Origin of the sequence: Paenibacillus lupini, from assembly GCF_011761355.1 — a bacterium.
Lineage (GTDB): Bacteria > Bacillota > Bacilli > Paenibacillales > Paenibacillaceae > Pristimantibacillus > Pristimantibacillus lupini.
This window is the reverse complement of sequence record NZ_JAASRW010000013.1, coordinates 1-57,671: the sequence shown is the minus strand read 5'-3', so window position 1 is coordinate 57,671 and position 57,671 is coordinate 1. Positions and strand designations below refer to the sequence as shown.

At 48.2% G+C, this 57,671-nt stretch carries 54 protein-coding genes (1 of these 54 running past the window's edge); 51 read left to right on the top strand and 3 right to left on the bottom strand.

Annotated features, from left to right (window positions below):
• The 11 genes from FHS17_RS28975 to spoVT all read left to right on the top strand — a co-directional run.
• Nucleotides 1–332, top strand: the 3' portion of a protein-coding gene (locus FHS17_RS28975) for a RidA family protein (protein WP_167282742.1). The gene continues 67 nt to the left of window position 1, outside the view; 332 of the gene's 399 nt are visible here — the last part of the coding sequence; its start codon lies beyond the left edge, outside the window; it ends in the stop codon at nucleotides 330–332.
• 129 nt (nucleotides 333–461) lie between these two features.
• On the top strand, nucleotides 462–749 hold the full coding sequence (spoVG, locus tag FHS17_RS28970) for a septation regulator SpoVG (RefSeq protein WP_167282740.1): 288 nt from the start codon (nucleotides 462–464) through the stop codon (nucleotides 747–749).
• A 355-nt stretch (nucleotides 750–1,104) separates the two neighbouring features.
• Nucleotides 1,105–2,505 (top strand): bifunctional UDP-N-acetylglucosamine diphosphorylase/glucosamine-1-phosphate N-acetyltransferase GlmU, encoded by a 1,401-nt coding sequence (glmU, locus tag FHS17_RS28965; RefSeq protein WP_279590398.1) that lies wholly within the window; start codon nucleotides 1,105–1,107, stop codon nucleotides 2,503–2,505.
• Between the two features lie 58 nt (nucleotides 2,506–2,563).
• Nucleotides 2,564–3,214 (top strand): 50S ribosomal protein L25, encoded by a 651-nt coding sequence (locus FHS17_RS28960; RefSeq protein WP_167282738.1) that lies wholly within the window; start codon nucleotides 2,564–2,566, stop codon nucleotides 3,212–3,214.
• Between the two features lie 140 nt (nucleotides 3,215–3,354).
• Complete coding sequence (gene pth / locus FHS17_RS28955; RefSeq protein ID WP_167282736.1) at nucleotides 3,355–3,915, top strand: aminoacyl-tRNA hydrolase; 561 nt, start codon at nucleotides 3,355–3,357, stop codon at nucleotides 3,913–3,915.
• 64 nt (nucleotides 3,916–3,979) lie between these two features.
• Nucleotides 3,980–4,210 (top strand): anti-sigma-F factor Fin, encoded by a 231-nt coding sequence (gene fin, locus FHS17_RS28950; RefSeq protein WP_167282734.1) that lies wholly within the window; start codon nucleotides 3,980–3,982, stop codon nucleotides 4,208–4,210.
• Nucleotides 4,211–4,328: 118 nt separating this feature from the next.
• Nucleotides 4,329–7,856, top strand: a complete 3,528-nt coding sequence (gene mfd / locus FHS17_RS28945) for a transcription-repair coupling factor (RefSeq protein ID WP_167282732.1) — start codon at nucleotides 4,329–4,331, stop codon at nucleotides 7,854–7,856.
• A gap of 71 nt (nucleotides 7,857–7,927) precedes the next feature.
• A complete protein-coding gene (locus FHS17_RS28940) occupies nucleotides 7,928–9,028 on the top strand; it encodes a peptidylprolyl isomerase (protein ID WP_167282730.1) in 1,101 nt (366 codons plus the stop codon).
• A 149-nt stretch (nucleotides 9,029–9,177) separates the two neighbouring features.
• Complete coding sequence (locus FHS17_RS28935; RefSeq protein ID WP_167282729.1) at nucleotides 9,178–10,050, top strand: SPFH domain-containing protein; 873 nt, start codon at nucleotides 9,178–9,180, stop codon at nucleotides 10,048–10,050.
• Between the two features lie 11 nt (nucleotides 10,051–10,061).
• Nucleotides 10,062–10,241, top strand: a complete 180-nt coding sequence (locus FHS17_RS28930; RefSeq protein ID WP_167282727.1) for a type II toxin-antitoxin system antitoxin — start codon at nucleotides 10,062–10,064, stop codon at nucleotides 10,239–10,241.
• Between the two features lie 465 nt (nucleotides 10,242–10,706).
• Nucleotides 10,707–11,246, top strand: a complete 540-nt coding sequence (gene spoVT / locus FHS17_RS28925) for a stage V sporulation protein T (RefSeq protein WP_167282725.1) — start codon at nucleotides 10,707–10,709, stop codon at nucleotides 11,244–11,246.
• Nucleotides 11,247–11,318: 72 nt separating this feature from the next.
• Here spoVT and FHS17_RS28920 read toward each other — a convergent pair whose 3' ends face one another.
• The gene (locus FHS17_RS28920) at nucleotides 11,319–12,164 is read right to left on the bottom strand and encodes an AraC family transcriptional regulator (RefSeq protein WP_167282723.1); all 846 of its coding nucleotides are present in this window, start codon (nucleotides 12,162–12,164) and stop codon (nucleotides 11,319–11,321) included.
• Between the two features lie 177 nt (nucleotides 12,165–12,341).
• Here FHS17_RS28920 and melA point away from each other — a divergent pair, with 177 nt between their 5' ends.
• A complete protein-coding gene (gene melA / locus FHS17_RS28915; RefSeq protein ID WP_167282721.1) occupies nucleotides 12,342–13,640 on the top strand; it encodes an alpha-glucosidase/alpha-galactosidase in 1,299 nt (432 codons plus the stop codon).
• 681 nt (nucleotides 13,641–14,321) lie between these two features.
• Here the strand turns inward: melA and FHS17_RS28910 are convergent.
• Together FHS17_RS28910 and FHS17_RS28905 are read right to left on the bottom strand one after the other, a co-directional pair.
• Nucleotides 14,322–14,945, bottom strand: a complete 624-nt coding sequence (locus FHS17_RS28910) for a GyrI-like domain-containing protein (protein WP_167282719.1) — start codon at nucleotides 14,943–14,945, stop codon at nucleotides 14,322–14,324.
• A gap of 32 nt (nucleotides 14,946–14,977) precedes the next feature.
• A complete protein-coding gene (locus tag FHS17_RS28905) occupies nucleotides 14,978–16,120 on the bottom strand; it encodes a glycerate kinase (RefSeq protein WP_167282789.1) in 1,143 nt (380 codons plus the stop codon).
• 153 nt (nucleotides 16,121–16,273) lie between these two features.
• Here FHS17_RS28905 and yabN point away from each other — a divergent pair, with 153 nt between their 5' ends.
• The 39 genes from yabN to FHS17_RS28710 all read left to right on the top strand — a co-directional run bounded on the left by yabN (nucleotide 16,274) and on the right by FHS17_RS28710 (nucleotide 57,469).
• A complete protein-coding gene (gene yabN / locus FHS17_RS28900) occupies nucleotides 16,274–17,752 on the top strand; it encodes a bifunctional methyltransferase/pyrophosphohydrolase YabN (RefSeq protein WP_167282717.1) in 1,479 nt (492 codons plus the stop codon).
• A 198-nt stretch (nucleotides 17,753–17,950) separates the two neighbouring features.
• Entirely contained in the window at nucleotides 17,951–18,223 is a 273-nt protein-coding gene (locus FHS17_RS28895; RefSeq protein ID WP_091190548.1) for an HU family DNA-binding protein, read from the top strand.
• Nucleotides 18,224–18,226: 3 nt separating this feature from the next.
• Nucleotides 18,227–18,505, top strand: a complete 279-nt coding sequence (locus FHS17_RS28890) for an RNA-binding S4 domain-containing protein (protein ID WP_091190550.1) — start codon at nucleotides 18,227–18,229, stop codon at nucleotides 18,503–18,505.
• Nucleotides 18,506–18,565: 60 nt separating this feature from the next.
• Nucleotides 18,566–19,294 carry a hypothetical protein gene (locus tag FHS17_RS28885; protein WP_167282716.1) on the top strand — a complete coding sequence of 243 codons (729 nt, stop codon included), beginning with the start codon at nucleotides 18,566–18,568 and terminating at the stop codon, nucleotides 19,292–19,294.
• Between the two features lie 149 nt (nucleotides 19,295–19,443).
• Nucleotides 19,444–20,259, top strand: a complete 816-nt coding sequence (locus tag FHS17_RS28880; protein WP_341805938.1) for a DUF817 domain-containing protein — start codon at nucleotides 19,444–19,446, stop codon at nucleotides 20,257–20,259.
• A gap of 98 nt (nucleotides 20,260–20,357) precedes the next feature.
• Nucleotides 20,358–20,642, top strand: coding sequence for a sporulation protein YabP (yabP, locus tag FHS17_RS28875; protein WP_091190555.1), 285 nt, complete (start codon nucleotides 20,358–20,360; stop codon nucleotides 20,640–20,642).
• The gene (gene yabQ / locus FHS17_RS28870) at nucleotides 20,639–21,244 is read left to right on the top strand and encodes a spore cortex biosynthesis protein YabQ (RefSeq protein WP_167282714.1); all 606 of its coding nucleotides are present in this window, start codon (nucleotides 20,639–20,641) and stop codon (nucleotides 21,242–21,244) included. The genes yabP and yabQ overlap by 4 nt, the downstream gene beginning before the upstream one ends.
• Nucleotides 21,245–21,333: 89 nt before the next feature.
• Entirely contained in the window at nucleotides 21,334–21,645 is a 312-nt protein-coding gene (locus tag FHS17_RS28865) for an FtsB family cell division protein (protein ID WP_167282712.1), read from the top strand.
• 97 nt (nucleotides 21,646–21,742) lie between these two features.
• Nucleotides 21,743–22,243, top strand: coding sequence for a S1 domain-containing RNA-binding protein (locus tag FHS17_RS28860; protein WP_167282710.1), 501 nt, complete (start codon nucleotides 21,743–21,745; stop codon nucleotides 22,241–22,243).
• Nucleotides 22,244–22,597: 354 nt separating this feature from the next.
• Nucleotides 22,598–25,090: a stage II sporulation protein E gene (gene spoIIE, locus FHS17_RS28855; protein ID WP_167282708.1), complete on the top strand. Its 2,493-nt coding sequence runs from the start codon at nucleotides 22,598–22,600 to the stop codon at nucleotides 25,088–25,090.
• A 226-nt stretch (nucleotides 25,091–25,316) separates the two neighbouring features.
• The gene (locus FHS17_RS28850; protein ID WP_167282706.1) at nucleotides 25,317–26,045 is read left to right on the top strand and encodes a vWA domain-containing protein; all 729 of its coding nucleotides are present in this window, start codon (nucleotides 25,317–25,319) and stop codon (nucleotides 26,043–26,045) included.
• A complete protein-coding gene (locus FHS17_RS28845; protein ID WP_167282704.1) occupies nucleotides 26,029–26,943 on the top strand; it encodes a protein kinase domain-containing protein in 915 nt (304 codons plus the stop codon). The genes FHS17_RS28850 and FHS17_RS28845 overlap by 17 nt, the downstream gene beginning before the upstream one ends.
• A gap of 51 nt (nucleotides 26,944–26,994) precedes the next feature.
• The gene (tilS, locus tag FHS17_RS28840) at nucleotides 26,995–28,425 is read left to right on the top strand and encodes a tRNA lysidine(34) synthetase TilS (RefSeq protein WP_167282702.1); all 1,431 of its coding nucleotides are present in this window, start codon (nucleotides 26,995–26,997) and stop codon (nucleotides 28,423–28,425) included.
• 54 nt (nucleotides 28,426–28,479) lie between these two features.
• A complete protein-coding gene (hpt, locus tag FHS17_RS28835) occupies nucleotides 28,480–29,019 on the top strand; it encodes a hypoxanthine phosphoribosyltransferase (protein WP_091190571.1) in 540 nt (179 codons plus the stop codon).
• Nucleotides 29,020–29,122: 103 nt separating this feature from the next.
• Nucleotides 29,123–31,135, top strand: a complete 2,013-nt coding sequence (gene ftsH / locus FHS17_RS28830) for an ATP-dependent zinc metalloprotease FtsH (RefSeq protein WP_167282700.1) — start codon at nucleotides 29,123–29,125, stop codon at nucleotides 31,133–31,135.
• A 337-nt stretch (nucleotides 31,136–31,472) separates the two neighbouring features.
• Nucleotides 31,473–32,546 (top strand): BMP family lipoprotein, encoded by a 1,074-nt coding sequence (locus FHS17_RS28825; protein ID WP_167282698.1) that lies wholly within the window; start codon nucleotides 31,473–31,475, stop codon nucleotides 32,544–32,546.
• 107 nt (nucleotides 32,547–32,653) lie between these two features.
• Nucleotides 32,654–34,198 (top strand): ABC transporter ATP-binding protein, encoded by a 1,545-nt coding sequence (locus tag FHS17_RS28820; RefSeq protein ID WP_167282696.1) that lies wholly within the window; start codon nucleotides 32,654–32,656, stop codon nucleotides 34,196–34,198.
• Nucleotides 34,199–34,204: 6 nt separating this feature from the next.
• Nucleotides 34,205–35,299 carry an ABC transporter permease gene (locus tag FHS17_RS28815; RefSeq protein WP_167282694.1) on the top strand — a complete coding sequence of 365 codons (1,095 nt, stop codon included), beginning with the start codon at nucleotides 34,205–34,207 and terminating at the stop codon, nucleotides 35,297–35,299.
• Nucleotides 35,296–36,258 (top strand): ABC transporter permease, encoded by a 963-nt coding sequence (locus FHS17_RS28810; RefSeq protein ID WP_167282692.1) that lies wholly within the window; start codon nucleotides 35,296–35,298, stop codon nucleotides 36,256–36,258. Before FHS17_RS28815 ends, FHS17_RS28810 begins: the two co-directional genes overlap by 4 nt.
• A 246-nt stretch (nucleotides 36,259–36,504) precedes the next feature.
• Complete coding sequence (nadA, locus tag FHS17_RS28805; RefSeq protein WP_167282690.1) at nucleotides 36,505–37,443, top strand: quinolinate synthase NadA; 939 nt, start codon at nucleotides 36,505–36,507, stop codon at nucleotides 37,441–37,443.
• 43 nt (nucleotides 37,444–37,486) lie between these two features.
• Nucleotides 37,487–39,103 carry an L-aspartate oxidase gene (gene nadB / locus FHS17_RS28800; protein ID WP_167282688.1) on the top strand — a complete coding sequence of 539 codons (1,617 nt, stop codon included), beginning with the start codon at nucleotides 37,487–37,489 and terminating at the stop codon, nucleotides 39,101–39,103.
• Nucleotides 39,096–39,980, top strand: coding sequence for a carboxylating nicotinate-nucleotide diphosphorylase (gene nadC, locus FHS17_RS28795; RefSeq protein ID WP_167282686.1), 885 nt, complete (start codon nucleotides 39,096–39,098; stop codon nucleotides 39,978–39,980). The genes nadB and nadC overlap by 8 nt, the downstream gene beginning before the upstream one ends.
• Nucleotides 39,977–40,747 (top strand): type III pantothenate kinase, encoded by a 771-nt coding sequence (locus FHS17_RS28790; protein WP_167282685.1) that lies wholly within the window; start codon nucleotides 39,977–39,979, stop codon nucleotides 40,745–40,747. The genes nadC and FHS17_RS28790 overlap by 4 nt, the downstream gene beginning before the upstream one ends.
• Nucleotides 40,748–40,751: 4 nt before the next feature.
• A complete protein-coding gene (gene hslO / locus FHS17_RS28785) occupies nucleotides 40,752–41,651 on the top strand; it encodes an Hsp33 family molecular chaperone HslO (protein ID WP_208420616.1) in 900 nt (299 codons plus the stop codon).
• 18 nt (nucleotides 41,652–41,669) lie between these two features.
• Entirely contained in the window at nucleotides 41,670–42,644 is a 975-nt protein-coding gene (locus FHS17_RS28780) for a peptidylprolyl isomerase (protein ID WP_167282681.1), read from the top strand.
• A gap of 157 nt (nucleotides 42,645–42,801) precedes the next feature.
• Nucleotides 42,802–43,740 carry a cysteine synthase A gene (gene cysK, locus FHS17_RS28775; RefSeq protein WP_167282679.1) on the top strand — a complete coding sequence of 313 codons (939 nt, stop codon included), beginning with the start codon at nucleotides 42,802–42,804 and terminating at the stop codon, nucleotides 43,738–43,740.
• A gap of 107 nt (nucleotides 43,741–43,847) precedes the next feature.
• On the top strand, nucleotides 43,848–45,413 hold the full coding sequence (locus tag FHS17_RS28770; protein WP_167282677.1) for an anthranilate synthase component I family protein: 1,566 nt from the start codon (nucleotides 43,848–43,850) through the stop codon (nucleotides 45,411–45,413).
• A gap of 33 nt (nucleotides 45,414–45,446) precedes the next feature.
• A complete protein-coding gene (pabA, locus tag FHS17_RS28765) occupies nucleotides 45,447–46,028 on the top strand; it encodes an aminodeoxychorismate/anthranilate synthase component II (RefSeq protein ID WP_167282675.1) in 582 nt (193 codons plus the stop codon).
• Nucleotides 46,025–46,906: an aminodeoxychorismate lyase gene (pabC, locus tag FHS17_RS28760; protein ID WP_167282673.1), complete on the top strand. Its 882-nt coding sequence runs from the start codon at nucleotides 46,025–46,027 to the stop codon at nucleotides 46,904–46,906. Before pabA ends, pabC begins: the two co-directional genes overlap by 4 nt.
• Nucleotides 46,903–47,769 (top strand): dihydropteroate synthase, encoded by an 867-nt coding sequence (gene folP / locus FHS17_RS28755; protein WP_167282671.1) that lies wholly within the window; start codon nucleotides 46,903–46,905, stop codon nucleotides 47,767–47,769. Before pabC ends, folP begins: the two co-directional genes overlap by 4 nt.
• Before the next feature lie 63 nt (nucleotides 47,770–47,832).
• Nucleotides 47,833–48,219, top strand: coding sequence for a dihydroneopterin aldolase (folB, locus tag FHS17_RS28750; RefSeq protein WP_167282669.1), 387 nt, complete (start codon nucleotides 47,833–47,835; stop codon nucleotides 48,217–48,219).
• A complete protein-coding gene (gene folK, locus FHS17_RS28745) occupies nucleotides 48,197–48,748 on the top strand; it encodes a 2-amino-4-hydroxy-6-hydroxymethyldihydropteridine diphosphokinase (protein ID WP_167282667.1) in 552 nt (183 codons plus the stop codon). Before folB ends, folK begins: the two co-directional genes overlap by 23 nt.
• Complete coding sequence (locus tag FHS17_RS28740) at nucleotides 48,700–48,909, top strand: helix-turn-helix domain-containing protein (RefSeq protein WP_167282665.1); 210 nt, start codon at nucleotides 48,700–48,702, stop codon at nucleotides 48,907–48,909. Before folK ends, FHS17_RS28740 begins: the two co-directional genes overlap by 49 nt.
• Before the next feature lie 132 nt (nucleotides 48,910–49,041).
• Nucleotides 49,042–49,929, top strand: a complete 888-nt coding sequence (gene dusB, locus FHS17_RS28735; protein ID WP_167282785.1) for a tRNA dihydrouridine synthase DusB — start codon at nucleotides 49,042–49,044, stop codon at nucleotides 49,927–49,929.
• A 263-nt stretch (nucleotides 49,930–50,192) separates the two neighbouring features.
• Nucleotides 50,193–50,669 carry a transcription elongation factor GreA gene (greA, locus tag FHS17_RS28730; protein ID WP_167282663.1) on the top strand — a complete coding sequence of 159 codons (477 nt, stop codon included), beginning with the start codon at nucleotides 50,193–50,195 and terminating at the stop codon, nucleotides 50,667–50,669.
• A gap of 181 nt (nucleotides 50,670–50,850) precedes the next feature.
• Nucleotides 50,851–52,380, top strand: a complete 1,530-nt coding sequence (gene lysS / locus FHS17_RS28725; protein ID WP_208420615.1) for a lysine--tRNA ligase — start codon at nucleotides 50,851–50,853, stop codon at nucleotides 52,378–52,380.
• Between the two features lie 213 nt (nucleotides 52,381–52,593).
• The gene (locus FHS17_RS28720; protein ID WP_243865599.1) at nucleotides 52,594–56,022 is read left to right on the top strand and encodes a phospholipid carrier-dependent glycosyltransferase; all 3,429 of its coding nucleotides are present in this window, start codon (nucleotides 52,594–52,596) and stop codon (nucleotides 56,020–56,022) included.
• 24 nt (nucleotides 56,023–56,046) lie between these two features.
• A complete protein-coding gene (locus tag FHS17_RS28715; RefSeq protein ID WP_167282661.1) occupies nucleotides 56,047–57,033 on the top strand; it encodes a glycosyltransferase family 2 protein in 987 nt (328 codons plus the stop codon).
• On the top strand, nucleotides 57,023–57,469 hold the full coding sequence (locus FHS17_RS28710; RefSeq protein WP_167282779.1) for a GtrA family protein: 447 nt from the start codon (nucleotides 57,023–57,025) through the stop codon (nucleotides 57,467–57,469). The genes FHS17_RS28715 and FHS17_RS28710 overlap by 11 nt, the downstream gene beginning before the upstream one ends.
• Nucleotides 57,470–57,671: the final 202 nt, after the last annotated feature.

Genomic DNA, 57,671 nt, shown 5'->3' with positions numbered 1-57,671 from the left:
CGCAGGCAATTAAGCTTGGAGATCTCTTATTTACATCGGGTCAAATTCCGCTGGATGCATCTGGTCAATTGGTAGAGGGCGGAATTGAGGAGCAAACGCACCAAGTATTCCGTAATTTACAGGCTGTATTAGAAGAAGCAGGTGTAACATTAAATAATGTTGTAAAAGCAACTGTATTTATGAAAGATATGAATCAATTTACAATTGTAAATGGCATCTATTCCTCGTACTTTGGCGACCATAAGCCAGCGCGCTCGGCCGTTGAAGTAGCAAGGCTTCCGAAGGATGTTCTTGTCGAAATAGAAGTCATTGCATCGACTGTTGTCGAATAGAAACGAAAAATAATTAAACTTAAAAAATATTTTTAAATATCGCATTTTTTTCCAAAAAAATAAAAGGATTTTGCACAAAAATGTGGAAGTATACACCAAGTCTCAGATAGGCAAAGGTGGTGAACACAAGTGCAAATTACTGATGTCAGACTCCGCCGCGTAAATTCGGAAGGGCGTATGAAAGCTATTGCTTCTATCACGATTGACAATGAATTCGTTGTTCACGATATTCGCGTCATCGATGGTAACAATGGCATGTTTGTGGCTATGCCAAGCAAACGTACGCCAGATGGAGAATTCCGGGATATCGCTCACCCAATCTCTTCGACAACCCGGGAGAAAATCCAAGCTGCTGTACTCGCTGAATATGAGCGTGCAGCAGTGGAAGAAGTAGTCGCAATCGAAGAAGGAGCTTAAGCCTATCCATTAAGCTACGGAATTGTCCCAATTCGTGGGTGGCAAATGCCACTTTCGGATAGGGACTAATCAGGAAAGAGGGCCGAGAGGCTCTCTTTTCTTTTTGCGTATAATGGGATATAGTCTTAAACAAGGTGAAACGGAACTGCCAACTATGGCGGCTGGCGCGTTTCATTCCGAAGAATTCTAAGTAACTTTTATAAGATAAGACTTATTAATTCTTAGAATTCAAGGTGAAACGGCACTCGCTTTTCTTTGGTACGGGGCGCGTTTCATTCCCAGGAATTTTAAGCTCTGTATAGAGCAAATATATTTTCTTATTAATTCAAAAGAAGTTGTGTAGGAGGAATTACGGTTGAAAGTGATGGCGATTGTACTGGCTGCCGGTCAAGGTAAGCGGATGAAATCGAAACTATATAAAGTTCTGCATAAAGTAAGCGGTAAGCCGATGGTAGAACATGTACTGAATACGGTTAATGAAGCAAAGAGCGAGCGTACGGTTGTAATTGTAGGTCATGGGGCTGAGATGGTAAAAGGTTATCTTGGCGATCGCACAGAGTATGTCCTGCAGGAGCAGCAGCTTGGAACGGGGCATGCCGTCCGCCAAGCGGAAGCACTTCTAGGCACCGAGGAAGGCACTACGATTGTTATTTGTGGTGACACACCTCTAGTACAAGCAGAGACTATTGAAGCGATGTTGGCTCTTCATACGTCAAGCGGTGCAGCAGCTACTGTACTGACGGCTTCCTTCGATAACCCTACAGGGTATGGCCGCGTGATCCGCGGTGCTGACGGTGCTGTAGAACGCATTGTCGAGCAGAAGGACTGCTCTCCTGCGGAAGCGGCCGTGAAAGAAATTAATACAGGTACTTATTGCTTTGATAATAAGAAGCTGTTCGCTGCACTGGCAGAAGTGAAAAGTGAAAATGCGCAAGGTGAATTCTACCTGACGGATGTCGTAGGTATTTTCCGTCAAGCGGGCGATTCGGTTCAAGCTTACTGCACGCCGGACCTGGCTGAAGCCATTGGTGTAAATGATCGTGTAGCGCTAGCGGAAGCTGAGCGTTTCATGCGTGAGCGTATTAACCGTAAGCACCTGATCGAAGGTGTTACGATTATTGACCCGGCTAATACGTATATTGAAGCGGGTGTGCGTATCGGCGCTGATACAATTGTGTATCCGGGTACGATTCTGCGCGGTACAACGGTTATTGGTGAGGATTGCGTCATTGGACCACAAGCAGATATTACGAACTCCGAGATTCATAGCGGAGCTTCGGTGAAATATTCGACGGTTGCTGATTCGGTTGTCGGTAAAGACAGCACGGTTGGTCCTTATGCGAATCTGCGTCCAGGCTCGAAGCTTGGTGAGGGTTGCAAGGTCGGTGACTTTGTTGAGCTGAAAAATGCAACGCTTGGTGATGGCAGCAAAGTATCACATCTGAGCTATGTTGGCGATGCAGTTGTCGGCAAAGACGTTAATATTGGCTGCGGCGCGATTACAGTCAATTATGATGGCTTTAATAAAGCAATTACGGAAATTGGCGACAACGCATTTGTCGGCAGCAACGTAAACCTGATTGCACCAGTGAAGCTTGGCGAAGGTGCTTATGTCGTAGCGGGTTCGACGATTACACATGACGTTCCATCAGGCGATCTTGCGATTGCCCGTCAGCGTCAGGAGAACAAATCAGGCTATGCGGATAAGATCCGTGCACGGGCGAAAGCGAAGAAAGAAAGAAGCAAGAAAGAATAGGTTTTCCAGAGGTTGGGCAAAGTGATATGGAAATTGACTTTCAGGAGGTTCCTATCACATGTCCATACCGATGACAGCAGAACAAAGAAATACGCATATGAAAAGCGAGCTCCGCAGCTTAAGGGCAAGCGGTAAAGTGCCAGGTGTTGTATACGGCAAGCAGCTTGCTTCTCCAACATCAATTGCATTGCCTGAGAAGGAGCTGCTCGCCTTGCTGCGCTCCCATCCTAATGCAGTCGTTGATCTGGATATCCCAGATGCCGGCAAGCAATCGGTTATGATTGCTGCGGTGCAGCGTGAGAAGCTGTCACATAAGCTGCTTCATGTGGATTTCCAACAAATCAATATGAACGAAGAAGTGACGGCGCATGTCCGCATTGACCTCGTAGGCGATTCGCAGGGTGAGCGTGAGGGCGGTATCGTTCAGGCTTTGCTGCATGAACTGGAAGTAAGCTGTCTGCCTGGAAGTATTCCGGATGCGATTCCTGTAGATGTAACGGGACTCCTGATGGGGGGCAGCTATCTGGTAGGCGATGTTCAGGTTCCAGCCGGTGTGACGATTGTAACGGATCCTTCAGCGGTACTTGTTACCATCCTGGTTCCTCAGAAGGATCTGACGGCGGAGGAAGCTGAGGCGCAGGAAGTAGAAGCGAAGGAAGCGGCATCTCGTTCAACAGAAGCACAGATGCATGAAGTTGATTTTGCATAGTGAGGCATAAACGAACGGTATCGTCCTGAGAGGGGCTGATACCGTTTCTTCCTTTATTGCTTTATTGCAGAGCAGGGAATCATACCCATCATGTAGAATAAAAAGAAATATAAGCAGATGAGATTGGAGAGCAGGATAGCATGAAGTGGATTGTAGGACTGGGGAATCCCGGGACAACCTATCAGGGGACGCGGCATAATGTAGGGTTTATGGTGATTGATGAGCTGGCGCGGCGCTGGAATATTCAAGTGACGCAGAGCAAGTGCAAGGCACTGATCGGTGAAGGTCACGTGCAGGGCGTAAAGGTTGCCCTCATTAAACCGATGACGTATATGAACCTGTCTGGTGAATCGGTACGGGGCTTCCTTGATTATTACAAGGCTGATCGAGAAGATGGACTTATTGTATATGATGATATGGACACCGAGATCGGCAAGATTCGTTTACGTTACCAGGGTAGTGCTGGCGGCCATAACGGGATCAAGTCACTTATTCAGCATTTGGGCACACAGCAGTTCAACCGGGTAAGGATGGGTATTTCAAGGCCTCTGCCGGGCCGGAATATTGCCGACTATGTACTGGATAATTTCCCGAAGAGCGAGCAGGAAGCTCTTAAAAGCATGATTGAACAGGCTTGTGATGCAGTCGAATATTCTTTAAAGGCAAATTTCGAGAATACAATGGCCAAGTTTAACAAGTAGACCGCCTAAGCTCGCATAAATCGGGCATACTGAAGGGTATAACCATTCTTCAGGAGGCATACATATGGCTGTAAACTATATTTGCCGGCACTGCCGGACACCAATGGGGACTATCGATGAGAAGGATATTTCGGAAGCCAAGCTGGGTTTCCATTTCTTGACCCCCGAAGAGCGCAGCGATATAATAGCGTATAACTTGAACGGCGACGTAACAGTCAAAGTCGTATGTGATTATTGCCGTGAGGCGCTTGAGGCGAATCCGGAGCTGCTCCTTGTCGTTAATCCGCTGCAATAATCGGAATAATCGCATAGTGCTTTAGAGCCTTAGCGTCTGGCTGAGGCTTCTTTTCGATGATTCTACTTGTAAAGCTTCTATTGTTTTGCTTGTGTATAGAAACGGGGTGCCTAAACGATTGAAAGCGTTAGTACAGGCTTTTGCTGTGGATCCGGACGTACAGTCGATTATTACCGGTGTCCGTAAAGGAATGCGCGAGCAAATGATATCGGGTCTTGCTGGTTCTTCCAGGCAAGTACTCGTAGCAGCGGTGAGGGAAGACTTAGATCGCCCGCTGCTTGTCGTCACGCATAATATGTATGCTGCACAAAAGATTGCCGAGGATTTGCAGGAATGCTTCTCGGCTGATGATGTATTATTATATCCCGCGAATGAGCTGGTAGCTGCCGAAGCAGCGATCTCGAGTCCTGAGACGCTGGCGCAGCGAATGGATGTGCTGATTAAGCTGTCCGAAGGCTTCCGCGGGATTATTGTCGTTCCATTTTCCGGTATTCGGCGCTATCAGCCGATTAAGGGAGTTATGTCCGACGCTAAGATAAACGTCAAGGTAGGCGATACGCTGGAGCTGGACACGTTCCTGCGCCAGATGACGGGTCTTGGTTATTTGCGTGCGGACCGCGTTGAGTCGAAGGGTGAGATGAGTGTTCGAGGCGGGATTGTCGACTTTTACCCGCTGACGGCTGAGCTTGCTTACCGGATCGAGTGGTTTGGCGACGAAGTGGATTCTATCCGTACCTTTGAACCTTCTGATCAACGCTCGCTTGATAACCTGCAGACGTTCACTGTAACGCCTTGCCAGGAGATCGTGGCGGATAAGAGCCGCTTTAACGCGGCTGCGGAGCATGCGGCGTCACTGCTTGCTCAGCAGCTGGAGAAGATGACGGACCGTTCGGCCAAGGAGCGTCTGCGTCAAGAAATCGGCGGCGAGATTGAGAAGCTGCGGGAGCATGTGTATTTCCCTGAAATCTATAAATATATATCTTTGTTATACCCAGAGAGACAAACGATTCTGGACTACATGCCGGAGGATACTCTCCTTATTCTCGACGAGCCGACTCGTCTTATTGAGACTGCACGTCAATTGGAGCGGGATGAAGTCGAATGGTCGACGCATCTGCTCTCAAACGGCAAATCGCTGCCAAGCTTCACGCTGGCACGGGATGCGGATGAAATTCTCCATCACCGTAAATTCCAGACGTTATTCCTGTCGCTCTTTCTGCGTCAAATCCCGCATTCACAGCCGCAAAATATTTTAAATATGACCAGCCGTGCGATGCAAAATTTCCATGGGCAAATGAACGTGCTCAAAGCGGAGATGGAACGCTGGAAGAAGACGGGCGCGAAAGTTATGATGCTGGGCGGCAACACGGAGCGGATCGACCGGATTCGCCGCGTGCTGCAGGATTATCATATTGAACCTCCGATTTTGATTGAGGGCAACCTGCAGTCTGGCTTTGAGCTGCCATCTTCCCATCTTGTTATTATTACGGAAGGTGAGATGTTCTCTCAGAAGCAGCGTAAGGCGCGTCGTGTGGATAAGAAAATCGACAATGCCGAGCGGATCAAGAGCTATACCGAACTGAAAGTTGGCGATTATGTCGTTCACCAGAACCATGGTATCGGCAAATATGTCGGCATCGGCACGCTTGAGATCGCGGGTATCCATAAGGATTACCTTCACATCTTGTATGCAGGCGGCGATAAGCTGTCTGTACCTGTCGAGCAGGTCGACATGATCCAGAAGTATGTTGGTTCCGAAGAGAAGGAGCCGAAGGTTAATAAACTAGGCGGCAGTGAATGGGTACGGGCGAAAAATAAAGTCCGTGCATCTGTACAGGATATTGCCGACGATCTGATTAAGCTGTATGCGCAGCGCCAGACGGCAGCTGGGTTTGCTTTTGGTCAAGATACAGCCTATCAGAATGAGTTTGAGGAGATGTTCCCTTACGATGAGACGAGGGACCAACTCCGGGCGATTGAAGAGATCAAGAAGGATATGCAGAAGGCACAGCCCATGGACCGGCTTCTGTGCGGCGATGTTGGCTACGGTAAAACGGAGGTTGCGGTCCGCGCTGCATTTAAGGCTGCGATTGAGGGCAAGCAGGTAGCGATCCTTGTGCCAACGACGATTCTTGCTCAGCAGCATTACGAAACGTTCCGTGAGCGCTTCTCAGGCTATCCATTTAATATTCAGGTTCTAAGCCGTTTCCGTTCCCGCAAGGAGCAGACAGATACGATGAAGGGGCTCAAGGCAGGTACCGTTGATGTTGTAATCGGGACGCATCGCCTCTTGTCGCAGGATATTATTTTCAAAGATTTAGGACTGCTTATCGTCGATGAAGAGCAGCGGTTTGGCGTGTCTCATAAAGAAAAGCTCAAAAAGCTGAAGACAAACGTTGACGTATTGACCCTTACTGCTACTCCTATTCCGCGGACACTTCATATGTCGATGCTGGGTGTACGCGATTTGTCGGTTATCGAGACGCCGCCGGAGAACCGCTTCCCTGTGCAGACGTACGTTGTGGAATACAGCACTTCTTTGGTGCGTGAAGCGATCGAACGGGAGCTGGCGCGTGGTGGGCAAGTCTATTACTTGTATAACCGCGTGCAGGGTATCTATCAAATGGCTGAGCAGATTAATGCACTTGTACCAGATGCGAAAGTAGCTGTTGGCCACGGTCAAATGTCTGAAACAGAGCTTGAGAAGACGATTCTTGATTTCCTTGATGGTGAATCTGATGTGCTCGTGAGCACGAGCATTATTGAGACCGGGGTCGATATTCCTAACGTAAATACACTTATCGTGCATGATGCGGATAAAATGGGCCTTTCCCAGCTGTACCAGCTGAGAGGGAGGGTTGGCCGCTCGAATAGGATCGCTTACGCCTACTTCACCTATCAAAGGGACAAGGTTCTCACTGAGGTGGCAGAGAAGCGTCTGCAATCGATTAAGGAATTTACGGAGCTTGGCTCTGGCTTCAAGATCGCTATGCGTGACCTTGCGATTCGCGGAGCGGGTAATTTGCTTGGAGCAGAGCAGCATGGTTTCATTGCTTCAGTCGGCTTTGATCTGTATTCACAGATGCTTGCTGATGAGATTGCGAAGCGTAAAGCGGAGATGGATGGCGTAGAGGTGAAGGAAGAGCGTCCTATTACCACGCACATTGATGTAAGTATTGATGCTTACCTGCCTTCGGATTACATCTATGACAGTATTCAGAAGATCGAGATCTACAAGAAGGTTGCGACTGTTCAATCCATTGAGGAGTCTGAGGATCTAGCTGAGGAATTGATCGATCGGTTCGGCAATCTTCCGCAGGCAGTTGATAATTTATTGTCCGTTGCAAGGCTTAAGGTCTATGGTGCGCAATACGGGATTGAGCAGATCAGCCAGAAGGGTGATGATCTGATCGTTCGCTTCGGAGAACGTGAGAAGAAGCGCATTGATCGTAAAATCGTTGACCAGCTCTGTGTATCGTACGAGAATCGGTTCCGCCAAGGCGCGCTGCAAGATGAGCAGCCTTCGCTTTTGCTTCGCGGCAAGGGGCTTGAAATGGATCAGAAGGTTCAACTTTTGGAGCAATTCTTGAAGCAGTTCAAAAATGCGAGAAAAGTCGAAGAAGCACTGCAGGACGCGAAGACTTGATATTATATGGCAATCGCTTGTCGGTTTCTGTTACAATACAATAAACTTCTCAATTTGAAAGGGGATTCAACATGTTGCACACAACACGCAAATCGACATGGCGCAGAAGCGCACTGCTCGTTATCGCGGCAGTGCTCGTCATGACGGTTTTGGCGGCTTGCGGTGGCAAGAAAGATAATGAAGGTTCTTCAGGCCTGACATTCGCAGGAGCAGGCGAGGGTACAGTCGTTGCGACTTACAAAGACGGTACCGTCACAGAACCGGAGTTCAACAAATATTTGGATATCTTCAACATCATGCAACCGGGTTATGAGCAAGTGATTGCAATCCCGCAATTCAAGGAGCAATTGCTTCAGCAGTACGTTTCTTACAAAATTCTCTCTGCACAAGCTTCCGAAGCAACGCTGAAAAAAGCTGGCGACGAAACGGACGAGCAGATGAAGAGCTTTGAAGACACACTGAAGACTAATGCTGATGTGAAAAAAACGCTTGATGATAAAAAAGTATCGAATGCAGACGTTAAAACTTACCTCAACCTGATGCTGGTTGTGGTTGAACATATGAATTCGCAAGTGACTGACGATGAGATAAAAGCAGAATACGAGAAAAACGTTGGTAACTACAACCCTGTAACAGTTCGTCATATTCTCGTAGCTACTACAGACCCTGCTGATTCCACGAAGACGCTTCGCACGAAAGAGGAAGCTCTTGCCCGTGCTAAAGAAGTAAAAGCGAAGCTGGATGCTGGCGGCGACTGGACAGCCCTGGCTAAAGAATACTCCGATGATACGGGTTCGAAAGACAGCGGCGGCCAGTATGCTGATGCGAAAGCAAGCGACTGGGTAGAAGGCTTTAAAAAAGCTGCTCTTACACAAGAGATTGGCAAAATCGGTGATCCGGTTGAGACGGAATACGGCTACCATGTTGTCCTGGTTGAGAAACGTGACCAAGCGGCATACGATAAGCTGACAGCTGATCAGAAGAGTGAAGTACAAAGTGTGGTTGCGTACAACCACATGAACACATTCATGACGGATGAAATGCCGAAACAAGATGTGAAAATTACGTTGCCGGAAGCAGCTGAGTCTCCAGGTGCTTCGACTGATGCATCTGCATCGCCAGCAACTTCGGAATCCCCAGCGACATCCGAATCCCCTGCAGCAAATAAATAAGATTTTGTTAGAGAAAGCTGATCTTATCATGTCTAATGATGAGATCAGCTTTTTTTGTTGCATCTTCTTGGAAACAAAGGTGTTAGGGTTTCTTATATTTGTAAAAAGTGATATCATATTAGTATTAAAACAATATAAGGGGTGTTTGTATGAAGGAGCATAAAGCTTGGCATATTAACGGATTTCTCGCTTTACTTGCAGCCATCGTGTCCTTTGCTGGAGGAATCGCACTTATCGTGTTTGGTTCCGATCAGCTGGAGCCGAATGTTTTTCTCATTGTGTTAGGAATACTTCTTGAAGTGATATTTGTTGTTGCAGTATCTTCGCTCACGATTGTGCAGCCGAATGAAGCGAAAGTGATTACCTTCTTCGGTACGTATGTGGGGACGGTACGTGACAGCGGTCTGTGGATCGTAGTGCCATTCACAAACAAGAAGAAGGTCACGCTTAAAGTAAGAAACTTTAACAGTCAGACATTGAAGGTTAATGACGCGGAAGGCAATCCGGTCGAGATTGGAGCCGTTGTCGTATTCAAAGTAACGGAGACGGCAAAAGCATCCTTTGACGTTGATAACTACGAGCGCTTTGTAGAAATTCAGAGCGAGACAGCTGTACGGCATATTGCAGCTCAATATCCGTACGATACATTCACGGACACTGCGGTTCAATCGCTGCGCGGTAATGCAGATGAAGTCGCAGCTGAGATGATGCACGAGCTTCAGAACCGATTGGCAGCCGCTGGTGTTGAAGTGATTGAGACACGTTTGACGCATTTGGCATATGCTCCGGAGATCGCAAGCGCGATGCTGCAGCGCCAGCAGGCAACGGCGATTGTATCGGCTCGCCAGAGAATTGTAGAAGGTGCGGTTGGCATGGTGGACTCGGCGCTTAAGCAGCTGGCAGAGAACGGCATCGTGCTGGATGAGGAGCGGCGTGCTGCGATGGTCAATAATTTGATGGTCGCAATCGTATCAGACCGGGGAGCAACACCGGTTATTAATACGGGCTCGCTGTACTCCTAAGGGACATTCCAATGGGGAAAGAAAAGAAAGCTTTCGCGCTCCGGCTCGATCCAGAACTTCACCGTGCCATCGAGCTATGGGCCAATGATGAATTCCGTAGTGTAAACGGTCATATTGAGTTTCTGCTCCGGGAAGCGCTGGGCAAAGCCGGCAGACTGCCCAAACCTCGAGCTAAAGACCAAGAAGAGTGAGTGTAACAGCCGCTGCTCCATTTTATAAGGGGCAAGCGGCTTTTCTAATACTTTGGTGATTTTTTCACGTGGAACAATTAGCGGGGTTAATTATTAATTCATTGGGAATAGGTTTTTGAGCTAGAAGGGAATGCTTTAAATGGTGCTTTACGGCTAGTCTAACCAAATTTACATCGGCTATCGCCTGGCTTCAGCAGGATGCCGCATAGTTGCCGCTCTCGCGGTGTATAAGAAAATGGGAGCCGATGAATACTATGGTCAGATTCACAAAAGAATTCGTTATCGAACGCGCTAAGCTCGACCCTAAGTAACACAGCAGCTCGAACAAGCGCTCCGCTAGCTGTATCATTCTTTTTTCGCGAGAACGCTTTATTCATGAACAATTGGATAGGGATAATCGCTTGTTATGAAGGCAAATAGGTATCCAGTGACTTAAAATCCTCTAGGAAAGTGGGGCAACAAGAAATGAAAGCAACTGGAATTGTACGTCGCATCGATGATCTCGGGCGTGTGGTGATTCCGAAGGAGATCCGCCGTACTTTACGTATTCGCGAAGGAGATCCGCTCGAAATATTTGTTGACCGCGACGGTGAAGTTATACTGAAGAAATACTCCCCAATCGGTGAGCTTGGCGACTTCGCCAAGGAGTATGCCGAATCGCTATTTGAAAGCACCAATCATGTGACGCTCATTACCGATCGAGATAACATTATTGCGGTTGCAGGTGCTTCGAAGAAGGAATTGCTCGAGAAACAAATCGGGTCCCTTCTAGAGAGCTGTATGGATAACCGTAAGACGATTGAAGGAACTTCAGGCACATACGAGATCGTAAAAGATTTACAGGACACATACTCCGCTTACGTTGCAGCACCAATTGTCGCTGGGGGAGACCCGATCGGCACGGTCGTTCTACTGAGCAAAGATGATGCGGTCAAAATGTCGCAGATGGAGACTAAAATGGTTGAAACGGCGGCTGGTTTCCTGGCGAAGCAAATGGAACAATAAGAAGATTGAAATAATGAAGGCTTGGCCTTCCACTAAGAGATCGAAATTAGATCTTTAGCGGAATCCAAGCTTTTATTTTGTTTGCTCGATATGATCACGGGAGGCTCGGGGCGAAGTTCCGATTACTTTTTTGAACATTTTCGAGAAGAGGAATGGATCTGTATAACCGACAGAACGAGCAATATCTCCGATGGTCAGCTCTTTATGATGCAGCAGCTCAACAGCGCGGTTCATTCGGAATTGAAGCAGGAAAGCTTGAAGTGACACCCCATACTGTGCCTTGAATAAGCCAGACAGATAGGTGCGGTCCAGTCCTACAAAGTTGGCGATGTCTTGGATTGAGATTGAAAGGCTGTAGCTGTTCTTGATAAAGGCTGTTGCTTTATGAATATAAGCTTCTTTGGAATTGGCGACATGCGGCGGTGACGCTGGTTGTTTGCTGCAGGCGACCAGTTCAGCCATGTATCGGTACAGAACACTTTGGCTGTACAAATCCCCGTTTCTCGCATCAAGCGCTTGATCAAATTGATCGTACACCGTTTCGAAAAAATCATGATGTTCGGCAGCATCAAAGATCGGGTTGAAGCTGTCCAGTCCTGCTCGTAGCAGCAGCGATTTGGCATGAAGGCCTTTGAGTCCAATCCAGGAATAGGTCCATGGGTTTTCTTCATCTGCTTTGTAGTAGACAAGTGTACCTGGCGCAATAAGAAAGCCTTGTCCTGCACTTAGCTCATGTGTGTGATCTTCGGAACGGAATTGCCCCGAGCCGCTGTGAACGTAGTGAAGAATATAAATGTCGCGAAGGCCGGGACCCCAATAATGGCCGGGTTCGCAATCCTGTTTGCCGTAAAACAACAAGCTTAAATCCATATAACGTTCCGCTGCCGGACTAGGTAGAGATATTTCGGATATAGGCATAAGCAGGTTCCTCCATTGGATATATAACGGCTTATATGTCTTATTATAAAGCAGCAGGCCAGTGAGAAGGAAATGGGATTATGACAAATAGATAAGTGTCCTTGCCATGTTCGCCTATCTGCTTCGGATATATAGTGAAGGAGATATTTCTTTTACATTACGGAGGCGATAGCGAAGATGTCCAAGATTACTTTTTTAGGTGCAGGGAGTACGGTATTTGTTCGAAATGTGCTCGGCGATGTGATGCTGACAGAACCGCTTCAAGGATTTGAACTTGCGTTATACGATATTGACGCGGAGCGGCTTCGTGATTCCGAGCAGCTGCTGTTGAATATGAAAGCATCCAGTGGAAGCAGCTGTGTCATTAAAGCTTATTCCGACCGAAAAGAAGCTCTGCGTGGCGCCAAATATGTTATTAATGCAATTCAAGTAGGCGGCTATGACCCTTGTACAATTACGGATTTCGAAATTCCGAAAAAATACGGTCTGCGTCAAACCATTGCCGATACAGTAGGAATCGGAGGCATTTTCCGTAATTTACGTACAATTCCGGTTGTTCTGGAATTTGCCGCTGATATGAGAGAAGTTTGTCCGGACGCTTTGTTCATGAACTACACGAACCCAATGGCTGTGTTGACGAACGTGCTGTCCACTGCGGGCGGAGTAAGAACAGTTGGCTTGTGCCATAGTGTACAGTCCTGCGTATCGGATCTGTTCAAGAATTTGGGGATGGACTCCACAGGTGTAGAATCCAAGATTGCGGGCATCAACCATATGGCTTGGCTGCTTGAAGTGAAGAAGGACGGAGTAGATCTCTATCCGGAGATCAAGCGTCGTGCGATTGAGAAGCAGAAGGAGAAGCATCATGACATGGTCCGCCTCGAATTGATGCTGAAATTCGGCTATTATATTACGGAATCATCTGAACATAACGCGGAATATCATCCGTATTTCATCAAAAAGAACTATCCGGAGCTGGTTGACCGGTTTAATATTCCGCTTGATGAGTACCCACGCCGTTGTATCGAGCAGATTAAGGGCTGGAACAACATGCGGGATTCCCTTCTTGCGAACAAGAACATCGAACATACCCGCAGCCATGAGTACGCATCGCATATTATGGAGGCTATTGAGACGGGTAAACCGTTCAAAATCGGCGGTAACGTCATGAACACTGGCTTGATTACGAACCTTCCGAAGGAAGCGTGCGTAGAGGTGCCATGTCTGGTTGATCGCTCTGGCATCAATCCGACATACATCGGCGATCTGCCACCACAGCTGGCAGCGCTTAACCGTACGAATATCAATACACAACTGCTCACTATTGAAGCGGCATTGACCGGTAAAAAAGAGCACATTTATCATGCGGCTATGCTTGATCCTCATACTTCGGCGGAGCTGTCCATGGATGATATTGTGGCTTTGTGCGATGATTTGATTGAGGCTCATGGTGGTTGGTTGCCTGCTTACAGATAATCGATGGTGGGCGGGTGCAGGGAATGTAGCTCCTTCCGGCTGCTGTTGTACCCATGAAATTTGAATCAACTCGCAAAGCGAGATTTCATGGGTACAAAGGCAGACGCCTCGCTCCTCCACGAGCTACATTCCCTTTCCCTATCTATCGATAGTGGTACAGCATCAAAAAATCGCCAAAGCGCGCGATTTTTAAGCAGGGTTAGGCTGCCCGTTTCATTGGGCAGCCTATTTTCTTTTAAATGTACTTAAGGTCCGTGACGGACCTTAAGGCAGTGAAGAGATGTGGGGATTGAAGGTTTAAGCTCCCTGAGGGACCTTAATATTAGTAATATGGAGTAGAATTTGCTGAAAATCGCTCGCGCGATGCAATTAAAGCCCCTGAGGGACTTTAACTAGCGTCAGAAGCGTCAAAATTAAAGACTTAAGGACCGTGAGGGACCATAAACCTTATTCTGTAGTAGCTAGGCTGCCCGAGTTAGTGGGCAGCCTTACTGTTGTTTTGCTTATAGAAATTGATTGATTTAAGGGAAGGATTGTATCTCCTGGAGGAGCGCCGCGTTTGCATTTGCCCTCTTAAAGCCTCGTTACAAACGAGCTTATTCAAGCTTTAAGAGGGCAACAGCAACCGGAAGGAGATACAATTCTGCCAATTAGATTAAAATTGCAGAAACTGTACTGAAATCACAATGCGTCCACCTTAAACCTGAGGACGGTTTTAAGTTTTTCTGGTTTTGTCTTTCTGACATCGGAAATATATATTTCCTTGTGCAGCTTAGAGATTCGCTTGAGGTAGTTCTCTTCGCAGTATTGTTCCATTCTCGCGAAGCTTGCTGGTTCGTCGTCGTATGAGCCATGATGCATCATTTGGAGGCACATGCCTTCCTCCAGCGGCTCGAACGTTACTTTACTGAGAAGCGGGTGTGGCTTTTTCTGCTTTACTGTCTCAATCACTTCAAGAGCAAGAGATTCGGTTACAAAATCGGGCTGTCTGATCATAATGGTGTAAATGAGTTGATCCTTGTCGAGGACAGCAGCTTGTCTTGCCTCTTCTGCTAAATCCCACACTCCCTCTAATGGGAAAACGGTATATTCGAAATATCCCTCTGGCGTTACTCCTTTTTTCGGCATCATCTTAACTATGTAGGATAAGGAATACAGCACACCTATCGCTTCTTCGAAATCCTTATGATTGGGGTTGCCTTTGCCGCTTATTGTAAAATATTTTAAAAGCGGGACATGGATGATGGAGGGCTCATTTTTTGGCAGGTACAGTTGTTTGTCGTTCTTTTTCCATTCGTATTTCACTCAAATACCTCCAGGTCCTGTGTTATGTATGATTAAAGAGCGTCCCGTCCCGCGAGAAAAGTCCGGACGACCTGCTCAGCCGTTTGCTCGAGCAGGAGGGGAGCGCGCTCCATGGCCTCTTGCAGAGTCATTGGCTCGTTCATGATACTGTGCACGCTGTTGATTCCCTCTGCGTACAAGGCGTCAATGCCGGCGCCAACCGAGCCCGCCAGGGCAGCCACAGGTACGCCATGTTGTTTGGCGAGTTGGGCGACGCCCATTGGTGCTTTACCTGACGCGGTCTGGTGGTCAATACGCCCTTCACCGGTAATGACAAGGTCGGCTCCAGCAAGCTGATCGCCTAAATGGGTGTATTCGAGAACGACATCAATGCCGCGGCGTAGGGAAGCGGGAAAGAAGGCGAGATAAGCACCGCATAGTCCGCCAGCTGCTCCAGCACCCGGGCAGTCATGGAGTTTGACGCCGGTTTTGGCAGTAACGAAATCCGCCCAGTGTGTCATGCCGAGCTCCAAATGCTCGACCATTTGCGGAGTTGCCCCTTTTTGCGGACCAAATATCCGGGTTGCACCCTGTTCGCCGATCAGTGGGTTTTGCACATCGGTAGCAATCAAGAAAGTGGATTCAGCTATCCGTGAATCCCACTGGCTGTCTTCAATGACAGAGATATCCTTAAGATGACCTCCGCCAAAAGGAACTTGCTGGCCTGCAGGTCCAAGCAGACGCATGCCCAGCGCCTGAAGCATACCGGTGCCGCCGTCATTCGTTGCGCTTCCGCCAACGGTGAGCAGAAACCGTCGGCATCCGCGTTCTAGAGCATCTAGTATCAGCTCGCCTGTCCCATAGGTCGTTGTTAAGGCGGGATTATACTGCTCATCCGTCAGCAGGCAGAGGCCAGAGGCTTCAGCCATCTCGATGACAGCAACGGAGCCATGCTCAAGCAGCCCATAGGAGGCATTCAATTCCGTCCCAAGCGGCCCGGAAACCGTGATCGTCACGCGTTCTCCACCGGTTGCAGTGAGCAGACTGCTCAAGGTTCCTTCTCCGCCGTCTGCGATTGGAATCTCTATGATATCAGCATCCGGCACACAGCGCCGGACGCCTTTTGCTATGGCTTCTGCAGCGGAGGCGGCAGATAAGCTGCCTTTGAAGGAATCCGGTGCAATGACAATTTTCATGAGCGGACAGTCCTTTCTTTTTGTATCCATTATACCGAATTCCCAAGTGTTGGGCATGAGCACTAACTGCTGCCGGAGGGCATTATTAATCCGTATGCAAGAAATGGTATACTACGTGTAGAATCTGCATTGGCAGGGAGGAATTCGATAGTTATGGCACAAACAATAACGGTAGTCGGCTTAGGATCCGGCGATCCTGATCAATTAACGCTTGGCGTATGGCGGCGGCTGCAGGCCGCTGCAGCGATCTACGTCCGCACAGAGCAGCATCCTGTTATGTCGCTCCTGCGCGAGCATCAGCTTGCTTACACCTCATTTGACAGCGTGTATGAACAGCATGACACCTTCCCGGAGGTTTATGATACAATAGCGGATACGCTCATTCGCGAAGCACAGGCGGCGTCCGCGCCAATCCTGTATGCAGTGCCCGGGCATCCGATGGTTGCGGAGCGCACTGTGCAGCTGCTGCGTGAGCGCTGCTTATCAGCGGATATTCCTCTTGAGATTATCGGAGGCGAGAGCTTCCTTGATCAGGCTTTTATCCGTCTCGGAATTGATCCAATTGAAGGCTTTACCCTGCTTGACGCAGCTGAGCTGAAGGCTGCCCAAGTACAGCCGCGTGTACATACGATTATTGGTCAGGTCTATGATGCTTATACAGCTTCAGATGTGAAGCTGGCGCTGATGGAACGGTACCCTGATGATTATGAGGTTGTTGTGGGTCATGCACTTGGTGTAACAGGTGAGGAGCAGATTATTAAAGTTCCGCTTTATGAGCTGGACCGAACACCAGGCTTCGGCAATTTGTCTCTTATCTGGGTGCCCCGCACTGAAGAAGACGCAGTCCTTAACCGTACCTTCGACCGTCTGCACGAGATTGTTGGTATTCTTCGTAGTCCTGAGGGCTGCCCGTGGGACCGCGAGCAGACGCATCAATCGATCCGTAAGAACTTTATCGAGGAGCTGTATGAAGCGCTTGAGGCTATCGATAATGATGATCCCGATCACATGCGGGAGGAATTTGGTGATGTGATCCTGCAAGTGATGCTGCACAGCCAGATGGAAGAGGAGACCGGCGCATTTTCTGCTTATGATGTTATTGAGAGCCTGAACGAGAAGCTTATTTTCCGGCATCCTCATGTATTCGGCGACCGCAGCGCTGGTGATGCGACAGAAGCTCTTGTTAATTGGGAGCAGATGAAGGCGGAAGAGAAGAAGCGTAAGGGTGAAGCAGATGCCCGCAAATCGCAGCTAGACGGCATTCCGAAGGATTTGCCTGCGCTTATGAAGGCGTACCAGCTGCAGAAGAAAGCGGCTAAGGTTGGATTCGACTGGGATGAGCTTGGTCCGGTGCTAAGCAAGATTGAAGAAGAGCTTCATGAACTCCGTGAAGCGATAGATTCGAAAGATTCGGAAGAGCAGGCAGGAGAGCTGGGAGATTTGCTGTTTGCTGTTGTGAACGCTTCTCGCTTTATCCACGCGGATCCTGAGGAGGCGCTCTCTCGTACAAATGCAAAATTTAAGAGCCGATTCTCTTATATTGAGGAGCAGCTTAGTATAAACGGTAAAACTTTTGACCAGACTGATTTAACAGAAATGGATCGTTGGTGGGAAGAAGCGAAGCGACAATAGTACTGCTTTTTCGCCACAAAACGCAACATTTCCGCATCTTTCGGTAAAATTTTTTCTTGTGCAGCAGGATTTTTTTGAGGACAAGCAGAATAAGTATCATCGTGCATGTGTTTATGCTTAAAATTACCAACCTAACGGCGCGTTCCTGGAACGCTGACCACACAAAACGGGCGAATTGAATTTAGGAGGATATTAATAATGAACAAAACAGATCTGATCAACAACATTGCAACAAAAAGCGGTTTGACTAAACGTGACGTAGAAGCAGTACTGAACGGCTTCCTCGGCGAAGTTACTGACGCGCTTGCTACTGGAGACAAAGTACAACTGATCGGCTTCGGTACTTTCGAAACTCGTAAACGTTCCGGCCGTGTAGGTCGTAACCCGCAAACGGGTAAAGAAATCTCCATCCCAGAATCCAAAGTTCCTGCATTCAAAGCAGGCAACAAACTGAAAGACGCTATCAAGTAATAAATGCGTCTGGATAAATTCCTCAAAGTGTCCCGGTTGATCAAGCGCCGCACCGTTGCTAAGGATGTTTCCGAGCAAGGACGCGTCTGGATCAACGGCCGTGAAGCGAAAGCTAGCAGCACGGTTAAACCAGGGGATGAGCTCGCGATCCAATACGGTCAGAAGACCGTAACCGTTCGTATCGAACGGATTGCGGAAACGACTCGTAAGGATGAAGCCGGTGAGCTTTACACTTTGATCAAGGAAGAGCAACGCCCGCGCGAGGATGATCTCGGCTGGTAAACCAAAGAGAGCTGTCACGTATGTGTGGCAGCTCTTTTTCATGCTTAGGAGGCTGTTTCTGTGATCCCAACAATGACTAATCTGCCGGTGATCCGTCCGTCGAATGGCGGTGGGGTATTAGGGCAGACTTTTTCTTTGTTTATAAAAAATGCCTTGGCGCTGCTGCTTATCACTGCAATCACCATCGTTCCGGTTCAACTAATCTCCAATTATGGATTTCCCTTTGAGTTCAAATTGTTGAGTTATTCGATCCGGGACGTCATAATCTCGATTATTTTTTTAACACTCTTAATACCGGTTGTGGTTCATTATCTGATCGAGAGACTGCGGGGCGGCAAAGCCAGCGTCGCTCAGGCATATCGGTGGGGGCTGAGCAAATGGCTGCGAATGATCATGTATGACTTTCTTCAAAACGTCATACTCACAGCCGGCCTTCTATTGTTTGTTATCCCAGGCTTGTTCATGTACGTACGTCTGTTGCTGCTGCCGATCGTTGTCGCCATCGAGAATACTTCCGTGACAAATCCGCTTGAGACCAGCCGTAATATGGCCAAAGGGCAATTTTGGGGCTTTATTGGCTATAGTATTGTAATCAACGGATTTACTATTTTGGTCACCTGGGTCACAGGGGAATTATTTATTTCACTTGATTTCATAAACGGTATTTCCGTTACGCTTTTTTATCTATTTATCAATTGGATATCTTTGCTTGGGATCATTTTGACTCTGGTTTTGTATTTAAAAATAAAGTCCGAACAGAATTCGGCGGCTGCCCAGCAGAATAATTGAATCAAAAAGAGCATTTCTCGTCAAAGAGGAATGCTCTTTCTTTTTGCACATAACAATAAACATCAGTGAAATATCAGTAACAATTTATTGTAAAACGATAAACCGTATGCTAAATTTAACCCTGAATTATAGAAAGGGAGGGCTTGTAAGTGGAACAACTACAGCAATCAAACGCAATATGGCTCTACCGGATTAAGCAGCTTTTTATATTCGGCTATCGCCAGGCGATGTCTTGTATATTCCCGGTTATCATCTTTGCAACACTTGCGCTGACGAAGGTCGTATCGATTCCATACTTCCACCGCTACGATCTGCTACTCCTGATCTGCCTGATTGCCCAAGTCGGCATGGTGGCGTTTAAGCTGGAGACAATCGACGAGCTGAAAGTTATTTGTATGTTCCATATCATAGGGCTGCTGCTGGAGTTGTACAAAGTTCATATGGGGTCATGGTCATATCCGGGGGAAGGTTGGTCGAAGCTGCTGGGAGTACCGCTGTACAGCGGGTTTATGTATGCGAGTGTAGCAAGTTATATATGCCAGGCTTGGAGGCGTTTGTCCATCTCCGTGTACGGCTGGCCTAGGCAATGGTATACGGTTCTTCTTAGCGCTGCGATCTATTTGAACTTCTTTACACATCACTATTTGTGGGATTTTCGTTGGGCGCTCACGATATTGCTCATCATTGTGTTTTACCGTACTTCGTTTACCTACAGGGTTGGCGACCGAACGTACCGCATGCCTGTCATCTTATCTTTCTTACTCATCGGGTTCTTCATCTGGCTCGCAGAAAATATTTCAACGTTTATGGGCGCATGGGCGTATCCTGATCAGGAGCATACCTGGCAGTTGGTTCATCTTAGCAAAATCAGCTCCTGGTTCCTGCTTGTCGTCATTAGTGTAATTATTGTCGCCCAGCTTAAGCATGTAAAAAGTGCCAGAGATGGAGGTAGTCCTCCTCTCTAGTGAAATATGAAAGAGTTGCCTGCCAATCCTGTTCTAAAGTTCGTCCCACCCCCATAAGCTAGTCTCAAGCTATGCTTTCGAAGTGGAGGGACGAGTCAATGGTAGAACAAAGTAAGGGGCAGAAGCGCCAGGAAGTCAAAATGCTGAATCGCAAGCTGCTCGAAATCACTGGCGTATTGAATGTGGAAAGCTTCGACAGCGAAGAGTTTCTACTCGATACCGAGCTTGGCTTCCTGATGATAAAAGGACAAAACCTGCATATTAAGCATCTTAACCTGGAGCAGAATCTGGTTGCGATAGAGGGGCTTGTCCATTCGCTCGCCTACTTGGACGGCAATGCCTCTACCAAAACAAAAGGCTTGTTCGGGAAGCTGTTCAAGTGACCTCATTAAGCCTACAGTTCTTCACAATGGGGATGATGCTGCTGACAGGCATCGGACTAGGCGTAATCTTCGATGGCTATCGGGTCGTGTCGAATGAGCTGCGCTTCCCGCGCTGGTCGCTGCCGGTACTCGATTTGGTGTACTGGCTGGCCGCATCGCTCCTTGTGTTCCGAGTGCTTTACGCCAGCAACTACGGCGAGGTGCGGGCGTATGTATTTATTGGAATGTTGATTGGGATTCTTAGTTATTACTGGCTGCTAAGCAAACCGGTTATTCGTATTGTAAAATGGCTGATTGAAGCGGTACGAGCTTTGATTGGTTTCTCGATACGGACGTTTGATCTCCTTATTGTAAAGCCGATCATTCTTCTATACCGATTTATTCGTGTCTTAATCGGATTTGGGACCGCACTCACTATTTTCCTGTTAAAAATTGTGCTACAATTGATTCGTCCTTTCTGGCTGCTGTTCAGATTTTTGCTAAGTCCGCTTACTCGTCTGCTATGGCGATGGCTTGGACCACATGTAGCAAAGCTGAAGTTTAAAGAAAGATGGGACAAGATTATATCGAGCGTCATTAAGCTTTGGAGACGCTTATTTTAACGAAGCCTATGCTTTCGAAGCATGAATCATCACATTGGCTTCATAATGGCCATTTGGGTGATTATTCATTATTAGGAGGTTAAAACGTTATGACGACTGCCACAGCCAATCAATCGACAGGGAACGCCGGCTCCAAACGCCGTTTGCGGATATGGGCGATGTTCATCACTCTATTTTTGTGCTGGGCGGCGTATACATTCCTGGGACAAATGAAGGATGCACGCGCAACACAGGTGCAGCTGACGGAGATCAAGAATCAGGTAGATGATTCCACTCAGAAATCCAAAGTCCTCCAGCAACAGATTGATAGACTTAACGATCCGGAATATATAAGACAACTCGCAACCAAAGACCAAGGGATGGTAACTCCTGGTGAACAACAGATTCAGGTCATTAAATAGACGCAACAACGGGTGAACGTCTGTTGACCTTGCTTTGACGATTAAGTTATAATCACGATAGTAACGCTATTTAGCTTAGGGAGGAACATTTTATTTTATGGCAATTGAAGTAGGGGCCAAGTTAGAAGGCAAAGTGACAGGCATAACGCATTTCGGAGCATTCGTCGATTTGTCCGGGGGTGTCACAGGGCTCGTTCACATCTCGGAAATTGCCGACAACTACGTCAAAGACGTGAAGGATCACCTGAAAATTGACGATGTTGTTAAAGTCAAAGTGATCAACGTTGATAAAGACGGCAAGATCGGACTTTCCATTAAACAGGCAGTTGACCGGCCTGAAGGCCAAGCACCACCACAACGCGAGCCACGCCCAAGTGGTGGCGGTGGTGGAGGTTTTAACCGTGGAGGCGGCGGCGGCGGTGGTCAAGACCGTGGTGGACGTCCATTCAACAAGCAGTCAGCTGGCAGACCGTCTTACAACAAACCGTCATTCGAGGATAAAATGTCTCGCTTCCTGAAGGATAGCGAAGAACGGATTTCCTCCCTGAAGAAAAATACCGAAGGCAAACGCGGCGGACGCGGTGCTAAACGAGTCTAAGCTGGATTTTATACAATCATATGAGAGCAGAACCTAAACGGTTCTGCTTTTTTATTTTTAAAAAATATAGTTATTTCCCCGATACTCTTAGCAATCCCGACAGCAGAAAACAAAGATTTGCAGGCAGCAAAAGGCAGGGCGCGACGTTTTTTGTTGAAGTGTCTTATGTGCCAATAGTCTTGTGTCAGGTTTAAAGCCAGTTCTGGCGCGGTTTTGAAAGCGTTGACAATTTGTGGATGCTGAATTTAACTTTGTCGGAAAAAACTTTTGCACGCCCACGGTAAACTGACAAACTTCATACGGACATGCTCCTATAATTGGAAACACAATAAACCAGAATAGGTGGTGTTCGAGATGAAGAAAGAAAATGTGATTATGTTTCCTGCAGGAGAGCAACAAATGGGGTGGGGAAGTTCCATAATGGATAAGGGGCGTGGGTGGTTATCATCACGAAGCGTTGTCCAGCTCGTTCTTGCGAAGAAGTGGACCATTATGCTTGTCGCGCTGGGCTTTCTACTTGGACGAGCTGTCATTCTGGAATCGCTTATGCCCTTTGCTGCCGCGTACTTCGCGGTTATCTACTTCTTACGCAAGGATGCCTTCGGCTGGACGGCAGTATCCCTTATTGCCGGGAGTTGGTTCGCCGTTACGCCAGCACCCTTATGGATCGGGATGGAGCTGGCCGTTCTATTTCTATTATTTAAAGGCCTGGAAGCATACGAAAAAGCGGAGCTTGGGACCGCACCCTTACTCGTCTTTATCTCCACCCTGGTTGTGCAGCTATTTGGACTCTTCATAGGAGATGTGATGAATTGGTATAACTTTATGATGGTTGTGGTGGAAGCGGCGCTCAGCTTCGTGCTTACGCTTGTCTTTATACAAGCGATACCGGTGCTGACCATGTCGAAGAAGACCGCATCCCTTAAGAATGAGGAAATTATATGTCTAATGATTCTGCTTGCCTCCGTTATGACCGGGGCGGTAGGCTGGCAAATATACGGTCTTTCTGTTGAACATATTATGTCACGATTCTTGTTGCTGCTCTTTGCGCTGGCAGGAGGGGCACCGCTAGGCGCCTGTGTAGGCGTAGTGGCGGGTCTTATTTTAAGTCTCGCTGACTTTAATGCCGTTGTGCAGATGAGCCTGCTGGCTTTCGCCGGGCTGCTCGCTGGACTATTGAGGGAAGGCGGCAAAGCCGCTGTTGCCTTCGGTATGCTGCTTGGCACCTCGATCCTTGCCGTTTATGTCGGCAGTGGATCAGATGTGATGACCTCCACATGGGAATCTGTGGCAGCAGCTGTACTACTTATGCTTACCCCAAAAATTATGATTCGAACCATCGCCCGTTATGTGCCTGGCACAAACGAGCATGCCAAGTCGCAGCATGAGTATGCCAAACGTGTGCGCGATGTAACAGCGGAGCGGGTCTCACAATATTCAGAAGTATTCCGCCAGCTTTCCCGCAGCTTCGGACAGCTGAACGGAGCAGCTGCGCCTGTGAAGAAGGAGGAGGAAGTTAATCATTTTATGCAGGCAGTATCTGCGCGAAGCTGTGAAGGCTGCCACAGGAACCGAGCTTGCTGGGAGGGCAAGTACTATCAAACGTATCAAATGATGAAGGATATGATCTCAGCGGTGGAGGAGGACCGCGTACCTACGCATAATATGCCTCGCACATGGGCTTCTCATTGCTCAAAGCCAGCGCAAGTGCTTGGCATTATAGAGCAGGAGTACGAGCTTTATAAGAATGATATGCACTGGAAGAAACAAATATTCGATTCCAGGCAGCTTGTTGCGGATCAATTATCGGGCGTGTCACAGGTTATGGAGGATTTGGCACACGAAATTAAAAGGGAGGGACAAACGCTTCATTTGCAGGAAGAACAAATTAGGGAAGCATTGGAGGGACTGGGATTATCGATTCAGGAGCTGGAAGTCATTAATTTGGAAGAGGGGAATGTGGAAATCGAATTGTATCATCATTTCAGCAGGGGGCATAACGAATGCCGCAAAATTATTGCTCCGCTCTTATCCGATATTCTCGGCGAGCATGTGGCCGTCAAGTCGGAGAGACCACCTGAGAAGAATGGAGAGCCGACACTTGTTGTGTTCGGATCAGCCAAGGAGTTTGAGGTGGAGACAGGCATAGCCGGGGCAGCGAAGGGCGGAGACTTGCTGTCGGGAGACAGCTTCAGCATGGTCGAGCTTGGCAACGGCAAGTTCGCTGTAGCGATCAGTGATGGAATGGGTAATGGGGAGCGGGCGCGGCAGGAGAGCAGCGCGGCGCTGTCGATTCTGCAGCAGCTGCTGAAGTCCGGGATGGATGAGAAGCTGGCGATAAAATCTGTGAACTCCATCCTGCTGCTTAGGTCGCCGGATGAAGTGTTCGCGACGATTGATCTAGCCATGATTGATCTGTACACGGCGAAGACCACCTTTATGAAGATTGGCTCGACGCCAAGCTTTATTAAACGAGGAAGCGAGGTAATTCCAGTATCGGCGAATAATTTGCCGGTTGGTATTTTACAGGACATTGATTTCGATCTGATTTCTATGCCGCTGCAGCCTGGTGATACGATTGTCATGATGAGTGACGGTATTTATGACGCACCGGGTCATGCCGTCAATAAGGAGATGTGGATGAAACGGATCCTTCAGGAGCTGAAGACAGATGACCCGCAGGAGATGGCGGATGCTCTGCTTGAAACCGTCGTAAGGCACCATGAAGGGGATATAAATGATGATATGACGGTGCTTGTGGCACGGATCGATAAACATTTGCCGGAATGGGCGTCCTTCCGCTGGCCTGGGCTTACTAGGCTCGAACGACCTCGTACGGTTAGTTAAAGGGGGCACATGGGAGATGGGCGAATGCAGGCTCTTAGGCTGAAGCGCAGCAGGCTGCGCTTCAGCCTAAGAGCCTTTTTGCTGCTTTACTAGAGTCAATTGTTTGTCCGTTCAATAGAGCGGCAGCATAATTTCTCGGGAAATAGGGCAATCTAGCGGTTTATCCCTCGCTTCAAAAGGCAAAACTGATAGAGAGGTTATGCTGTTTGAAGAGGAGGCAATAAAGATGAAGCAAATTTTGCTAGTGACCGATGGCTGCTCGAATGTCGGCATGAGTCCGGTTGTAGCGGCTGCACATGCCAAGGCCGAAGGAATTGCCGTTAATGTTGTAGGTATTTTGGATTATGGTGATGTAGGAGAGCTTGGCGCGTCGGAGATTGAGGAAGTCGCCCGAGCCGGAGGTGGCCTCAGCAGGCTGGTGGATACACGGCAGCTGTCGCAAACGGTTCAGATGATGACGCGGAAAACAGCGGTACAAACGATACAACTGGCTGTGCAGAGGGAATTGAAGCAGGTGCTTGGCAATGGCTCCATTGAGGCGCTGCCGCCGGAGAAGCGCAGTGAGGTTGTTAGGGTCATTGATGAGCTTGGGGAGACGTCGAAGCTGCAGGTAGCCCTGCTGATTGACGCTAGTGCCAGTATGAAGCCAAAGCTTCGCGCAGTGGAAGAAGCGATCCATGACTTGATGTTAAGTCTGCAGGCACGTCAAGGCCATAGCGAGATTGCCGTTTTTCATTTTCCAAGCACGAAGTATGGAGAAGACTGTAAGCTCGACCTGAGCTGGACCGATAATTTGAAAGGTATTTCTTCCATATTTACAAAATTGCCAATGAGCGGCACGACACCTACAGGCCCGGCGATTATGCAGGTCATTGATTTTTACCGGCAGGGGGATTATGGTAAGAAGAGCAATGACGATGAAACGGATGGGATTATGAGTGACTACGTCGTTTAAGTTGAGTCTCCGCCGCGGTACGATTGTGACGGGAAAGTGGAAGAATGCCCGTTATCGTGTCGAGCGGCTGCTTGGAGAGGGAGCGAACGGCAAGGTTTATCTCGTTCATGCTGACCGCGGCTGGTGCGCACTCAAGGTAGGAATGGATGCGGTTGATCTGCAGTCAGAGATTAATGTACTGCAGGCACTCGAGAAGCAAGATCGGAAGTTGACCTATCTTTATGATGTGGACGATCTTCTCGGGCCGGACGGCAAAGAATATCCTTTCTATATTATGAGGTACGTACGTGGAGTAACGATTTCGGAATTTTTGACGAAAAACGGACCGGAGTGGTTTCCGCTCATTGGTCTGAACCTGCTTGGCAAGCTTGCTGAGCTGCATCGTAAGGGCTGGGTATTTGGCGATTTGAAGATCGATAATGTACTCACCGCTGATTATGGGTATGTTGAGCTGGTTGATTATGGCGGTGTCACCGCGATGGGTAAAGGGATAAGGCAATTTACCGAGATTTATGACCGGGGTTATTGGAACGCAGGCTCACGATCGGCAGATGCCAGATACGATCTCTTTTCTTTTGCAGTGCTCTGCATCATGCTTCATGAACCAAAGAAGCTGCAGGCGCTGACAGCAGGGCTGCCGCAGACCCGTTCGACAGAAGAGCTGGAGCGCCTTGTTAGCGAGTGCAAAGGGCTGACTCCTGTAGCTGGCTGGTTAAAGCAAGCGATGGCGGGAAGGTTCTACGATGCGGCTGAAGGGGCAGAAGCATGGAGAAGACTGCTGCACCGCAGAGACACGCGAATCAGCCCAAAATCACCAGGGTGGTTAAAGGGGCTTGCCGCTGTATCCGCGGTAGTACTGGGGATCTCGGTTTACTGGCTGCTTCGCGGGGGTATATAAAGGAAGTTGGACATTGGATTTGAAATATAGGGACGGGGAGATACATAAGCAATGGAAATGGGGGACCATAAGCTGCTGCCTGACATGTTGAGGTATGCAGCGACTGAACAGCTATGGTCGAAAGGCGACCGAATCGTGGCTGCCGTATCCGGCGGTCCCGATTCTATGGCTCTGCTTCATCTGCTATGCGCAGCAGCGAAGCAAGATGAGCTCACGATCATAGCTGCCCATGTGAATCACGGCTTCCGGAAGGAAGAATCAAGGCATGAGGCGGAGATTGTACGCCAATATGCAGCGAAGCTTGGTGTATCCTTCGAGATGATTGAGCTGGATATGCCGGCTTACATAGAAGAAACCGGAATGAACGCCTCGTCCGCGTCACGTGAGAAGCGCTATGCCTTTCTGCATGACATAGCAGCTAAGTATAAAGCTTCGGCTATCGCGCTGGCGCATCATGCCGATGATCAGGCAGAGACGGTGCTCATGCATATCATCCGTGGAGCAGGTTTGACAGGCCTCTCAGGTATGGCTGCGAAACGTACTGAAAAAAACGTGGAACTTATACGTCCATTACTTCGTATGAACAAGTCAGACATTGTACGCTATTGTACGGAGCAGGATATTCCGTATTGCCTCGACAGCAGCAACAATGAGAAATATTATTTTCGTAATGTCGTTCGGCTTGATGTTATACCGTATCTTTCACAATATAATCCCCAGCTCACTCATTCTCTCCGGAGAATGGCTGATGTAGCAGGGGCGGAAGACGAATGGATGGAGAATGAAGCGCAGAAGCTGCTTGTTGAACTTGTATCGCTGACTCCGGGCGAATGCAAGATGGATGCTGGTACGCTCTCAGGTCTTCATGTCGCTTTACAAAGAAGATTGATTAAACTAATATTAAATTATCTTTCGCAGGATGCAGAAATTGGATCCTTTGTAGCGATTGAGACCATGCGGCTTGCGGCAGCTTCTGCAGCCCCGAGTACCTGGCGGTATGATGCCGGCTCGGGTGTTCGATGCATCCGTGAGTATAGCAGCATCCGGTGGGTTCGAGTGCTTAATGCTGCTGCGGCGATTATGTCCGAAGCCTATGCACACGTCATTCCCCGTGATTCCGCTGACATGCGGGTAACAGCTGGAGGTCGTACGCTGTATATCGAGCATAGCAAACGGGGCGAGGCGGTTAAGCCGGCAGGCAGAAACGAGGTTTGCTTCGATGCGGAGAGTCTGGTTTTTCCGCTTACAGTACGTAATCGGCGGCCGGGTGACCGAATTCAAGTTTTAGGATTAAACGGCTCCAAAAAAGTGCAAGATATGTTCGTTGACGAAAAGATCGCGCCATCCGAGCGTGAGCGTTATCCGCTTCTGGTTGATGCGGACGACCGCTTGCTTTGGGTACCGGGCATCAGACGTTCGAGCCATGCGCTAACCGATCATGAGACAACGGACTTCCTGTTCATTCGAATAGAGAACGAATAAGAAGCACTGCTGTATTCATAATTATAAAGTGAAAGATATAGGAGGATTTACATTTTGTTGAACGATATTAAAGAGGTACTCTATGACGAAGGACAAATTAGGGCGAAAGTGAAGGAACTCGGCGAGACACTTAGCCGTGACTTCGATGGGCGTAATCCGCTCGTTATTTGCGTCCTCAAAGGTGCATTTATATTCATGTCCGATCTGGTTAAAGAGATGCCCATAAAACTTGAGATCGACTTTATGGCCGTATCAAGCTATGGAGCTTCGACCAAATCATCTGGTGTCGTCAAGATTATTAAAGATCTTGATGCTTCTGTAGAAGGTCGCGATGTGCTGATCGTCGAAGATATTATTGACAGCGGTCTGACACTCAGCTACCTGATTGATGTTCTGGAGCGCCGCAATGCCAAGTCCGTAACTGTTGCAACGCTGTTCGATAAGCCAGCACGCCGTTCGGTCGATCTGGAAGCGGACTACACAGGCTTCTCATTGCCGGATGAATTTGTTGTGGGCTACGGCCTCGACTATGCAGAGAAGTACCGCAATCTTCCGTTCATTGGCATTCTGAAACCGGAAGTTTACGAGAAATAGAATTTGCGGTTACGCCGGCATGCCTCCCCTTCATCTTGGTTCTATTGAGATGGAAAGTCATGCTATGTTAAAATATTAGAAGCGTCTTGAGAGGAGGTAGGGGATGAATCGGATCATCCGCAATACTGGATTTTATTTGATCATCTTTTTAGTAACGGTTGGGATTATTCAGTTTATCAGCAGCCAGAATAATACTACCGTCGGAATTCGATACGATCAGCTTCGCCAAGCCATCAGTTCAAACAACGTAGAAGAGCTGACCGTGAAGTACGATGGTTATACTTACTTGGTTTCCGGTAAATATAAAGAGCCGCCTGCAGACTCGAAGAACGGGGAAAAACAGTTCTCATCGAGGGTAGGTTTGGAAGCAGGCGAAGATATTCTCGCCGCAGAGAAACAATACGGATTTAAGCTCAACTATAAGCCAATGGATACACCAAGCATCTGGCTTACGTTCCTTACTTCCATTATTCCGTTTGTGATCATATTTATTTTGTTCTTCTTCCTTATGAATCAAGCTCAGGGCGGCGGCGGCAAAGTGATGAACTTTGGCAAAAGCCGTGCAAGGCTGTACAACGAAGAGAAGAAGCGCATCACGTTTGAGGATGTGGCAGGTGCCGACGAAGAGAAGCAAGAGCTTGTCGAAGTTGTTGACTTCCTGAAGGATCCTCGCAAATTTAACGTGGTTGGCGCACGTATTCCGAAGGGCGTATTGCTTGTGGGTCCTCCGGGTACTGGTAAAACGCTTCTTGCCCGCGCTGTAGCAGGCGAAGCTGGCGTTCCATTCTTCAGCATCTCCGGTTCGGACTTCGTGGAAATGTTCGTCGGTGTCGGCGCATCCCGTGTCCGTGATTTGTTCGAGAATGCGAAGAAAAATGCACCATGTATCATCTTTATTGATGAGATTGACGCAGTTGGTCGTCAACGTGGCGCCGGTCTTGGTGGCGGTCATGACGAGCGTGAGCAAACGCTCAACCAATTGCTCGTTGAGATGGATGGCTTTGGTGCGAACGAAGGCATTATTATCGTCGCAGCGACGAACCGTCCGGATATTCTTGACCCGGCACTTCTTCGTCCAGGACGTTTCGACCGTCAAATTACGGTTGACCGCCCAGATGTGAAAGGCCGTGAAGCCGTACTTAAAGTACATGCTCGCAACAAGCCGCTTAATAATGATGTTAAGCTGGATGTTATTGCGAAGCGTACGACTGGCTTTACTGGTGCGGATCTGGAGAACCTGCTTAACGAAGCAGCCCTCCTTGCAGCCCGCCGTAATAAGAAAGATATCGGTATGCGTGAAGTTGATGAAGCGATTGACCGCGTTATTGTTGGTACGGAGAAGAAGAGCCGTGTCATCAGCGACCGCGAGAAGCGTATCGTCGCTTACCACGAAGCAGGTCATACCATTGTTGGCTACTTCCTGGAGCATGCTGACATGGTTCATAAAGTTACGATTATTCCACGCGGACGCGCTGGCGGTTATGTCATTATGCTTCCGAAGGAAGATCGTATGCTGGTAACGAAGCAAGAGCTGCTTGATAAAGTAACAGGCCTGCTTGGCGGGCGTGTTGCGGAAGAGTTGTTTATCGGCGAGATTGGTACTGGCGCTTACAGCGACTTCAAGCAAGCTACCGGCATCGTACGCAGCATGATTATGGAATACGGTATGAGTGATAAGCTTGGTCCGATGCAGTTCGGCCAAACGCAGGGCCAAGTATTCTTGGGTCGTGATCTTGGTCATGAACAGAACTACTCGGATAAGATTGCTTATGAGATTGACCAAGAAATGCAAAACTTTATCAATGATTGCTACACTCGTGCGAAGCAATTGTTGACTGAGAAGAGCAGAGAAGTACATTTGATTGCTCAAACGCTGCTTAAAGAAGAAACGCTTGAGCTTGAGCAAATCAAGAATTTGATCGAATCCGGCGAGATCGTTGGCGGAGAAGAGCCTTCTGGAGAAGGAAACGCTGCGGCTGAATCTTCTTCCGAACCTATCGTGGATACGATTGGCGGCGTGAAGGTTCGTATTCAAACCCGTGATGCGGGCGAGATTACACCTCCTGAGCTGGACGAACAAAAACCAGACGACGAAGATCCAAATAAAGGATCATAATGACAGAACAGCTGTCCTATGTTTGCTAATTGCAGGCGAAGGGCAGCTGTTTTTTGTGCGTGTACGGTTTAAATGTTCGGATTTAAGGGGTAATAATAAGCATGCAAATTGTTTTGTGTGAGTTATTTGTGCGAATATTCCGAACAAAACTCGCACAAATGTTACATAACAAGGGTGACAAATTGTGAACATAATTTCTGTGTTAAATTAGTTGACATAATGTGATTGACGGCTGTTAGATTGTAATTATAATTAGGAGAATAGTGGCGGTGGACATCAAGAATAATAAAGATAGTGCGATGCCCTAAACAAATAAAAGGCAGGGGAGAGAACAGGAATGAAAAAACAAGTTAGTTTAATGCTTATGATTATCCTGGCGCTGACAGTAGTCTTGTCCGCATGTGGTAACAAGAACGAGAACAGTAACAATACAAACACAGGCGGCAATGCAGAGACTGCATCCCCGGACACTTCTGAAGCACCGGCTTCCAAGCTGAAGATCGGTATGGCAACAGATGTTGGCGGCGTAAATGACAAATCCTTTAACCAAAGCGCATGGGAAGCTCTGAAGAAAGTAACAGCTGATACCGGCGCAGAGAGTAAATACCTTGAAAGTAAAAGTGATGCAGACATGGAGCCTAATCTTAGGGCGTTCGTATCTGAGAAATATGATCTGACTTGGGGCATTGGTTTCCTCTTCTCGGATGCGATGACTAAGGTAGCTAAGGAAAACCCAGATTCCAAATTCGGACTAATTGATGCAACACCAACGGAAGCACTGCCAAACGTTGAATCGGTTGCGTTTGCTGAGAACGAAGGTTCCTTCCTGGTTGGTGTAGTTGCTGGTTTGATGACAAAAACGAATAAAATCGGTTTTGTAGGCGGCATGGAAATTCCAGTTATTAAAAAATTCGAAGCAGGCTTCAAAGCGGGGATCGAAGCGGTTAACCCTGAAGCTGCGAAAAGCATGAAAATTAACTATGTAGGTGACTTCTCGAAGCCTGACCTTGGTAAACAAGCGGCTGCAACGATGTATGATGCTGGCGTCGACATCATCTTCCATGCATCGGGCGCATCCGGTAACGGTGTGTTCAATGAAGCGAAGACTCGTAAAGATGCTGGTAAAGACGTATGGGTAATCGGCGTAGATAAAGACCAATCGCTTGAATTCGGTGACGAAATCACACTGACTTCGATGATGAAAGGTGTAGAAGCTGCAGTTTATAAAGTATCGAAAGATCTGATCGACGGTAATTGGAAAGGCGGTCAAGTCGTTACGCTTGGTCTGAAAGACAACGGCGTAGGCTTGCCAGATACTTCGACGAAAAACGTACCAGCTGATGTACTTGCAAAAGTTGAAGAGTACAAACAAAAAATCATCAGCGGCGAGATTAAAGTGCCTACTGAATAATTTTCAGATGAAAATTATTTGAAGTCGCTGTCTCAAGGCAAGGCCGGCACCAGCCGGTCTTGTCCTTTTTTGCCATAGAGGTAGAAAACCGGGGGGATGATGAAGGTATGGACCGGAGCACAACGGCTGTTGAACTAAAAGGGATTACGAAGCGTTTTCCAGGATTAGTGGCCAATGACAACATCAATTTTGAACTAAAAAAGGGCGAGATTCATGCTCTGCTTGGCGAGAACGGCGCGGGCAAATCGACGCTGATGAATATTCTGTTTGGCTTGTATCAGCCGGAAGAAGGCGAGATTTGGGTCAATGGCAACAAAACCGTTATTGACGGAGCAGGTAAGGCAATTGAACTTGGGATCGGCATGGTCCATCAGCATTTCAAGCTTGTGCAGCCGTTTACGGTAGCGGAAAATATCGTGCTTGGCAATGAACCGTCTAAGTTTGGATTTTTAAAATATAAAAAAGCAAATGTAAAAGTTCGGGAGCTCTCCGAACGTTATGGATTGAAAGTAGAGCCGCAGGTGCGGATTAAAGATATTACAGTGGGCATGCAGCAACGGGTCGAGATTCTAAAAACCTTGTACCGCGGTGCGGATATTCTGATCTTCGACGAGCCTACAGCGGTTCTGACGGTACAGGAAATTGAAGAGCTTATTCAAATTTTGCGCAATCTGTCGGCTGAAGGCAAATCAATCATTCTCATTACCCATAAGTTGAAAGAGGTTATGGCGCTTGCGGATACCGTAACGGTTATCCGAAGAGGTAAGGTTATTCGTACCCTTCCAACCTCAGAAACAAATGAACGGCATTTGGCTGAATTGATGGTCGGCAGAGACGTCACCTTCGAAGTCGAGAAATCGAAACAGGAGCCTGGCGATGTTGTGCTGTCCGTTGATTCGCTTCGTATGAAAGGTGATCAAGGGAAACAGGTGCTGGATGGTATCAGCCTTGATGTACGAGCTGGCGAGATTCTCGGTATTGCAGGTGTAGACGGGAACGGTCAAAGTGAACTGGTTTATGCGATTACTGGAATGAGAGGCTTGTCAGGCGGGAGCGTTAAGATGAACGGCCGGGATATTACGAATCGCTCGCCGCGCCAAATATCACTCTCCGGTGTAAGCCATATTCCAGAGGACCGTCATAAGCATGGTCTGGTGCTTGATTTTACGCTAAGTGAGAATATGATTCTGGGCAGTTACTTTGATCCGCAATTCGGCAAGAACGGCTTTATCGATTTCAAAGCGATGGATGTACTGGCAGATAAACTTGTTAATGAGTTTGATGTTCGTGGTTCAGGTATTCATGCGAAAGCTCGGTCGTTGTCCGGCGGTAACCAGCAGAAGGCAATCATTGCCCGGGAGTTGTGGAAAAATCCAGATCTCTTAATTGCTGTACAACCTACCCGGGGGCTTGATATTGGTGCAATTGAGTACGTACATAAACGGCTCATTGAAGCACGTAACCAAGGAAAAGCTATTCTGCTTATTTCCTTTGAGCTGGATGAACTGTATTCCTTGTCCGATCGAATTGCCGTTATGTACGAAGGACGCTTGATGGGTGAAGTGGATGCTGATCATCGTGACGATCAACAGCTTGGCCTGATGATGGCTGGTGATGCAGCAGCAGCTGCTACAGCAGAAGGGAGGGGATAGTACGATATGAATACGATGAGAAAAATATTCGATAAGTCATCCTTTCTGGTGCCGCTTGTCGCAATCATTCTAGGTCTCATTTGCGGCGGGCTTGCGATGCTCGCCGGCGGGTATGATCCGATTCTTGCTTACTCCTCTCTCGTGAAGAAGCTGTTTGGCAGCCCTTACGACATCGGTGAAGCGATTCGTGCCATCACACCACTTATTTTCACAGGGATTGCAGTAGCATTTGCTTTCCGCACAGGCCTCTTCAATATCGGCGCAGAAGGCCAGTTTATGATGGGGATGACAGGAGCAACGATCGTAGGGGTTACGCTTGATTTGCCATGGTATCTCCATGCACCTCTTGCGATTATCGTTGGCGGTCTGTTTGGCGGCTTGTGGGCGGCGCTCTCCGGATATTTAAAAGCTGCACGTGGTGTAAACGAGGTTATCTCCTCGATTATGCTGAACTGGATTGCGCTTTTCCTCTCCAACTATATCGTGGGTACATATCTCGTTATGGAAGGTCAGCAGAAATCGAAGCCGATTCATGAGTCGGCACTTGTATCGATCAAATGGCTGTCCGAAAGTATGGGTAATGCCCGTATGCATTGGGGAACATTATTTGCGATTATTGGCTTAATCGTCTTTTATGTGATCTTGTGGCGTACGAAAAAAGGTTATGAGCTTCGTGCAGTTGGTCTCAACCCAAATGCTGCGCTATATGCCGGAATGAACGTTAACCGTACAATCATATCTTCGATGTTTATCAGCGGCGTGTTCGCAGGTCTTGGAGGCGTCTTCGAGATTCTAGGTGTGTTCGGCTACCAGACGGTAATGGCTGCATCATGGGGGTATGGGTTTGACGGTATTGCTGTAGCTCTTCTTGGTGGCAATACACCGATTGGCGTATTCCTTGGTGCCGTGCTGTTCGGCGGCTTAAGCTATGGTTCGGCGGGTATGAGCTTTGGTGCAAATGTACCGCCTGAGATTGTTCGTATCGTTATTGGTTCGATTATCTTCTTCGTTGCTTCGCATGGTTTGGTGAAATTCTTCCTCAAACCATTTATGATTCGCCGTTCGAATAAGGGCAAATCGGAAGGAGGCGGTGCACGATGAACGCATTAGATACAATTGGTCAATTAATAAGCATTACGCTAGTCTTCTCTACAGCGCTTATCTTCACAGGCCTTGGTGGACTCTTCTCAGAGCGATCAGGTGTCATTAACATCGGCCTTGAAGGTCTTATGATATCAGGCGCTTTTGCTGCAGCCGTTATCTCTGACCAAGCCATTCAAGGCGGTATGAAGCATGGCGCTCCTTGGATGGGGCTCGTAGCCGGTCTTGTCTTTGGTGTAATAGTTTCATTGCTGCATGCCGTAGCAACGATTACGTTCCGTGCAGACCAGACCATTGTTGGGGTCGTTATTAATATCTTGGCAGCGGGTCTCGCCATTTATCTGACCAAGAACTTGTACGAAGGCTCTGGACAGACTCCAACACTGGAGTACGTGTTTAATCCGGTTGCTATACCAGGCCTCTCCGATATTCCATTACTGGGTAAAGGGATCTTCACCGCTTATCCAACAACTTATATTGTGATTGGCGTTGTTATTCTCAGCTACTTTGTGCTGTACCGTACGACCTTCGGTCTTCGTCTGCGTGCTGTAGGCGAGCATCCAAGCTCGGCGGACACTGTCGGCATCAGCGTAACCAAATACCGTTATATCGGCGTTATGCTGAGCGGCGCTTTAGCTGGTCTTGGCGGCGCAACAATCGCGCTCACAACAACAAGCAACTTTGCTCATAACACGATTTCCGGACAAGGCTTTATTGCGATAGCGGCTGTTATTTTCGGGAAATGGAATCCGCTTGGCGTTGCTGGTGCGGCGATATTCTTCGGGATGGCGCAGGCACTTCGGAACTGGGCACAGTTGTTCGAGTGGTCGCATCATATTCCGAATGAGTTCTTCTATATGCTGCCGTATTTACTGACCCTTATTGTTTTGGCAGGAGCAGTGGGACGTTCGTCAGCACCTAGTGCGCTTGGTGAACCATACGATCCAGCGAAAAGGTAAGGAAGCTCGTGTTTTTACACTTAGCCCTCTTCTCCGTCATCATGCGAAATTCGCAGGCGGTAAAGAGGGTTTTTTCTTATTTAATGCATTGACAGTATCCTGCACGTGGAGTAAATTAAACCTTAACAAATCAATCACATTTAAGCCATTGACTTGACTGAGTTTGTGCATCAATTCACAAAGTCGGTCAGCCATTAATCGGAATGGGACTCACCACCCATCCCTCATAAGAGGAGAGGATCAACTGTGGAAGCGCTGGCGCTGGAACGCAAGGCGGAACAGAATCGTGAACTGCGTGAAAGGCTCATGCAATTGAAGAAAGAAAGAAATGCAATCATTCTGGCTCATTACTATCAAAGGGATGAAATTCAAGAGGTTGCGGATTTCCGCGGGGATTCGTTCTTGCTCGCTCAGAAGGCTGCAGAGACTGATGCAGATGTTATCGTCTTTTGCGGAGTTCATTTTATGGGAGAAAGCGCGAAAATTCTCGCTCCTAACAAAACGGTTATTATTCCTGATGAACGTGCAGGATGCCCGATGGCAGACATGGTTAACGTGGAAGGACTGCGCAAGCTGAAAGCACAGCATCCTAACGCAACCGTTGTCACTTATATCAATTCTTCCGCAGACATTAAAGCAGAGACGGATATTTGCTGTACATCGGCAAATGCCGTTAAAGTGGTGAACTCGGTAGAAGGTGATGAAGTGATCTGGGTACCAGACAAAAATCTGGGCCACTATGTGCAGCAGAATACCGACAAAAAGATGATCATCTGGGAAGGCTACTGCAACACGCATGATATGCTGACGGTAAAAGACGTTGAGGAAATGAAGGCGAAATACCCGAACGCGCAATTCGTTGTGCATCCGGAATGCCGTCCTGAGGTTGTAGAGCTTGGCGATTTTGTCGGCAGCACGACAGCTATTCTTAAATATTGCAAGGAATCGGATTGTCAGGAGTTTATCGTTGGTACAGAAGACGGTACTGGTTACCAGCTTCGTCTGGACAGCCCGAACAAAACATTCCATTTTGCATCCAAATATTTGGTTTGTCCAAACATGAAGGTGAACAACTTGAAGAAGCTGGTGAAATGTCTCGAAACCATGCAGCCTCAAATCTACGTTCCAGAACATGTTGCGGAACAAGCCCGTAAGTCCCTGGAGCGCATGTTACTCGTTAAATAGGAGGAGCATGCGCTACTCCTATGCTTGGAGGCGCAATAATAATATGATACCAAGATACCTCGTTGACCTGTCGTTAGAGGACTTGCCCGTTATAGAGAAAGACGTACTTGTAATCGGGGCCGGCATTGCCGGTCTTTTTACCGCATTATTGGCAAGTGAGAAGAACCATTCTGTCTTAATGATTACGAAAAAATCTTTGCTCGACAGCAATACGCGTTACGCTCAAGGGGGTATCGCTGCGGTTATTTCGGATGACGATTCACCAGCCTATCATCGCGAGGATACGCTTATTGCAGGCGTAGGTCTTTGCTCGGAAGATGCAGTTAATGTCCTTGTCCATGAGGGTCCCGAAGGCGTCAGCAATCTCATCAGCATGGGCACACAGTTTGACCTTGAGAACGGTGTATTTGCGCTTACCAAGGAAGGGGCGCATAGTCAGCGTCGTATTCTTCACGCGAACGGAGATGCAACAGGTTTTGAGATCGTACGCGCTTTGTCGGAGAAAGCAACAGCCGATCCAGGCATTGACGTGTGGGATGATCATTTTGTCATCGACCTTGTGACACAGGATGGCGAATGCTGTGGGGCGATCGTTCAGAAGCCTGACGGGCAGCGTCTATATGTGCGGGGTAAAGCGACGATCTTATGCTCCGGTGGAACAGGCCAGTTGTATCGTTATACGACTAATCCGGATGTAGCAACTGGCGACGGTGTTGCTATGGCTTACCGTGCAGGTGCTCTCATTCAAGATATGGAATTTGTTCAATTCCATCCGACTTCTCTTTGTTATCCTGGTGCACCACGCTTCCTCATCTCCGAGGCAGTTCGGGGCGAAGGTGCGATTCTGCGTAATATCCGGGGCGAGCGTTTCATGGATCGCTATCATCCTCAGCTTGAGCTTGCACCTCGTGATGTTGTCGCTCGCGCAATTGTCAGTGAGATGGAAGAGACAAAGTCGACGTTCGTTTATCTAGATGTGACTCATGAATCGGCCGATATGGTGAAGCATCGTTTCCCGAATATCTATGAATTCTGTCTGCAGTATGGGCTGGACCTGACGACGGACTGGATTCCGGTTGCACCTGCTGCCCATTATATGATGGGTGGAGTCAAAACCGATTTAAACGGGGAAACCAATATAAGAAGATTATTTGCATGCGGGGAAGTATCGTCTACCGGTGTTCATGGAGCGAACCGTCTTGCGAGCAATTCATTATCTGAAGCAATTGTATTTGGCAAACGTATTGTTGATAGCATTATGAAGCTTTCGGAGCTTGAAACAAAACCGGAAATCGAAGTGGAGCAGCCGCGCAGCAGTGCGCCAATGCAGGCGGTTGTTGAGAAGCGGCTCAAGCTGCAGAAGGTTATGGTTCGTTACGCAGGTCTTCGCCGTAACGCTCAAGGTCTTGAGAGAGGTCTTGAAGAGCTGAAGCGGCAGCTGCCATTCTTCCAATCGGTTCTGACGAAGCGGGAGGAATACGAATTTGCTAACCTGCTGACCTGTGCGATTCTAACAACTGAATCAGCACTGCAGCGGGAAGAAAGCCGGGGTGCGCATAGCCGGGAGGATTTCCCGGAGAAGAACGACGCAGTATGGCGCAAGCATACCATTCTGCACCGGCTGCAAGGAATGACAGAGGAGCGAATTATTCATGTTTGATACAACGTTCGGCACCTATAATCACGCCCTGCGCGAGCTGATCCGCAGCTGGCTGGCTGAAGATATCGGCAGCGGCGATATTACAACAGCGACGACAATTCCGATGGGTTCGCAGTCAACTGCCGTTATCCATGTGAAGGAGAGCGGCATTATTGCCGGCCTTCCAGTTGCCCGTCTCGTATTTGAAGTAGTTGATGCATCGCTTCAATTCGAAGCGAAAGTCAGCGACGGCGAGTATGTAGAGAAAGGCACTGTTATTGCAATTGTTGAGGGGAGCACACATAGTTTACTGACTGGTGAACGTCTTGCTCTTAATTTGATGCAGCGGCTGTCGGGTATTGCGACGAAGACCAATGCTTTTGTTACAGCACTTGAGGGCTTGCCGGTACGGCTTGTCGATACACGCAAAACAACGCCAGGTCACCGGATGCTGGAGAAGTATGCGGTCCGTGTTGGCGGAGGAGCCAATCATCGCTTTGGTTTATATGACGCCGTAATGATCAAAGATAATCATATTAAAGGTGCAGGCGGCATTCGCCAGGCTGTCGAAGCATCACGTGCTGCAATTCCTCATACAATGAAGATTGAGGTAGAAACAGAATCCTTTGATCAGATTGAAGAAGCACTCGCATGTGGCGCGGATATTATTATGCTCGATAATATGGCACCTGCGTTGATGACGGAAGCTGTGAGTCGTATTAAAGCCCATTCTCCGCATGTTATCGTTGAAGCATCGGGTAATGTAAGGCTGGATACCGTTCGTACGATTGCGGCCTGCGGAGTAGACGTTATCTCTGTTGGGGGATTAACTTACTCGTTTAACGCGCTTGATATAAGTCTTGATTTGAATGCGAAAAAAGGGGGCGCTCCTACGTGATCTTAGTTATCGACGTCGGCAATACGAACATCGTTCTGGGCGTCTATAAGGGCAAGGAACTGCTTCATCATTGGCGGCTTAGCACGAACCGTTCGGCAACCGTGGATGAGTATGGCATGAACATGCACAATCTGTTCCATTATGCGGGTATTCGGATGGAGCAGATCGAAGGCGTTATTATTTCCTCGGTTGTTCCGCCGCTGATGCGTGCGCTTGAGCAGCTGTGTATGAAATATTTGCGCAAGACACCACTAGTCGTTGGTCCTGGTATTAAGACAGGTCTTAATATCCGTTATGAAAATCCGCGTGAAGTTGGTGCAGACCGAATCGTGAACTCGGTAGCAGGTATTGTGAAATATGGCGCACCACTTATCGTTGTTGATTTTGGCACTGCGACGACCTTTGATTATATTGATGCTTCCGGCAGCTATCTGGGTGGAGCTATAGTGCCAGGCATCGGCATTTCGACAGAGGCGCTGTACCAGCGTGCAGCTAAGCTGCCGCGTATTGAGCTGGTGAAGCCGAAGAGTGTCATTGGCCGCAACCCGGTTACTTCGATGCAGGCAGGTATTATCTACGGATACGCTGGACAAGTAGATGGTATCGTCAATCGGATTCGAAAAGAATTTCAAGTAACACCGCGTGTTGTCGCAACAGGAGGACTCGCAGAGTTAATTAGTTCGGAATCGGAAACGATAGAAGAAGTTGATCCACTTCTGACGTTAGAAGGATTACGCATTATTTATGAACGGAATCAGGAGGGATAGAAGAATGGAGCAGTTACCAGACGTACTCGTTCGGGGTACGGCGTGGGGAGGTAAAATTCGCGTATTTGCTGCCCGCACTACCCAGCTTGTATCTGAGCTTCAGCGTCGCCATCAGACGCTGCCGACAGCAACGGCCGCATTTGGTCGCACGGCAACAGCAGCAGCCATAATGGGTGCGATGCTGAAAGGTGAAGAGCAGCTGACTGTTAAAGTAAAAGGTGACGGTCCAATCGGTCAAATCGTCGTTGACGCTAATGCACATGGTGAAATACGGGGTTATGTCGATAACCCGGATGTGCTGCTTCCTAGTAATGAGCATGGGAAGATCGATGTCGCTGGCGGCGTTGGCCGTAATGGATACCTTCATATTATTAAGGACCTTGGACTTAAGGATCCTTATCTCGGCAGCGTACCGATCATTTCGGGCGAGCTGGCTGAAGATTTCACGTATTATTTTGCCGTATCAGAGCAGACACCTTCCGCAGTTGGACTTGGCGTGCTTGTAGAAGCAGACGGCAGCGTTATTCATTCTGGTGGATTTATTGTACAGATCCTGCCTGGACTAACGGATGAGGAGATCACCCGTCTCGAGCAGGCTGTTGGTGCTATGCCGCATGTGACGAAGCTGCTTGAACAAGGAGAGACACCAGAAGGAATACTTCGTAGGCTTGTAGGTGATGAGCTGCATATCCATGATTCGCTGGATTTGAAGTTCCAGTGTAAATGCTCGCAGGAGCGGGTGGAGCAGACGCTGATCAGCCTGGGAGTATCGGAGCTGGAGCAGATTATTGAGGAAGATGGCAAGGCAGAGGTAGTCTGCCATTATTGCAACGTGGCTTATACGTTTGACCCGGTACAGCTGAAGCAGCTGATTGATCAGGCAAAGCCAAAGCTTGTGCAATAACGCGGGGGCATTGGGGAAATGAGGAAATACGGGGTAATAAAAGCAGTTGTCGTTCTTCAAGCGATTTGTATGATTGTCCTAAGCGTGGCTGTCATTGTGAAGCTGTCTCCGTTCTCGGATGATCCTGAGCAGCATGAGCCTGATTCGGAGACAAAGGCACAGACTGGTGATACGCCAAGTGATTCGGATTCTGTGCGAAGCGATGGCATTGCGGCTACGGTGGGAGGCATCCCAATTACAACGGCTGAGCTGGAGAGCCAGCTTGAGAAGCAATACGGGAACACCGTACTTCGAACGATGATGGTTCATAAGGCGATTGATCTAGAAGCAAAGGCTCAGCAGCTAAGCGTAACCTCTGAAGAAGAGGACCGGGAGCTGGCTTCGATGATCGAAGGATACGATAGCGAAGATGTTTTTTATAATGTGATGCAGGAACAGCTTGGCATGTCGAAGATTGATGTACGGGAAGATGTCAGATATCGCTTGCTGCTTGAGAAAATCGCTGTCTTAACGGTCGATTTGTCCGAGGTGGAGATCGAGAATTACATAGCAGCGAATCAAAAGCAATTCGCCGATCGGCTTAGGCTGCATCTGCAGTGGATTGTAACGGATACAGCACAAGAGGCAAATGATGTGCTCGATCTTTTATCAGACGGAGCCTCATTTGATGAGTTAGCAAGCACGTACTCAATGGACAGCAACACATCTGATTCCGGCGGAGATCTAGGTCTTATCGATTCTGATGATCCTTTCTATGACGCTGATCTGCTCGATGAAGCAAGCCGGCTTCAGACAGGAGAGACAACAGGTCCTATTAAGGTCGAAGATGGATATGCAGTAATCCGCTTAATCGAACGGCAGAAAACGGAAGGCCTGACCGGTCATGTTCTGTATGAAAAGGCACGGCAGGATTTGGCGCTCTCCAAAGCCAAGCCGCTTAATGAGATTGAGGATGATTTACTTCACAAATACGACGCGACAACTACCCCTTAGAGCACTAATATAATCATCTAGAAGCCGCCCCCGGGCGGCTTCTCCCTTTTCTTGTAAATTCAAGAAAGAAACTATTGACAACGGATATAAGAGATTGATAATATGATATTAGGAAAAAACCAACTAAATTAGTCGGAATAAGGAGGCAATTATTCTCATGGCTAGAATTGTAAACAGCGTAACTGAACTCATTGGTGACACACCTCTTGTCCGTTTGAACCGTCTTGTGCCAGAAGATAGCGCCGAAATTTATGTTAAGCTTGAATACCAAAACCCAGGTGCAAGCGTTAAAGACCGTATTGCAATCAGCATGATCGAAGTTGCTGAGCAAGAAGGCCGTCTGAAACCAGGCGATACAATCGTTGAGCCTACCAGTGGTAACACAGGTATCGGACTTGCAATGGTAGCAGCAGCTAAAGGCTACAAAGCGATCCTTGTTATGCCTGAGACAATGAGCATTGAGCGCCGCAACCTGCTTCGTGCTTACGGTGCAGAGCTTGTTCTGACTCCAGGCTCCGAAGGTATGAACGGTGCTGTTCGCAAAGCAGAAGAGCTGGCGAAAGAGAACCCTTCGTATTTCATTCCACAACAATTCAAGAACCAAGCGAACGTAAAAGTTCACCGCGAAACAACAGGACCGGAAATCGTTGAAGCGATCAACTCCCTCGACGGCAAGCTGGATGCATTTATTGCGGGTATCGGTACTGGCGGTACGATTTCGGGTACAGGCGAAGTATTGAAAGAGAACTTTGAAGGCATTAAAATCTATGCAGTTGAGCCAGCTGCTTCCCCGATCCTGTCGGGCGGCAACCCTGGTCCTCACAAAATCCAAGGTATCGGTGCTAACTTTGTACCAGATATCCTGAATCGTGAGATTTATGACGAAGTTATTACCGTTGAGAACGAAGAAGCATTCGAATATGCTCGTCGCGCTGCGAAAGAAGAAGGTATCTTGTGTGGTATTTCTTCCGGTGCTGCGATCTTCGCTGCACTCAAAGTAGCGAAAGAACTGGGCAAAGGCAAACGTGTTATCGCGGTTGTTCCTTCGAATGGCGAACGTTACCTGTCCACGCCATTGTTTAACTTCGAGAACTAATATAGACCTACTTATAGGAGTCCCCATTCCTTGGAATGGGGGCTTTTTGACGTTTACGGGGGCTTTTTGTATACTTAGCAAATCATACCTGATCGGAGGAAATGAATATGTTCACCGCACCCCGGCAGTGGGCCTTATGGCAGGCGGAACGAAAATATACGACCCTGCCTTTGTTAAAGCGTATTCCGCTTGGATCGGTTACGGTCGACTCCTGGGAGTCGGCATGGCGCGCGGCTTCTCCACATGCTTTTGTATTGGAAAGTGGTAAGGACGGACGTTACACATATTTGGGCTTGCGCCCAGAAGGCGTTATTCGCGGGAAGGGGCTGCATGCACAATCGGAAGAGTGGGATCTGCAAGGTCATGTTCTGGCGGAAAAAAGCTGGGAAGGCAAGCCTCTCGAGATTATGCGCCGTTGGATGGAGCCCTATCGGTCTCCAAAGCTTGCGGATGGGCCTAAATGGACGGGGGGCTGCGTAGGCTATTGGAGCTACGATGTGGTCCGTTCGATTGAGCGTCTGCCAGAGCTTTCGGCGGATGATACAGGACTTCCGGATTATTTGTTCCTGCGCATGAACAGGATCTGGATTGTGGATCAGCAGGATAAGATGCTGTATTGCGCTGTCCATACGGCTGTTAATGGAGAAGAAGATGATGAGCAGCTCAAAGCCTGCTATGAGAAAGCAGCGGCACAAGCCGATGAGATGGCAGCGTTCTGGCAGGAGCACATTCAGCAGCAGGATGGCGAGGCTGCATCGATTCGCGAGGATCGGAGACGGTTCCTGGAAGGCGACAGTCTGCATATCGATGTGGAGTTGGTAGAGGGCATCACTTCACCCTTCCGCAAAGAAGCTTTTATGGATGCTGTGCAGCGTATTCAGCATTACATCAGCCAAGGCGATGTATTTCAGGTGAATCTGTCCCAGAGGCAGAGCCGGGAAGTCGCTGCTTCACCAGAGGAGTTGTACGAGTGGCTGCGTATTTTCAATCCGTCGCCGTACATGGGATTCTTGCGCTGCCCGGACTTCCAGCTTGTCTCAGCTTCTCCTGAACTGCTAGTCGAGCAGAACGGCAATAAGCTGGCATCAAGGCCGATTGCAGGCACACGCCGCCGCGGCAGATCGGAGACAGAAGACTTGTTGATGGCGGAGGAGCTCCGTACAAGCGAGAAGGAGCGGGCGGAGCATATCATGCTCGTCGATCTTGAGCGTAACGATCTTGGGCGTATTTCGGAATTTGGTACGGTTAAAGTCGAAGAGCTGATGGTTATCGAATATTACTCCCATGTTATGCACTTGGTATCCCAGGTGGAGGGACGTTTAGCAGAAGGCAAGGATGCCTTTGACGTCATCGCGGCGACATTCCCGGGAGGAACGATCACTGGCGCACCGAAAATCCGCACCATGGAAATCATCGAAGAGCTTGAGCCGGTCCGGCGGGGACCTTATACGGGATCACTCGGATGGATTGACTATAATGGCGATATGGAATTTAATATAATTATAAGAACGATGGCGGTGAGAGACGGTATCGTACATATCCAGGCGGGAGCAGGAATCGTCATTGATTCCGATCCGGAGCGGGAGTATTACGAATCGTTAAATAAAGCGAAGGCATTATGGAAGGCAATTCAGTATAGTGAACGATTTGCAGAGCGGACAAGCCGGACATAATGCAGGGCGATACACAAAGGGGGAGCAGTAGCGATGATTCTAGTAATTGATAATTATGATTCGTTTACGTACAACTTGGTGCAGTATTTAGGGGAATTGGGTGAAGAGGTTGTCGTAAAGCGGAATGACGAGATTGATCTTGCTGGTATTGAAGCGCTGAAGCCCGACCATATCCTGATCTCGCCTGGACCTTGCTCTCCGAATGAAGCAGGCATCAGCCTCTCGGTTATTGAGCATTTCAAAGGTATTATTCCGATCTTTGGTGTATGTCTTGGCCATCAGTCGATCGGACAAGCATTTGGCGGTGATGTGGTGCGCGCGGAGAAACTGATGCACGGCAAAACGTCTGAAATTTTGCATGATGGCAAGACGATCTTTGAAGGAATTCCATCTCCTTATACGGCTACTCGTTACCACTCATTAATTGTGAAGCGTGAGACGCTTCCGGATTGCCTCGAGATTAGTGCAGAAACGGCGGAAGGCGAAATTATGGGACTGCGCCATAAAGAATATCCGATCGAAGGCGTACAGTTCCATCCTGAATCAATCATCACGCAGCATGGACATGCGATGCTGCGCAATTTCTTGAAACGCCGGACGGGCGCGGCACGATGAAGATCGCGCTGAACGGAACGGTAATGGAATCTGGAGAAGCTGTGATCTCGATTTATGATCACGGCTTTTTGTACGGTATGGGGTTATTTGAGACGTTCCGGACCTACGGCGGCAGGCCGTATTTGCTGAATCAGCATATGGAACGGCTCATGGCGGGTTGTGAGGCTATCGGTATCCGGTATAATCCGGATCTGAATGCGCTGCAGGCGATGATTACAACTCTTTTGGAAGCAAACGGGCTCAATGAAGGGTATATCCGTCTCACGGTCACGGCAGGCATTGGCGAGCTTGGTCTTCCAAGCAGCGATTATGAGCAGCCGACCGAGCTTATGCTCGTTAAAGCCCTTCCACCTCATAATGAACGGTTGTATGACGAAGGTAAGGAATTGCGTCTGCTGAAGACCGTAAGGAATACCCCGGAAGGGGCACTTCGTTTAAAATCACTCCATTATATGAACAATATAATTGCAAAGCGGGAATTGCTGGCAAGTGGTGCTTCCGCTTCGGCAGAAGGACTTATGGTAAGTCATGAGGGCTTGCTCGCCGAAGGCATCGTGAGCAATCTGTTTTTTGTGCAGGACGGCATTATATATACCCCTTCAACGGATATTGGCATTTTGCCAGGAATTACGAGGCAGCGGGTAATCGAGCTCGCACGCGAGCGGGGCTATACCGTTCGGGAGGGGCACTATTTGTATGATGAGCTTCTGGCTGCGGAGGAAGTTTGGCTGACGACTTCCATTCAGGAGCTCGTACCAGTTACGCGGTTAACCGATGAGGCAGGCAGCAGCACTGTAGTTGGTAACGGATTGGCGGGACTAGTGCTGCGCGAGCTATTGCTTGCTTATCGCGAAGATACGGAGGCACAACAACGATGAGCGAATGGGAACAACAAGGCTATAAGCCAACCTTCTGGAATAGAAGCTATGAACTAGGCGGCGGTATCAAGCTGGAGCTTGGGAAACGGACGCTTATTATGGGGATCTTGAATGCTACGCCGGATTCCTTCTCGGATGGCGGGCGGTTCAATCATGCGGAGGCTGCGGCTGCGCGTGCAGCCACTATGGTAGAGGAGGGCGTCGATATTATCGATATCGGTGCCGAATCGACGCGCCCCGGCTTTGAGCCGGTCAGCGTAGAGGAAGAGCTTCGCCGCCTGCTGCCCGTGATTCGGGCTGTACGCGAAGCGGCACCTCACGTGCCGATCTCAATCGACACGTACAAGGCAGATACCGCACGCCAGGCGCTAGAAGCGGGCGCGCATATTATTAACGACATCTGGGGTCTGAAGTATGACCCCTTTATGGCGGCCGTTGCGGCCGAGTATGGCTGTCCCGTTATTATCAGTCATAACCGCCCAGCCCGGGACTACAGTGATCTTGTCCCGGATGTGCTCGCCGACCTGCAGTCGAGTGTGGCTATAGCGCTTCAAGCTGGCGTTGAAGCAAGCCAGATTTGGCTCGACCCGGGTCTTGGCTTCGCCAAAGACCATGACGACAACCTCGAATTTATGGGCCGGTTGTCGGAACTAACAGAGCTTGGGTACCCGGTGCTGCTGGGTACCTCGCGCAAACGGTTCATCCGGCAGACGCTGGACCTGCCGGTTGATGATCTGGCGGAAGGTACAGCGGCGACAACGACGCTAGGTATTGCACAAGGCTGCCAAATCGTGCGCGTACACGATGTACGTGCGAATAAGCGGACGGCAATGATGACCGACGCCATCATGTACCGCAAGTAAATGCGCTGACAGCGGTGGCGATGCTCGCCGCCGTTCTAATAGAAAGCGAGGAATCGGAAGGCAATGGACAGCATGATAATGAAGGGCATACAATTTTACGGCTATCACGGTGTTTTTCCCGAAGAAAATCGGCTTGGACAGAAGTTTATCGTCGACCTTGATCTAAAGCTCGACCTGGAGCAAGCGGCGGCAACTGATGACTTGGAGGCAACCATAAACTACGCTGAGCTGTATGAGCAGGTCAAATCCGTCGTGCAGGGCAAGCCTTATAAATTAATTGAAGCTTTAGCTGGCGGCATTGCAACGCGGGTTTTGGAAGCTTATACTATGATAAATGAAGTGACGGTTCGTGTAACAAAGCCAAATCCGCCGTTTGAGATTCATTTTGACGGAGTTACAATTGAGCTCCGCCGCAAGCGGGACGGGAATGGACGTGTTGTTCGTGCCTAACACGATTACTCAGGCGTATATTGCACTTGGCTCCAATCTTGGTGATCGCGAGGAACTGCTCAGGCAGGCGGTAGAACATCTTGAGCAGCAGTCTGGCGTTCAGATTGTTAAAGTATCTGGTATTTACGAGACAGACCCCGTCGGGTATACGGATCAGCCTGCTTTTCTTAATATGGCCGTGTCTGTTAAGACTTCTCTTTCACCAAATGAGCTGCTTCATGCGTTATTTGATGTTGAGCAGCTTCTTGGCCGTGTCAGAGATATTCGCTGGGGACCTCGCACCATAGATCTAGATCTGCTGTTATATGGAGATGTAACGATGGATGATGAGGAGCTTACGCTGCCTCACCCTCGTATGATGGAGCGGGCATTCGTGCTTGTACCACTTAGGGATGTCATCGACTCGTCGCATCCTCTGCAGAACCCGGTTTCGGCCTCTGCAGCAGCGGCGCTTCAGGATGGAAAGGAAGGCATCACGTTATGGAAAATCACCAATTGGCTCAGCGAGTCCGGGCGTTCCGGAAGCTGAAGGGTTACACCCAGCAGGAGCTGGCGAAGGTATTAGGCGTATCCGTAGCGGTTCTTGGATCGCTGGAGCGGGGAACACGTAAGCCTGATGCGCGGCTTCTGATGAATATAGCGAATACGTTAGGCATCAGCTATGAAGAATTAATGGATACGGAATCATAACGTACCTTTCATATGACGAAACTAGACTTCATCATTCATTAGAGCTCTTGCTTTCGAAGCAAGAATAACCACTAATCTTTTGGATTTGGCCATTTAGGTGGTTATTCTTTTTTAGGAGGAGAAATGAATAGCATGTTGAAAATCGGAGATATTGAGATGAAAAACAAAGTCGTGCTAGCGCCGATGGCTGGCGTCTGCAACCCGGCTTTCCGTCTCATTGCTAAAGAGTTTGGAACCGGTCTAGTATGCGCAGAGATGGTCAGCGACAAGGCGATCTTGCACGGCAACAAGCGAACGATGGAAATGCTCTTCGTAGATGAGCGGGAGAAGCCGCTTAGTCTGCAAATTTTCGGCGGCGACCGTGAGTCGCTCGTGGAGGCAGCGAAAGTTGTCGACCAACAGACCAATGCCGATATTATTGATATTAATATGGGCTGTCCGGTACCTAAAGTGACAAAATGTGATGCAGGTGCCCGCTGGCTGCTTGATCCGAATAAAATTTATGAAATGGTCTCGGCTGTTACCGCTGCTGTCAGCAAGCCGGTTACGGTTAAAATGCGGATCGGCTGGGATGATGAGCATATCTTTGCTGTCGATAACGCGAAAGCTGTCGAAAGCGCAGGCGGCAAAGCTGTCAGCGTGCATGGACGGACTCGTGAGCAGCAATACACGGGTAAGGCGAATTGGGACATTATTCGTGATGTGAAGCAAGCGGTCTCCATTCCCGTTATTGGTAATGGTGATGTTTTCTCGCCGGAAGATGCCCGCCGCCTGCTTGAACATACTGGCTGCGACGGTGTTATGATTGGCCGTGGCGCGCTTGGCAACCCGTGGATGTTATATCGTACTAAGCATCTGGCTTGGTACTTGAAAGGACTCCCTGGCGCAGCTCGCGTGAAGGATGTCATTATGGAAGAAACAGGCCGCGACAAGCTTGTCGAAATATTGGATCAATACATTTCTTCTTTGAATGAAGAAGAGTTGACCTCTATTGCAGGCGGTTCCCAAACCGCTCATTAAGAAGAAGAGAGGATCATCGGCCCCTAAGCCGTTGGTCCTCTCAATCTAATCTCTTGTAAAGCGGTTACAGCGGCATATTTGGCTTTGATTGACATTCGGGGTATCTTTGAAATATAATCTTGCAATATACATCAACGACATCGTCGTTTCCGCGCTGACTGCCCCGCAACTTGGCATGAGGAACGGGGAATGCAATATATTAAATAACAGTGAAATTCATACAACTGTATGAATAATATGTCACACGACAGGAGAATCGGAAGATGGGCGATAAGGAAATCATTCTGACTCAGGACGGTTTAAAGAAACTTGAAGAGGAACTGGAAAACCTCAAGTCGGTCAAGCGTCGTGAAGTAGCGGAACGTATCAAAATTGCGATCGGTTATGGAGATATCAGCGAGAACTCGGAATATGAGGACGCGAAGAATGAGCAGGCCTTTATTGAAGGCCGTGTCATCACCCTTGAGAAAATGCTCCGCAATGCGCGGATTATTAATAATGATGAGATCGTTACCGATTCGGTAAGTATTGGATCGGTTGTAACGGTGGAAGATTTGGAATTCGGTGATACAATGGAATATGCAATCGTAGGTTCAGCCGAGTCCGATCCTCTTCGAAACAAGATTTCGAATGAGAGCCCGGTAGGCAAAGCGATTTTGGGCAAGAAAAAGGGTACAGTCGTGGACGTAAGCGTTCCTGCCGGCATTATTCAATATAAAATCGTCGATATCAAAAAATAAGGTTTGCACTGCCACTTGCGTATATTTTCGGAAAGCTTCCTTAGTGGAAGCTTTTTGAACGTTAAATATAAGAAAGTATAAGCTTCTCTATACTATGCTTATATTTCACTCGCGAAACGTCTGCTGCCCTTCCAAAGAAGGTGCAGCCGTTTACGCTTGAGCAGTGCCTTTAATTTAGGAGATGAATGAAGTGGATCAGCAAAACACGGGAGTGGAACAAGAGCAAGAACTAAGCGAACTTCTGCAAATCCGCAGAGACAAATTGGACGAGCTGAGAGCACTTGGCGTCGACCCATTCGGCGGTAAATTTGAGCGTACGCATAATGCGAAGGATATTATTGCCGCTTATGAAGCGCTAAGCAAAGAAGAGCTGGAAGAGAAAGCGATTAAGGTGAGCATTGCTGGCCGTATTATGCAAAAACGCGGCATGGGTAAAGCATCGTTTGCTCATATCCAGGACCTTTCTGGCAAAATCCAAATTTACGTCCGCAAAGATACCGTTGAAGCGAACAAATACGCTGCTTTTGAAATGCTGGATATCGGTGATATCGTTGGCATCAACGGCGTTGTGTTCAAGACGAATACGGGCGAAGTTTCAGTTAAAGCACATGAAGTGGAAGTGCTGACGAAGTCGCTTCTTCCGCTGCCTGATAAATACCATGGCCTGAAAGATGTAGAGCTGCGCTACCGCCAGCGTTATGTTGATCTGATCGTGAACCCGGATGTTCAGCAAACCTTCATCGCACGATCCCGAATTATCCAATCGATGCGCCGTTACCTTGACTCCAAGGGCTATCTCGAAGTTGAGACGCCTACTCTGCATTCCATTGCAGGCGGAGCTGCGGCACGTCCATTTATTACTCATCATAATGCGCTTGATATGCAGCTCTATATGCGTATCGCGATTGAGCTTCACTTGAAACGTCTGATTGTTGGTGGTCTGGAGAAAGTATACGAGATCGGTCGTGTATATCGGAATGAGGGTATTTCGACTCGCCACAATCCAGAATTTACGATGATCGAGCTGTACGAGGCTTATGCTGACTACAAAGACATCATGTCGCTCACTGAGAACTTGATTGCACACATTGCACAAGAAGTACTCGGTACGATGAAAATCACTTATCAAGGACAAGAGATTGACCTGACGCCAGAATGGCGCCGCGTGTCGATGGTGGATCTGGTTAAGGAAGTAACTGGTGTTGACTTCAGTGTTGAGATGACCGACGAAGAAGCTCATGCCCTTGCGAAGGAGCATAAAGTGCCGGTTGAGCCTCATATGACGTTTGGCCACATCTTGAATTCCTTCTTCGAGACACATTGTGAGCATACACTTATTCAGCCGACGTTTGTTACAGGCCATCCGGTTGCGATCTCGCCGCTGGCGAAGAAGAACCCGGTTGATCCGCGTTTCACAGACCGCTTCGAGTTGTTTATCGTTGCACGTGAGCATGCGAATGCCTTTACGGAGCTGAATGATCCAATCGACCAGCGCCAACGCTTTGAAGCTCAACTGGTAGAGAAGGAACAAGGCAATGACGAAGCGCATGAGATGGACGATGACTTCATCCGTGCCCTTGAGTACGGCATGCCGCCTACAGGCGGACTTGGCATTGGTGTTGACCGCCTCGTTATGCTGCTTACAGATGCTCCTTCGATCCGCGATGTTCTGTTGTTCCCGCATATGCGCGAGCAGCGTCAAGGCGAATAAGATTAAGATGAAGTAGACAACAGCACCGCTTGGACTAACTGGTCCGGGCGGTGCTTTTTCATTACCATGGGGCCGCTTATCTTTGTAAAGACATCGATAGTAGTTTTATCACGATAGCTGTACACATTGACATTTGATAGGGAAAGTGAGAATGTATTTTACAGGAAAAAGGATGCTTGTTCGAAACTTATCGTTCGAGGTGAATCGCGGAAAATGTGGAAGCTACGTGCTATTATAGGTTTGTTATTTGTACTCGTCATTGGACTTTTACCTGCGATAACCGGCTATACTGCCGCTGCTGCCGAGGGAAGTAGCACAACCGGATTAGGCAATATTGCTACAGAGGCCTTCTCGCCGATCATCTCCATGGAGCCGGTTCAGTCTAGTTCAGCAGCACCGCAAGAGAAGACCGTGGATCCGAAGAAAATATCTGCGTTCCCGGTGTTAGCCGTATCCGCGTTATTTGGTGCGTTGTTTGCATACTTGTACAGCAGGTGGCTGCGTGCTCGGGAATTCTCTTCCGGAGGGAAGTTTATTGCACCGGGGAGCAAGCCATCCATGAATGGCATGCGAATTGCACTTCTTGCTGCATTTGCCTTCCGTTTTTATATTGCGGTTTCAAACCCTGGTTATACGAATGATATTAATACGTTTATATTTTGGGCGAACCATGCCTACACAGATGGGTTAAGTCACTTCTATCAGGAAGGACTTTTTGCCGATTACCCTCCGGGTTATATCTATGTGCTGTATGTGCTTGGAGCCATACAATCATGGGCGGGAATAGATTCCGCCAGCGATGCAGCTTTGTTACTCTATAAACTGCCGGCTATTGCAGCCGATCTTATCACAGGTTATTTGATATACCGCACCGCTCAGAAAAAACTTGATCATCGGGCGGCATTTGGGCTGGCAATGCTCTATATCTGGAACCCTGCCGTCTGGATTAACTCGGCTGGATGGGGACAGGTCGATTCCTTCTTCGCTCTGATTTTGGTGCTTGCGATTCATGCCATTACAAACGGCAAGCTGGAACGCGGCTCGATCTGGTTTGCTCTCGCTGTTCTTGTGAAGCCGCAAGCGCTTATTTTTTCTCCCGTTATGCTGCTTGCTTATGGATATAACCTTAAAGCGTGGAAGCGTGTTGCTGCTGGCATCGGGTATGGGGCTGTTGCCTTTCTCCTGCTCGCCGCACCGTTTATATGGAGTAATGGTGGACTACATGCTCTCTACAATTTGTATAAGTCGACGTTATCTTCTTACCCCTATGCCACACTGAACGCATTTAATCTATACGCGTTAACCGGAGGGAACTGGGCGAAGCTGGATCAGCAGTGGCTTGGTCTTCAATACGCAACATGGGGCAATGTCGGAATTGTTTTTGCGACAGTCGCTTCCATTCTCTTTTTTGCAGCTCGCAAGCAGCAGAAGGACTTGTCGGGTTCCTTCTATATGGCGATGATCCTGATCGTTACCGTCTTTATGTTTGCTGCCAAAATGCATGAGCGCTATATGTTTCCTGCTCTTCTTCTAATGATCTTTGCTTATATCGAGGCAAAAGACCGTAGAATTCTGCATTTGCTGTTTGGATTTAGCGTTACCCATTTCATTAATGTTGGTTACGTTCTGGTATTCAGCCAGGCGAATGCTTTCTTGCCTTCCTCAGACGGCATTCTCATTGTGACTTCACTTTGCAATGTTGGTTTGTATATTTACATGCTTTATATCGGCTATGATAGATATATTAGGGGGCAGCAGCTTGCGGTTCCCGTCATTACGAAGGCAGAGCTCGAGCGTTCAGAAGAGCATTTGCTGCAAGGTGTGCGGGCTGAGAGTGAACCTCCTAAGCGCAGGTTTCAACGTAAGGATTGGCTGTGGATGTCCATCATTACGGTCATCTATGCGGTAATTGCGCTGTCCAACTTAGGCTCAACCGTTAGCTTCGACAGCGGCTGGAAGGCAGACCGCGATGGCCAAAGCTTTTATGTGGATTTCGGGAAGCCGGTACAAATCAGCCAAGTGAACAGCTTTAACGGAGTTGGCGTTGGCAAGTACAAATGGGAGTTTAGCAGCAGCACACCGGATCAATGGAGTAACCCGATCGAAATTGAGCAAAAGGTCGGCGATAACCTGAAATGGACGGTTAACCCGATCAATCAGACTGTCCGGTATGCGAAGCTCACGGTTACCAAGTGGGGCTTTACGATGCAAGAGGCAGCTTTCTATTCGGAGGGCAGTGATCAGCCGATTCTTATTCAGCAGATTGTTGATGTAGATGGTTCTGATGAAGCTGACAAAGCTCTGCAAGGCAGTCGACTATTCGATGAGCAAGCGAACGCTGTATATAAGTCTACCTATAAAAACAGTTCTTATTTTGATGAGATCTACCATGCACGCACGGCTTATGAGAACCTCCATGGAATAAAAGCTTATGAAAATACACATCCGCCGCTTGGCAAGCTGTTAATTGCAGTTGGCATTAAGCTGTTTGGCCTTAGTCCATTTGGCTGGCGGATCATGGGTACCCTGTTTGGTATCGGTATGCTGCCAATCATTTATCTGTTTGCCCTGCAGCTATTCCGTAAAACCGGGTATGCAGCAACAGCAACGATATTGTTCGCAGCAGATTTTATGCATTTTACGCAAACACGTATTGCTACAATTGATGTCTATGGTGTCTTTTTCATCATGCTGATGTTCTACTTCATGAATAAATACAGAGAAATGAGCTTTTACCGGTCGCCGCTTCGGAAGACGCTTGTACCTTTATTCTGGGCTGGCTTGCTGTTTGGGATCGGAGTAGCATCCAAATGGATTGTTATTTATGGCGGGGCAGGACTTGCGGTTATGCTGGCTCTTGTCCTTATTGAACGATACAGAGAGCAAGCCGCCGCAAGACGGATCCTTAAAAGTCGTGAAGAGGGAGCCTCTTCACTTCATGATGGGGAATACCATCATGCGACCCGCAGTTTTGTGCGGAATACCATTTTGACCCTTGTAAGCTGCGTTGTCTTTTTCGTCGTTATACCACTCATCATTTACTGCTTGTCCTACATTCCGGTTCTTGATGTCAAAGGGGATACATATACGGCAGAGCGATTGGTTGAGTACCAGGAACACATGTATGATTATCACAGCAAGCTTGTTGCAACCCATCCATATTCCTCACAGTGGTGGGAGTGGCCATTTATGAAACGTCCGGTCTGGTATTATAACGGCAAAAATCTCGATCATGCAGGAGATGTTTCTTCCATCTCGGCGTTTGGCAATCCACTCATTTGGTGGACAGGGATTTTCGCGGTTATTGCGGCATTTTATATAAGTATTAAGCGTAAGGACAAACGGATGTACGTTTTATGGATCGCTTATTTATCGCAGTATCTGCCATGGATGCTCGTTCCGCGATTAACGTTTTTATATCATTATTTTGCAATGGTGCCGTTCATGATCCTTGCCATCGTCTATATCTTTACACGCTTCGAGGACGGTCGGGACCATAGAAAATGGATACGCTGGCTATACGCTGGTATAGCGGTTGTCCTATTCATCATGTATTATCCAGTTATTTCTGGTATGGAAGTAAGTAAAGATTACGTTATGATCGCACTGCGGCACTTTGATTCATGGGTCTTTTACAGTTGATGATTTCGGAAGGGGTATACGAGCATGAGGGCAAAATACAGCATTATCGTGCCGATGTATAACGAACAGGAAGTGATTCACCATACGTACGCCAAGCTCAAAGAAGTGATGGACGGGTATGGTGAACCTTACGAGCTCGTATTTGTTAACGACGGCAGCCGGGATCAAACGATTGAAATCGTCGAGGCGATCTGCCAAGAGGACAATCATGTAAAGCTGGTCAACTTCTCACGCAACTTTGGCCATCAGATAGCTATTACCGCTGGTATGGACTACGCGCAGGGCGAGGCTATTATTATTATTGATGCCGATCTACAGGATCCGCCGGAAGTTATGCTCGAGATGATCGAGAAGTGGAAGGAAGGATATGAGGTCGTTTATGGTAAACGGCTGAAGCGTAAAGGCGAAAGTGCCTTCAAGAAAATAACGGCTATGCTCTTCTATCGTACAATGAGAAGTATGACAAACTTCGATATTCCGATGGATACAGGAGATTTCCGGTTAATAGACCGTAAAGTATGCGATGTACTGCGCGGTCTTAAGGAGAAGAATCGTTTCGTGCGTGGTCTGGTGAGCTGGGTAGGCTTCCGGCAGACGATGGTGGAGTATGTCCGCGAGGAACGTTTTGCCGGGGAAACCAAATATCCGCTTAAAAAAATGATTAGCTTTGCCCTGGACGGCATCACGTCCTTCTCTTATAAGCCGCTCAAAATTGCAACCTATATCGGTTTTGCTCTTTCGGCTTCGAGCTTTGTTTATTTGCTGGTCGTCCTGTGTCAGCGCCTGTTTACTTCAACCACTCAACCGGGATGGACAACAATCGTAGCCATTAACCTGTTGTTTAACGGGATCATTCTTATGCTTCTTGGTTTAATTGGTGAGTACATCGGTCGTATCTACGACGAATCCAAGAATCGGCCCTTATATATTGTAAGGGAAGCACGTGGGTTCACCGAGGACAAGGATCAGGAGGACAAGCTGAAAGAGAAGGAACGTGAGTATGTCCATTGAGGGATTAGAGCAGCAGACTGAATTAAGGAAAAATCGAGTTGGTGCTATAAAGCAATTTGTTTTATTCAATATAATAGGGCTGTTAAATACGCTTGTGGATTTCATTGTGTACAGCATACTGGTCTGGGCGGGACTTTATGTCCTCCCCGCACAAGCTATCTCCTACAGTGCTGGTATGGTGAACAGCTATACGCTTAATTCCCTTATCACCTTTAAAGGAGATAAGAGTCGAACCAGTGAATCAAAATTTGATCGGCGCAAGGCCGTTCGTTTTATTATTCTAAATGCTGCTGTGCTTGGAGTATCTATGCTGCTCTTATATGAGTTAACCGAGGTAATGGGGATGGGGCCTTTATTAGCAAAGTTAGTAGCCACCGGATTAACGCTCATCCTTAACTTTGCAGGCAGCAAGTGGTGGGTATTCCGAGGGGCGTAAAGCCCTAGGAAATCTATTTTAAAAAAGTTTAAAATAATGCTTGCAATAGACTAGGCGTACGTGATATATTATCTAAGTCGCCGCTGAAACAAACGGTCGACAAACGAAAAAAAATTGTTCTTTGAAAACTGAACAACGAGCAAAACTGCCCCGTTAGAAATAACGGAAAAAGCGATAAAAACAAAGTTTGAGCAAGTCAAAC

Excerpts from the sequence above, each read along its gene's own strand:
- FHS17_RS28960 (WP_167282738.1), top strand. The coding sequence starts at position 2,564 with ATGTCCATACCGATGACAGCAGAACAAAGAAATACGCATATGAAAAGC.
- pth (WP_167282736.1), top strand. The coding sequence starts at position 3,355 with ATGAAGTGGATTGTAGGACTGGGGAATCCCGGGACAACCTATCAGGGG.
- fin (WP_167282734.1), top strand. The coding sequence starts at position 3,980 with ATGGCTGTAAACTATATTTGCCGGCACTGCCGGACACCAATGGGGACT.
- FHS17_RS28940 (WP_167282730.1), top strand. The coding sequence starts at position 7,928 with ATGTTGCACACAACACGCAAATCGACATGGCGCAGAAGCGCACTGCTC.
- FHS17_RS28935 (WP_167282729.1), top strand. The coding sequence starts at position 9,178 with ATGAAGGAGCATAAAGCTTGGCATATTAACGGATTTCTCGCTTTACTT.
- FHS17_RS28930 (WP_167282727.1), top strand. The coding sequence starts at position 10,062 with ATGGGGAAAGAAAAGAAAGCTTTCGCGCTCCGGCTCGATCCAGAACTT.
- spoVT (WP_167282725.1), top strand. The coding sequence starts at position 10,707 with ATGAAAGCAACTGGAATTGTACGTCGCATCGATGATCTCGGGCGTGTG.
- FHS17_RS28920 (WP_167282723.1), bottom strand. The coding sequence starts at position 12,164 with ATGCCTATATCCGAAATATCTCTACCTAGTCCGGCAGCGGAACGTTAT.
- melA (WP_167282721.1), top strand. The coding sequence starts at position 12,342 with ATGTCCAAGATTACTTTTTTAGGTGCAGGGAGTACGGTATTTGTTCGA.
- FHS17_RS28905 (WP_167282789.1), bottom strand. The coding sequence starts at position 16,120 with ATGAAAATTGTCATTGCACCGGATTCCTTCAAAGGCAGCTTATCTGCC.
- yabN (WP_167282717.1), top strand. The coding sequence starts at position 16,274 with ATGGCACAAACAATAACGGTAGTCGGCTTAGGATCCGGCGATCCTGAT.
- FHS17_RS28895 (WP_091190548.1), top strand. The coding sequence starts at position 17,951 with ATGAACAAAACAGATCTGATCAACAACATTGCAACAAAAAGCGGTTTG.
- FHS17_RS28890 (WP_091190550.1), top strand. The coding sequence starts at position 18,227 with ATGCGTCTGGATAAATTCCTCAAAGTGTCCCGGTTGATCAAGCGCCGC.
- yabP (WP_091190555.1), top strand. The coding sequence starts at position 20,358 with ATGGTAGAACAAAGTAAGGGGCAGAAGCGCCAGGAAGTCAAAATGCTG.
- FHS17_RS28865 (WP_167282712.1), top strand. The coding sequence starts at position 21,334 with ATGACGACTGCCACAGCCAATCAATCGACAGGGAACGCCGGCTCCAAA.
- FHS17_RS28860 (WP_167282710.1), top strand. The coding sequence starts at position 21,743 with ATGGCAATTGAAGTAGGGGCCAAGTTAGAAGGCAAAGTGACAGGCATA.
- spoIIE (WP_167282708.1), top strand. The coding sequence starts at position 22,598 with ATGAAGAAAGAAAATGTGATTATGTTTCCTGCAGGAGAGCAACAAATG.
- FHS17_RS28850 (WP_167282706.1), top strand. The coding sequence starts at position 25,317 with ATGAAGCAAATTTTGCTAGTGACCGATGGCTGCTCGAATGTCGGCATG.
- tilS (WP_167282702.1), top strand. The coding sequence starts at position 26,995 with ATGGAAATGGGGGACCATAAGCTGCTGCCTGACATGTTGAGGTATGCA.
- ftsH (WP_167282700.1), top strand. The coding sequence starts at position 29,123 with ATGAATCGGATCATCCGCAATACTGGATTTTATTTGATCATCTTTTTA.
- FHS17_RS28825 (WP_167282698.1), top strand. The coding sequence starts at position 31,473 with ATGAAAAAACAAGTTAGTTTAATGCTTATGATTATCCTGGCGCTGACA.
- FHS17_RS28820 (WP_167282696.1), top strand. The coding sequence starts at position 32,654 with ATGGACCGGAGCACAACGGCTGTTGAACTAAAAGGGATTACGAAGCGT.
- FHS17_RS28815 (WP_167282694.1), top strand. The coding sequence starts at position 34,205 with ATGAATACGATGAGAAAAATATTCGATAAGTCATCCTTTCTGGTGCCG.
- FHS17_RS28810 (WP_167282692.1), top strand. The coding sequence starts at position 35,296 with ATGAACGCATTAGATACAATTGGTCAATTAATAAGCATTACGCTAGTC.
- nadB (WP_167282688.1), top strand. The coding sequence starts at position 37,487 with ATGATACCAAGATACCTCGTTGACCTGTCGTTAGAGGACTTGCCCGTT.
- nadC (WP_167282686.1), top strand. The coding sequence starts at position 39,096 with ATGTTTGATACAACGTTCGGCACCTATAATCACGCCCTGCGCGAGCTG.
- hslO (WP_208420616.1), top strand. The coding sequence starts at position 40,752 with ATGGAGCAGTTACCAGACGTACTCGTTCGGGGTACGGCGTGGGGAGGT.
- FHS17_RS28780 (WP_167282681.1), top strand. The coding sequence starts at position 41,670 with ATGAGGAAATACGGGGTAATAAAAGCAGTTGTCGTTCTTCAAGCGATT.
- cysK (WP_167282679.1), top strand. The coding sequence starts at position 42,802 with ATGGCTAGAATTGTAAACAGCGTAACTGAACTCATTGGTGACACACCT.
- FHS17_RS28770 (WP_167282677.1), top strand. The coding sequence starts at position 43,848 with ATGTTCACCGCACCCCGGCAGTGGGCCTTATGGCAGGCGGAACGAAAA.
- pabA (WP_167282675.1), top strand. The coding sequence starts at position 45,447 with ATGATTCTAGTAATTGATAATTATGATTCGTTTACGTACAACTTGGTG.
- pabC (WP_167282673.1), top strand. The coding sequence starts at position 46,025 with ATGAAGATCGCGCTGAACGGAACGGTAATGGAATCTGGAGAAGCTGTG.
- folP (WP_167282671.1), top strand. The coding sequence starts at position 46,903 with ATGAGCGAATGGGAACAACAAGGCTATAAGCCAACCTTCTGGAATAGA.
- folB (WP_167282669.1), top strand. The coding sequence starts at position 47,833 with ATGGACAGCATGATAATGAAGGGCATACAATTTTACGGCTATCACGGT.
- folK (WP_167282667.1), top strand. The coding sequence starts at position 48,197 with ATGGACGTGTTGTTCGTGCCTAACACGATTACTCAGGCGTATATTGCA.
- FHS17_RS28740 (WP_167282665.1), top strand. The coding sequence starts at position 48,700 with ATGGAAAATCACCAATTGGCTCAGCGAGTCCGGGCGTTCCGGAAGCTG.
- dusB (WP_167282785.1), top strand. The coding sequence starts at position 49,042 with ATGTTGAAAATCGGAGATATTGAGATGAAAAACAAAGTCGTGCTAGCG.
- greA (WP_167282663.1), top strand. The coding sequence starts at position 50,193 with ATGGGCGATAAGGAAATCATTCTGACTCAGGACGGTTTAAAGAAACTT.
- lysS (WP_208420615.1), top strand. The coding sequence starts at position 50,851 with ATGAATGAAGTGGATCAGCAAAACACGGGAGTGGAACAAGAGCAAGAA.
- FHS17_RS28720 (WP_243865599.1), top strand. The coding sequence starts at position 52,594 with ATGTGGAAGCTACGTGCTATTATAGGTTTGTTATTTGTACTCGTCATT.
- FHS17_RS28715 (WP_167282661.1), top strand. The coding sequence starts at position 56,047 with ATGAGGGCAAAATACAGCATTATCGTGCCGATGTATAACGAACAGGAA.
- FHS17_RS28710 (WP_167282779.1), top strand. The coding sequence starts at position 57,023 with ATGTCCATTGAGGGATTAGAGCAGCAGACTGAATTAAGGAAAAATCGA.